General features: G+C 37.2%; 53 protein-coding genes and 1 tRNA gene. 27 read left to right on the forward strand and 27 right to left on the reverse strand.

What is annotated here, in order from left to right; all coding sequences use genetic code 11:
- From VLZ86_RS12720 to VLZ86_RS12740, 5 genes are all read left to right on the forward strand, one after another.
- Positions 1 to 1,308: hypothetical protein (locus VLZ86_RS12720; protein ID WP_325451913.1), on the forward strand; the 1,308-nt coding region annotated here is incomplete at its 5' end.
- Between the two features lie 294 nt (positions 1,309 to 1,602).
- Positions 1,603 to 2,382 (forward strand): lipopolysaccharide kinase InaA family protein, encoded by a 780-nt coding sequence (locus VLZ86_RS12725; protein ID WP_325451917.1) that lies wholly within the window; start codon positions 1,603 to 1,605, stop codon positions 2,380 to 2,382.
- Positions 2,383 to 2,391: 9 nt separating this feature from the next.
- Entirely contained in the window at positions 2,392 to 4,635 is a 2,244-nt protein-coding gene (locus VLZ86_RS12730; protein ID WP_325451919.1) for a patatin-like phospholipase family protein, read from the forward strand.
- A 356-nt stretch (positions 4,636 to 4,991) separates the two neighbouring features.
- Complete coding sequence (locus VLZ86_RS12735; protein WP_325451921.1) at positions 4,992 to 5,507, forward strand: hypothetical protein; 516 nt, start codon at positions 4,992 to 4,994, stop codon at positions 5,505 to 5,507.
- A gap of 18 nt (positions 5,508 to 5,525) precedes the next feature.
- Positions 5,526 to 5,759, forward strand: coding sequence for a siderophore-interacting protein (locus VLZ86_RS12740; protein ID WP_246925252.1), 234 nt, complete (start codon positions 5,526 to 5,528; stop codon positions 5,757 to 5,759).
- 38 nt (positions 5,760 to 5,797) lie between these two features.
- On the opposite strand, the gene VLZ86_RS12745 is transcribed toward VLZ86_RS12740, so the two are convergent.
- The 6 genes from VLZ86_RS12745 to dnaE all read right to left on the reverse strand — a co-directional run bounded on the left by VLZ86_RS12745 (position 5,798) and on the right by dnaE (position 14,252).
- Positions 5,798 to 7,018, reverse strand: a complete 1,221-nt coding sequence (locus VLZ86_RS12745) for a site-specific integrase (RefSeq protein ID WP_325451924.1) — start codon at positions 7,016 to 7,018, stop codon at positions 5,798 to 5,800.
- Between the two features lie 229 nt (positions 7,019 to 7,247).
- Positions 7,248 to 7,321 (reverse strand) — tRNA-Asp (locus VLZ86_RS12750).
- An 80-nt stretch (positions 7,322 to 7,401) separates the two neighbouring features.
- Positions 7,402 to 8,331, reverse strand: coding sequence for a DUF58 domain-containing protein (locus tag VLZ86_RS12755; RefSeq protein ID WP_325451926.1), 930 nt, complete (start codon positions 8,329 to 8,331; stop codon positions 7,402 to 7,404).
- A gap of 134 nt (positions 8,332 to 8,465) precedes the next feature.
- Positions 8,466 to 9,011, reverse strand: coding sequence for an ATP-dependent Clp protease proteolytic subunit (locus tag VLZ86_RS12760; RefSeq protein WP_325451928.1), 546 nt, complete (start codon positions 9,009 to 9,011; stop codon positions 8,466 to 8,468).
- 164 nt (positions 9,012 to 9,175) lie between these two features.
- Positions 9,176 to 9,493, reverse strand: coding sequence for a thioredoxin (trxA, locus tag VLZ86_RS12765; RefSeq protein ID WP_325451930.1), 318 nt, complete (start codon positions 9,491 to 9,493; stop codon positions 9,176 to 9,178).
- A 370-nt stretch (positions 9,494 to 9,863) separates the two neighbouring features.
- Positions 9,864 to 14,252 carry a DNA polymerase III subunit alpha gene (gene dnaE, locus VLZ86_RS12770; RefSeq protein WP_325451932.1) on the reverse strand — a complete coding sequence of 1,463 codons (4,389 nt, stop codon included), beginning with the start codon at positions 14,250 to 14,252 and terminating at the stop codon, positions 9,864 to 9,866.
- A gap of 484 nt (positions 14,253 to 14,736) precedes the next feature.
- Between dnaE and VLZ86_RS12775 the strand changes: the two genes are divergently transcribed.
- From VLZ86_RS12775 to VLZ86_RS12790, 4 genes are all read left to right on the forward strand, one after another.
- Positions 14,737 to 15,294: a 30S ribosomal protein S16 gene (locus VLZ86_RS12775; protein WP_325451934.1), complete on the forward strand. Its 558-nt coding sequence runs from the start codon at positions 14,737 to 14,739 to the stop codon at positions 15,292 to 15,294.
- A 270-nt stretch (positions 15,295 to 15,564) separates the two neighbouring features.
- Positions 15,565 to 16,092, forward strand: coding sequence for a ribosome maturation factor RimM (rimM, locus tag VLZ86_RS12780; protein WP_325451936.1), 528 nt, complete (start codon positions 15,565 to 15,567; stop codon positions 16,090 to 16,092).
- Between the two features lie 484 nt (positions 16,093 to 16,576).
- Positions 16,577 to 17,308: a tRNA1(Val) (adenine(37)-N6)-methyltransferase gene (locus VLZ86_RS12785; RefSeq protein ID WP_325451938.1), complete on the forward strand. Its 732-nt coding sequence runs from the start codon at positions 16,577 to 16,579 to the stop codon at positions 17,306 to 17,308.
- Positions 17,309 to 17,372: 64 nt separating this feature from the next.
- Positions 17,373 to 18,551, forward strand: a complete 1,179-nt coding sequence (locus VLZ86_RS12790; RefSeq protein WP_325451940.1) for an acyl-CoA dehydrogenase family protein — start codon at positions 17,373 to 17,375, stop codon at positions 18,549 to 18,551.
- Between the two features lie 201 nt (positions 18,552 to 18,752).
- Here VLZ86_RS12790 and VLZ86_RS12795 read toward each other — a convergent pair whose 3' ends face one another.
- From VLZ86_RS12795 to trmB, 7 genes are all read right to left on the reverse strand, one after another.
- Positions 18,753 to 19,085: a 2Fe-2S iron-sulfur cluster-binding protein gene (locus VLZ86_RS12795; RefSeq protein ID WP_325451942.1), complete on the reverse strand. Its 333-nt coding sequence runs from the start codon at positions 19,083 to 19,085 to the stop codon at positions 18,753 to 18,755.
- A 144-nt stretch (positions 19,086 to 19,229) separates the two neighbouring features.
- Positions 19,230 to 20,291 carry an NAD(P)/FAD-dependent oxidoreductase gene (locus VLZ86_RS12800; RefSeq protein ID WP_325451944.1) on the reverse strand — a complete coding sequence of 354 codons (1,062 nt, stop codon included), beginning with the start codon at positions 20,289 to 20,291 and terminating at the stop codon, positions 19,230 to 19,232.
- A 211-nt stretch (positions 20,292 to 20,502) separates the two neighbouring features.
- Positions 20,503 to 20,754: a NifU family protein gene (locus VLZ86_RS12805; protein WP_129015277.1), complete on the reverse strand. Its 252-nt coding sequence runs from the start codon at positions 20,752 to 20,754 to the stop codon at positions 20,503 to 20,505.
- A gap of 47 nt (positions 20,755 to 20,801) precedes the next feature.
- On the reverse strand, positions 20,802 to 21,938 hold the full coding sequence (locus tag VLZ86_RS12810) for an Mrp/NBP35 family ATP-binding protein (protein WP_325451947.1): 1,137 nt from the start codon (positions 21,936 to 21,938) through the stop codon (positions 20,802 to 20,804).
- 290 nt (positions 21,939 to 22,228) lie between these two features.
- Positions 22,229 to 22,558 (reverse strand): MGMT family protein, encoded by a 330-nt coding sequence (locus VLZ86_RS12815; protein ID WP_325451949.1) that lies wholly within the window; start codon positions 22,556 to 22,558, stop codon positions 22,229 to 22,231.
- Positions 22,555 to 23,184 (reverse strand): LysE family transporter, encoded by a 630-nt coding sequence (locus tag VLZ86_RS12820; RefSeq protein ID WP_325451951.1) that lies wholly within the window; start codon positions 23,182 to 23,184, stop codon positions 22,555 to 22,557. The genes VLZ86_RS12815 and VLZ86_RS12820 overlap by 4 nt, the downstream gene beginning before the upstream one ends.
- A 2-nt stretch (positions 23,185 to 23,186) precedes the next feature.
- Positions 23,187 to 23,861, reverse strand: a complete 675-nt coding sequence (trmB, locus tag VLZ86_RS12825; protein WP_325452012.1) for a tRNA (guanosine(46)-N7)-methyltransferase TrmB — start codon at positions 23,859 to 23,861, stop codon at positions 23,187 to 23,189.
- A gap of 352 nt (positions 23,862 to 24,213) precedes the next feature.
- Between trmB and VLZ86_RS12830 the strand changes: the two genes are divergently transcribed.
- Positions 24,214 to 25,269 carry a glycosyltransferase family protein gene (locus VLZ86_RS12830; protein WP_325451953.1) on the forward strand — a complete coding sequence of 352 codons (1,056 nt, stop codon included), beginning with the start codon at positions 24,214 to 24,216 and terminating at the stop codon, positions 25,267 to 25,269.
- On the opposite strand, the gene VLZ86_RS12835 is transcribed toward VLZ86_RS12830, so the two are convergent.
- Positions 25,243 to 26,289 carry a sensor histidine kinase gene (locus tag VLZ86_RS12835; RefSeq protein ID WP_325451955.1) on the reverse strand — a complete coding sequence of 349 codons (1,047 nt, stop codon included), beginning with the start codon at positions 26,287 to 26,289 and terminating at the stop codon, positions 25,243 to 25,245. The two genes, VLZ86_RS12830 and VLZ86_RS12835, sit on opposite strands and share 27 nt — an antisense overlap.
- Positions 26,289 to 26,972 (reverse strand): response regulator transcription factor, encoded by a 684-nt coding sequence (locus VLZ86_RS12840; RefSeq protein WP_325451957.1) that lies wholly within the window; start codon positions 26,970 to 26,972, stop codon positions 26,289 to 26,291. The genes VLZ86_RS12835 and VLZ86_RS12840 overlap by 1 nt, the downstream gene beginning before the upstream one ends.
- 212 nt (positions 26,973 to 27,184) lie before the next feature.
- Here VLZ86_RS12840 and VLZ86_RS12845 point away from each other — a divergent pair, with 212 nt between their 5' ends.
- Together VLZ86_RS12845 and VLZ86_RS12850 are read left to right on the forward strand one after the other, a co-directional pair.
- Positions 27,185 to 27,529: a T9SS type A sorting domain-containing protein gene (locus VLZ86_RS12845; RefSeq protein ID WP_325451959.1), complete on the forward strand. Its 345-nt coding sequence runs from the start codon at positions 27,185 to 27,187 to the stop codon at positions 27,527 to 27,529.
- Positions 27,530 to 27,779: 250 nt separating this feature from the next.
- The gene (locus VLZ86_RS12850; RefSeq protein WP_325451961.1) at positions 27,780 to 28,760 is read left to right on the forward strand and encodes an acyl transferase; all 981 of its coding nucleotides are present in this window, start codon (positions 27,780 to 27,782) and stop codon (positions 28,758 to 28,760) included.
- A gap of 249 nt (positions 28,761 to 29,009) precedes the next feature.
- On the opposite strand, the gene VLZ86_RS12855 is transcribed toward VLZ86_RS12850, so the two are convergent.
- Positions 29,010 to 29,831, reverse strand: coding sequence for a glycosyltransferase family 2 protein (locus VLZ86_RS12855; protein ID WP_325451963.1), 822 nt, complete (start codon positions 29,829 to 29,831; stop codon positions 29,010 to 29,012).
- Between the two features lie 147 nt (positions 29,832 to 29,978).
- On the opposite strand from VLZ86_RS12855, the gene VLZ86_RS12860 reads away from it, so the two are divergent.
- The 3 genes from VLZ86_RS12860 (at position 29,979) to VLZ86_RS12870 (ending at position 32,166) form a co-directional block, all read left to right on the forward strand.
- Positions 29,979 to 30,716, forward strand: a complete 738-nt coding sequence (locus VLZ86_RS12860; RefSeq protein ID WP_325451965.1) for a glycosyltransferase family 2 protein — start codon at positions 29,979 to 29,981, stop codon at positions 30,714 to 30,716.
- A 178-nt stretch (positions 30,717 to 30,894) separates the two neighbouring features.
- Positions 30,895 to 31,656: a glycosyltransferase family 2 protein gene (locus VLZ86_RS12865; RefSeq protein ID WP_325451967.1), complete on the forward strand. Its 762-nt coding sequence runs from the start codon at positions 30,895 to 30,897 to the stop codon at positions 31,654 to 31,656.
- A gap of 351 nt (positions 31,657 to 32,007) precedes the next feature.
- Positions 32,008 to 32,166: a hypothetical protein gene (locus tag VLZ86_RS12870; RefSeq protein ID WP_325451969.1), complete on the forward strand. Its 159-nt coding sequence runs from the start codon at positions 32,008 to 32,010 to the stop codon at positions 32,164 to 32,166.
- 105 nt (positions 32,167 to 32,271) lie between these two features.
- Here VLZ86_RS12870 and tyrS read toward each other — a convergent pair whose 3' ends face one another.
- A complete protein-coding gene (gene tyrS, locus VLZ86_RS12875; protein WP_325451971.1) occupies positions 32,272 to 33,582 on the reverse strand; it encodes a tyrosine--tRNA ligase in 1,311 nt (436 codons plus the stop codon).
- Positions 33,583 to 33,674: 92 nt separating this feature from the next.
- On the opposite strand from tyrS, the gene VLZ86_RS12880 reads away from it, so the two are divergent.
- Positions 33,675 to 34,700 carry an NAD-dependent epimerase/dehydratase family protein gene (locus tag VLZ86_RS12880; protein WP_325451973.1) on the forward strand — a complete coding sequence of 342 codons (1,026 nt, stop codon included), beginning with the start codon at positions 33,675 to 33,677 and terminating at the stop codon, positions 34,698 to 34,700.
- On the opposite strand, the gene VLZ86_RS12885 is transcribed toward VLZ86_RS12880, so the two are convergent.
- From VLZ86_RS12885 to VLZ86_RS12895, 3 genes are read right to left on the reverse strand one after another with little or no spacing between them, the layout of a single operon-like run.
- Positions 34,697 to 35,140, reverse strand: coding sequence for a DUF4296 domain-containing protein (locus VLZ86_RS12885; RefSeq protein ID WP_325451975.1), 444 nt, complete (start codon positions 35,138 to 35,140; stop codon positions 34,697 to 34,699). The two genes, VLZ86_RS12880 and VLZ86_RS12885, sit on opposite strands and share 4 nt — an antisense overlap.
- Positions 35,137 to 36,483: a dihydroorotase gene (locus VLZ86_RS12890; RefSeq protein ID WP_325451977.1), complete on the reverse strand. Its 1,347-nt coding sequence runs from the start codon at positions 36,481 to 36,483 to the stop codon at positions 35,137 to 35,139. The genes VLZ86_RS12885 and VLZ86_RS12890 overlap by 4 nt, the downstream gene beginning before the upstream one ends.
- Position 36,484: 1 nt before the next feature.
- Positions 36,485 to 37,207 (reverse strand): polyprenol monophosphomannose synthase, encoded by a 723-nt coding sequence (locus VLZ86_RS12895; RefSeq protein ID WP_325451979.1) that lies wholly within the window; start codon positions 37,205 to 37,207, stop codon positions 36,485 to 36,487.
- 87 nt (positions 37,208 to 37,294) lie between these two features.
- Here VLZ86_RS12895 and VLZ86_RS12900 point away from each other — a divergent pair, with 87 nt between their 5' ends.
- A complete protein-coding gene (locus VLZ86_RS12900; RefSeq protein WP_325451981.1) occupies positions 37,295 to 37,948 on the forward strand; it encodes a DUF4271 domain-containing protein in 654 nt (217 codons plus the stop codon).
- Positions 37,949 to 37,963: 15 nt separating this feature from the next.
- Positions 37,964 to 38,713, forward strand: coding sequence for a uroporphyrinogen-III synthase (locus VLZ86_RS12905; RefSeq protein WP_325451983.1), 750 nt, complete (start codon positions 37,964 to 37,966; stop codon positions 38,711 to 38,713).
- A gap of 76 nt (positions 38,714 to 38,789) precedes the next feature.
- Here VLZ86_RS12905 and pckA read toward each other — a convergent pair whose 3' ends face one another.
- Together pckA and VLZ86_RS12915 are read right to left on the reverse strand one after the other, a co-directional pair.
- Entirely contained in the window at positions 38,790 to 40,406 is a 1,617-nt protein-coding gene (pckA, locus tag VLZ86_RS12910; protein WP_325452013.1) for a phosphoenolpyruvate carboxykinase (ATP), read from the reverse strand.
- Between the two features lie 60 nt (positions 40,407 to 40,466).
- A complete protein-coding gene (locus tag VLZ86_RS12915) occupies positions 40,467 to 40,862 on the reverse strand; it encodes a DUF423 domain-containing protein (RefSeq protein ID WP_325451985.1) in 396 nt (131 codons plus the stop codon).
- An 86-nt stretch (positions 40,863 to 40,948) separates the two neighbouring features.
- On the opposite strand from VLZ86_RS12915, the gene VLZ86_RS12920 reads away from it, so the two are divergent.
- Entirely contained in the window at positions 40,949 to 42,313 is a 1,365-nt protein-coding gene (locus VLZ86_RS12920) for a saccharopine dehydrogenase family protein (protein WP_325451987.1), read from the forward strand.
- Positions 42,314 to 42,477: 164 nt separating this feature from the next.
- A complete protein-coding gene (locus VLZ86_RS12925; RefSeq protein WP_325452015.1) occupies positions 42,478 to 42,948 on the forward strand; it encodes an Lrp/AsnC ligand binding domain-containing protein in 471 nt (156 codons plus the stop codon).
- Between the two features lie 69 nt (positions 42,949 to 43,017).
- On the opposite strand, the gene VLZ86_RS12930 is transcribed toward VLZ86_RS12925, so the two are convergent.
- Positions 43,018 to 43,740 carry a Bax inhibitor-1 family protein gene (locus tag VLZ86_RS12930; protein ID WP_325451989.1) on the reverse strand — a complete coding sequence of 241 codons (723 nt, stop codon included), beginning with the start codon at positions 43,738 to 43,740 and terminating at the stop codon, positions 43,018 to 43,020.
- A gap of 326 nt (positions 43,741 to 44,066) precedes the next feature.
- Here VLZ86_RS12930 and VLZ86_RS12935 point away from each other — a divergent pair, with 326 nt between their 5' ends.
- Entirely contained in the window at positions 44,067 to 44,582 is a 516-nt protein-coding gene (locus VLZ86_RS12935) for a hypothetical protein (protein ID WP_325451990.1), read from the forward strand.
- 87 nt (positions 44,583 to 44,669) lie between these two features.
- Here VLZ86_RS12935 and VLZ86_RS12940 read toward each other — a convergent pair whose 3' ends face one another.
- Both VLZ86_RS12940 and VLZ86_RS12945 read right to left on the reverse strand, forming a co-directional pair.
- On the reverse strand, positions 44,670 to 45,377 hold the full coding sequence (locus tag VLZ86_RS12940; protein ID WP_325451992.1) for a zinc metallopeptidase: 708 nt from the start codon (positions 45,375 to 45,377) through the stop codon (positions 44,670 to 44,672).
- Positions 45,378 to 45,508: 131 nt separating this feature from the next.
- Positions 45,509 to 48,577 carry a leucine--tRNA ligase gene (locus VLZ86_RS12945; protein ID WP_325451994.1) on the reverse strand — a complete coding sequence of 1,023 codons (3,069 nt, stop codon included), beginning with the start codon at positions 48,575 to 48,577 and terminating at the stop codon, positions 45,509 to 45,511.
- 137 nt (positions 48,578 to 48,714) lie between these two features.
- On the opposite strand from VLZ86_RS12945, the gene VLZ86_RS12950 reads away from it, so the two are divergent.
- The 5 genes from VLZ86_RS12950 to VLZ86_RS12970 all read left to right on the forward strand — a co-directional run bounded on the left by VLZ86_RS12950 (position 48,715) and on the right by VLZ86_RS12970 (position 52,924).
- The gene (locus tag VLZ86_RS12950) at positions 48,715 to 49,593 is read left to right on the forward strand and encodes a cell division protein FtsX (RefSeq protein ID WP_325451996.1); all 879 of its coding nucleotides are present in this window, start codon (positions 48,715 to 48,717) and stop codon (positions 49,591 to 49,593) included.
- A gap of 224 nt (positions 49,594 to 49,817) precedes the next feature.
- On the forward strand, positions 49,818 to 50,087 hold the full coding sequence (locus VLZ86_RS12955) for a DUF3098 domain-containing protein (RefSeq protein WP_325451998.1): 270 nt from the start codon (positions 49,818 to 49,820) through the stop codon (positions 50,085 to 50,087).
- Positions 50,088 to 50,159: 72 nt separating this feature from the next.
- On the forward strand, positions 50,160 to 51,041 hold the full coding sequence (locus VLZ86_RS12960) for an undecaprenyl-diphosphate phosphatase (RefSeq protein WP_325452000.1): 882 nt from the start codon (positions 50,160 to 50,162) through the stop codon (positions 51,039 to 51,041).
- Complete coding sequence (truB, locus tag VLZ86_RS12965; RefSeq protein WP_325452002.1) at positions 51,034 to 51,729, forward strand: tRNA pseudouridine(55) synthase TruB; 696 nt, start codon at positions 51,034 to 51,036, stop codon at positions 51,727 to 51,729. The genes VLZ86_RS12960 and truB overlap by 8 nt, the downstream gene beginning before the upstream one ends.
- Positions 51,730 to 52,138: 409 nt before the next feature.
- Entirely contained in the window at positions 52,139 to 52,924 is a 786-nt protein-coding gene (locus VLZ86_RS12970) for an energy transducer TonB (RefSeq protein ID WP_325452004.1), read from the forward strand.
- Positions 52,925 to 53,026: 102 nt separating this feature from the next.
- Here VLZ86_RS12970 and VLZ86_RS12975 read toward each other — a convergent pair whose 3' ends face one another.
- On the reverse strand, positions 53,027 to 53,650 hold the full coding sequence (locus VLZ86_RS12975; RefSeq protein ID WP_325452006.1) for a thioredoxin family protein: 624 nt from the start codon (positions 53,648 to 53,650) through the stop codon (positions 53,027 to 53,029).
- An 89-nt stretch (positions 53,651 to 53,739) separates the two neighbouring features.
- On the opposite strand from VLZ86_RS12975, the gene VLZ86_RS12980 reads away from it, so the two are divergent.
- Positions 53,740 to 54,306: a DNA-3-methyladenine glycosylase I gene (locus VLZ86_RS12980; protein ID WP_325452008.1), complete on the forward strand. Its 567-nt coding sequence runs from the start codon at positions 53,740 to 53,742 to the stop codon at positions 54,304 to 54,306.
- A 366-nt stretch (positions 54,307 to 54,672) separates the two neighbouring features.
- Here VLZ86_RS12980 and aat read toward each other — a convergent pair.
- Positions 54,673 to 55,083: leucyl/phenylalanyl-tRNA--protein transferase (aat, locus tag VLZ86_RS12985; RefSeq protein ID WP_325452010.1), on the reverse strand; the 411-nt coding region annotated here is incomplete at its 5' end.

Raw genomic sequence — 55,083 nt, forward strand, 5'->3', positions numbered from 1 at the left:
GGCAGTGCTATTATACTAGCCATACTTTCTTTTGTGATCGGAACAACAGACAATCCGTTGGTGGTAGTTACAGGAAGCTTTTTTATTGGCTTCTTTAAAATGTTTCCAATGATTGAGATGATTTTGCCCGTTATGTTTATTATATCTCCTACGGGAGACAGAGGAAAATTCTACGCAATATTCTATCCTTTGACAATAGGCATCGGGCAATTATCATCTTATTTAATGGCCAATCTGGTGTTTACCAGCAGCTGGCAAGCTCCTTATTTCATTATGTCTGCATTGATGCTTGTTATTGCTGCTTTATCTTTAATATTTCAGCACAACCAGCGTTTCTGTTTCAAAATGCCCTTGTACCAGATTGACTGGTTATTCTTGGGATTGTTAGCCATTTCCGCCATGTGCTTTAACGTAGGTCTTACCTTTATGCGTCAGCAAGGTTGGTTCAGTTCACCTTTTATTATAGGTGCGCTGTTATTAGGTATAGTATTGTTATTGGCGACTATATTAATACAAAAAACACGCAAACGGAAACTGATAAAATTTGATTTAATCCTCAAAAAGGAAAACGTTTCGCATAGCCTTATTTTACTGATGTTTTTGGGTGTTTATCTTGCAAGTACAAGCATTTTTGTTCAATATACTGTAGGTGTTTTAGGTTACAATAACCTGATTAACGCAAAATTGAATTTATGGATGATCCCGGGTATTGTTATCGGAGGAGTTTTTGCTTTTTATAGCTTTAAAAACAAGTGGAACCTGAAATACTATATTGCTTCGGGCTTTATAGCATTCTTTCTGCATAGCCTGATGCTCTATCTGCTTATACAGCCACAGATGAACATCGAATACTTCTACATTCCCATGATCTTAAAAGGTGTGGGAATGGGGATTCTCTTCATAGGCATCTGGTTTTACGCTTCGCTGGATCTGGAAATGAACGATATGTTCGGTATTATCGGTATTCTGCTGATGGTACGGACTTTTTTTGCAACCGCTTTTGGCGGAGTTATCATCGGTTGGGCGACTTATCAGGGACAATGGCAGAGCCTGAACGATATTTCTATGCATCTGGATGCGGGATATTTTGCCAACGGTATGAGTATCTATGGAACAACCCAGATCAATGCGATGCTGGCTTCTTTAAAAATAGTCTTAGGCTCTTTGTGCTGGTTTATTATACCCATACTTGTTTTCGTACTAACCCACCATTACGGACAGTTCAATTACAGAAGACTGATTTTATTCAGAAAAGTAATCAGAGGCAATAGCATTAAGGGTTATAAATTCAGTAATCAATTAACATGAAATCTAAGACTATGGCTACCTTTTTTAAAATCACTAAAGAACTAAAGGAAAAAATCGAAGATCTACGTGAAGAATATTATGAGTTCTTGGAAAATAGAAAAATAGAGCAAGCTCTAATAACCCTGGAACTGACTAGCGAAACACGGTCAGATGTTAGCAGAAAAAAGAAATTTAATCAATCTATTTCGAAATGCACTTGTTTTAACCTTAACCCTAAAGGGATAGAATTTCTTGTTAGAACTGATTAGTTACGAAATTTAATAATGGAAAAATTGATGAGAAATGAAGAGAAAGATGAAAATCCATTTAGATTACTTACATCTAAATGGATTTATAGCAGACACTATTGACAATTTTGCTACACAGGGACATATTATTCAAAACCATAGAAATGAAATTAAGATTTTTGAATACCAAAAAAATAAGTTTGTTGTAAAATCTTTTAAAAAGATTACCATAGCCAATAGGATTATTTATAAATTTCTTAGAAAATCTAAAGCCAGACGCTCGTATGAAAATGCCCTTAGATTATTGGATCTCAAAATAGGTACACCTTTTCCCGCTGCTTATGTGGAAGAGAGCTCTGGATTATTCTTAAAGAACTCTTATTTTATAAGTTGTTTTGTGGAACATGAAACAGCCGATAGATATCTAACAGAGCGTCCTGATGCACCTTTTTTAGAAGCTATGGGAGCGTTTTTGTATAATCTTCATAAAAAAGAAGTATTTCATTTTGATTTACACACATCTAATATATTAACGACAAAGGATCATAAAGGGAACTTTGATTTCTCCTTGGTTGACATTAATCGATTAAAGTTCAAAAAGCCGACTCAACAGAGAAGGGTCAAGAATTTGAATCGACTCTTTCTGCCCTTTGAACAATATTCAATCCTTATCTCAAAATATGCAGAGATGGCTGAGTTTGATGTTTTCTCATTTGCTCACAAACAATTATATCAGAGAAAAAAATATCAGATTTTCAAACGTCTAAAAATCCTGTTTAAAGATTTATATAAAAAATATGTGGCACCTGTAATAAGGAGAAATACGCACAAAGAAGCGATTGACTAAACTTTTACTATGAAAAAATATTTCCTGATCCTTTTTTGTTTAATGTGTTCAATTGCTTTTTCCCAAGAAAGCGAACGTCCCAAAATTGGGCTTACCCTGAGTGGCGGTGGTGCTAAAGGGCTTGCTCACATAGGATTGTTACAGGCTATTGATTCGGCCGGAGTTAAAGTGGATTATGTCACAGGAACGAGTATGGGCGCTATTGTTGGCGGACTTTATGCTGTGGGTTACAGCGGCCAAGAAATAGTAGATATGGCGCGCAAAATAGATTGGGATAAGATACTCACAAATAGATCACCCTATGATTTACTGATACTCCCAAAGAAAAATAACATGGGAAAATATCTTGAAATCCCTTTGATAGATGGGAAATTATCTTTCCGAAAAGGAGCTTTGGAATCCAATGAACTTTGGTTGACGCTCAATGAATTGTTTTTTCCCTACCTGACAACCGCGGATTTTAGTAAATTCCAAAAAGGATTTCGCTGTGTTGCAGCAGACATTGAAAATGGAGATGCCGTAGTTCTTAAAAACGGTAATATCGTTAAAGCTATTCGTGCAAGTATGGCAATTCCAGTCGCCTTTACTCCCGTCGAAATTGATGAAAAAACCCTTATTGACGGCGGTATCGCCATGAATTTTCCAGTGTCAGAAGTCAAGGATATGGGCGCGGATTTTGTTATTGGAAGTTCCGTTTCGGGTATTTTATTGCAAAGAAAGGATATCGATAATCCATTTCAAATGATTTCTCAACTTGCATTCTATAAGGAGAATAAGGATTTTCAGCAACAAGTAAAATCTACAGATATCTTTGTTGATTATCCCATTGAAAAATTCAATGCATCAAGTTTTTCGTCCTCAAATGAAATCATTAGCCTAGGGATCAAGAGAGGAAAAGAAATATATCCTCAGTTGAAGCGGTTCAAGGATTCGCTTGATGCAATTTATGGCAAAGAACCCGTACACAATGAGAAGCGTAAAATGACAAATGAATTGTTTGTTTCAAAAGTTCATGCCAACGGACTCAGTAAAAGAGAAGCCGATTTTTTTATGAATATGATGGATTTTCAAGATAATAAAAGTTATTCTTCGGATGTATTCTCCGATAGGATCAGGGAAGTTTTTGGTTCGGGAAATTTCAGAAAAATAAATTATGAGGCTGTACCAAACAATGAAAGTGACAGTGTAACGGTAACTATTAATTTTGAAAAAGAACCGCAGCATCTTATTAAAACGGGGTTGAACTATAATTCAGAGCGGGGGATTGCCTTGATACTTGGTTATACGGTATTGGGGTATTCTAATCCATTTTCTGAAACCTCTGCCGAAATTGCGATCGGTGAGAATCCACAGTTTAATATACGGAATCTGTATTTCTTTAATAACAAAAGAAACTGGTATCTGGAATCTACTGTAAAAGCAGAATATACCGACATATCCGTATATAATGAGAACCTCAAAAAATCAGGTTTATATAATCATAAACATTTTGCATTTGAGGTAAACGCCAACAATCTTATTACGGGAAATTTTACTATAGGAATAGGTTCTCGCTATGAGTATCTAAAATATTCACCCGAGATTGAAACATTCCCAAGGGCTTATGGGAAAACCAATTTCCTTACCGGATTTGTTGATTTACATTTTAACAACTTAAACAGTCCTTCCTATCCAAACAGCGGTAATATTATTGATTTTGAAGCTGGCGTAAACTTCAATCAACATCCCGATTTTACTTATGATGATGGAAGTTCAGGATCGCCACAACCTTCTCCCTTATTCAGTAAAAAAGCATATTATTCGATACATTATTATTCAGCTCACTATTTGCCTATTCATAAACATTCCCTATTTTTTAAATTACATTCAGGCATGCATTTTGGAAATAAGCAACCTTTTCTCAACGATTTTATTGTTGGAGGCAACGCTTTGGTCATACGGAATCAGATTTTATTTCCGGGTTTTCGTGCCAATTCCATTTTCAGCTCCAGCGTGATTGCTCCACAGGTAGGATTTCATTATTCTGTGACCAAAAAACTTGTTCTAACCGGAGCGTCAAGCTTTTTGAAATACGATTTTATCACATCTAATTTTATCAATGACGAGAATCAGACGGACAGTACAGTTTGGGGTATTGCATTGGCTGCAGGTTATAGATCCTTTATCGGGCCACTAGAAGCTATTTTTATGTATAATGATATAAATAATAATATTTCAGCCAGTTTTAACATAGGTTATTCTTTAAATTTTTAAAAGATAAAGGATTTATTTACAGATTTATATACATGAAATTATTAGTGTATCCGTTTATAATACGAGTATAAAAATCAGCGGCAAACAAAAACATGAGAACGTGAAAGGTATTCGCGGACAAAACAGCAAGTAGCAACGTTGCGTTTCCAGCATAATAATATTTTGCATTTTTATTGGTCGACTACTTGATTTAATCACAAATCAATTTAAATAGTCCTCAAAGGCAAACGTCATTACTTTTAAGGACTTTGTTTTTATATTAGATCTAATAAACACTTCAAATTGACAATAAACTAACTGCCACAACAAGGAATAAAATATTAAAAAGCCGAACCGCCAATATCGTATTTACAATAGTGGGGCTGACGGAACCATATGATCTGATGGACAGCTTGTCTCAATTGGCAGACGTTTCATCGTATGACATTTCTCAAAAGGACGAGGCGCTGTACCGAAAACTGTCGCCCATTAATCTTACCGATAAAAGGTTGATGAATTTGGCAAAAGGACTTGCACCTGCTCATGTACGTGTAAGTGGCACTTGGGCGAATGCTACTTTTTTTCAGGAACCAAATGATACGTTTGAAAACTGCAGAATAAGCAAAATGAATGATGAAATAGATTGGTCTAAAGTTGTAGTCCTCGGTTCATTTTCAAATACTTCACGCATAAATATTATAGAAGAAAATATGAAAGACAGCACCATCCCTTCGGCAAATCCCTTTATTGCCGCTCCCTTTACTGTAGTGCGCAAAGAATATATTACACCGCACTACCTGAGAATTTTCTTAACAGGTGAAAGTGTGACTGAAATCGCGGCTACCACGGTAGGGATTAACAATAAAATAATCATTCCTCCGGCTGGGACATAAAATTTCACAATGCCAAAAATGAATTCTGAAACTCGATCTTGGGAATATCCCCGTACGTATTCAAAACCCATCATACGTACATATACCCACCGCGGAATTGACTTGGAAAAAAAGGAAATCTGGATTGATTTTGTGGTTCACGGCGATGAAGGACCAGCATCTGCTTGGGCCGCAAATTCAAAACCTGGAGATGCCTTAGGTGTGATGATGAAGCGAGGGAAAAAAGAACTTTATTCACCTGCCGAACATTAACACCCCATTCAGTTCATGAATCAATCCAATTTTAATTTTCACCCCAGTATCAATTTCAATTTTTCCATATCCTGGCTTACCTTTTTTTCCACTACTTGTGCATAAATTTGGGTTGTTGTCAATTTCGTATGTCCTAAAAGTTTTGAAACAGTTTCGATGGGCACACCATTACTTAAGGTAACAGTCGTTGCAAAGGTATGTCGTGCCATGTGAAAGGTAAGATTCTTTTTAATACCACAGAGATCTGCTATTTCCTTAAGATAGCTGTTCGATTTTTGATTGGACAGTTTGGGTAAAAGACGATCAGTTTCACTAGTCCTTACGTGCTCACTGTATTTCCCAATCAAATGTCCAGCCTTTGCCAGTAAGGGAATTTTAAACGGAGTGCCAGTTTTTGTTCTCGTTGCCATTATCCAGGGTTTGCCATCTATTCCAATTGCAATATTTTCGTTTGTCAATTCTATTATATCACTATAAGATATACCTGTGTAACAACTGAAAACGAATAAATCTCTTACAACAATCAAACGTTCAATTGAGGAAGTGAGATCTTCAACAGCCTGTAACTCCGTCTTTGTAAGGAAAACCCGTTCTTTCTTCTCAATCTTCATTTTAAAATTGACAAATGGATCCCTGCCGATCCATTCCATGCGGTAGGCAAGCGTGACCATCCTTCGCAAACGCTTAATATGCTTCATTGCTGTATTGTTTCCAATTTTGGTTTGCCCTACCTTTGGAATGTAGGAACGAAGGAAATTTTCAAAACCTATAATAAATCCATAATCCAAATCTGAAAGAGGCACGTCAGGTAGCTTATATTCATCAGAAATATACAATAACATATACTGCTGACTAGTCTTATATTGGCCTCTCGTACTCACTTGGAGTTTATGCTGCATCTTATTGTTATAATAATCAATAAGGTCTCGAAAGGTAAAGTGCTTCTTATCCTCTCCCAAAAATTTAGCCTTAATCATTTGAGAGGTAAACGGCTTATCTGCTGTTTTTAGTTCTTCATAAATCCGATAGATTTTTGATTGCACTTCATTCAAATATAAATTTAAAATACGCGAATCCTTATCTTTCCCTTTTGCTCTTTGAGATTTTTCATCCCATGTAGCAATATTGATTTTCCTTTTAAGACTAATGTTGACACGTTTGCCGTTTGAAGTAATACGCACGTAAATGTTTGCTCGGTCATTTACGGCGCGTTTACCGTATGCCCAGAACAGTACTGAAAATGTTGAAGAAGATCTCATAGTTGTCGTCTTTAATGGTTAAACATTGTATAGACGAAAGTCAAATCAACTATAATAATGGTAGTAAGATACATCATTCTGTCAACATAATTTAAGACAGCCAAAGATGTTGACGATTTGTGACCTTTCAGAATCAAATAGAACCAAATCTTATGATGGGCTTAAAAACATAAAACCCTGTAAATCATAAGATTTACAGGGTTTTGAAGCTTTTTGATTTCCTCTTCTGCGGTCTGGACGGGACTCGAACCCGCGACCTCCGCCGTGACAGGGCGGCATTCTAACCAACTGAACTACCAGACCGTTGCGTTAATGCGAGTGCAAATATACACTGCATTTTCAATATCGCAAACAATTTAGGTCATTTTTTACAAAATTAATGCTTACTTAAATTTTCCGCGCTCTACCATGTATGTTGTCAGGATTTTATCAAAATCTTTTGTAATGTCCGCCTCCACATATTTAATTTGATATTGGCCACACTTAAGACGTAATTCATCAAAATAGGAACCTACAGCTTCTTCATACGCCTCTTTAATTGTTTCCGGATACAAATTGATGTGCTCGCCTGTTTCAACATCTATAAAGCGTTTTGGCGTATTCTCAAAATCAAAAGTCAATTCCTTGTCTTTATCAAACACATGAAATAAGACCACTTCGTGTTTTTTATGTTTTAAGTGCCGTAAGGCTTCAAACAATTTCTCTTGATCTGTAGTGGTCTGGAACATATCCGTAAAAAAGAAAATCAAAGATCTCCGATGGATTTTTTCCGCAATTTGATGGAGATAGGTATAGGTTTCAGTCTGCTTGTTTACAGGTTTTGAAACCACCGTTTTGCTCAACTCACTCAATAACATTTGATGGTGCCGTTCACTGCCTTTTTCGGGTGCGTAATAATCGTAAGCATCGCTGTAAATACTCATGCCTACCGCATCCCGCTGTTTTTTAAGAATATGCATTAAACTGGCAGAAGCCAATGCTGAAAACGCGATTTTATTCAGATTGTTGATCGAGAACTCGGTCATTTCCGGATAATGCATGGAGCTACTGTTATCAATAATCAAATGGCAACGTAAATTGGTTTCCTCATCATAGCGCTTGGTAAACAGTTTATCTGTTTTGGCATATAATTTCCAATCGATATGTTTTGTGCTCTCGCCTTGATTATAAATCTTATGCTCGGCAAACTCTGCCGAAAACCCATGAAACGGACTCTTGTGCATCCCGGCAATAAAACCTTCAACCACCTGTTTGGCGAGAAGTTCAAGGTTTTTAAAACCTCCTGTTTTATTGAGTTCTGCTTGTAAATTCATCAATTTAGATATTAGACCGCTTCGCTTTTAGAATCAAGAATCAAGATTGGTCTTTTCTTTAATTAAATTCAATTAAAAAAGAGACATTAATCTTGATTCTTGATACCTAGTACTTAATACTTGCTACTAAATACTTATTTCATAATTTCATCCACAATCCCATAAGCCACAGATTCCTCTGCCCCCATCCAATGGTCGCGGTTAAAATCTTTCATCACCTTTTCAATAGTCTGACCACAATTTTCAGCCAGCAACCTAGCACTCAACTCCTTAGTTTTCAAAATTTCCATTGCGGTAATTTCAATATCACTTGCAGGTCCGCGCGCACCACCGCTTGGTTGGTGGATCATCACACGTGCGTGGGGCTGGATAAAACGTTTCCCTTTTTCTCCTGCCGATAATAGTATAGATCCCATAGAAGCGGCGAATCCTGTACAAATTGTAGACACCTCACTTTTCAAAGATTTCATGCAATCATAGATTGCAAATCCAGAAGTTACATAACCTCCAGGACTATTGATATATAACTGGATATCCTTGGTTTCCAAAGCGTCTAAATACATCAAGCGATCAATAACATGTTTTGCCGATTTATCGTCCACCTGTCCCCAAAGGAATATTTTACGCTCTTCGATGAATTTGCGATCAATCGCATCTTGAATTTTTATTTTATCACTCATTTCTTAAATTTTTATCTAAAATAAAAAAAGGTTCACCATTAAAGCAAACCTTTCATCAATTTAACTGATTATTGTGTTTTATTCATGTCAGATCGCAAATCCTACCATCACTTTTGAATTTTAAATTTCAGTTTAACAGCAGTTGCGAATCTTCTATGCATCGATTACAAAAGTGCGTCGATAGCGTCAGTGTACGCGTTTTTTGGAGCCACACCAACCTGTCTTCCAACAACTTCTCCGTTTTGGAACACTAATACCGTTGGAATGTTACGTACACCATATTTAGCAGCAAACTCCTGATTTGCATCAACGTCCACTTTACCAACTATAGCTTTACCTTCGTACTCTTCACTAATTTGATCAATGATTGGCCCAACCATTCTACATGGTCCACACCAAGCGGCCCAAAAATCTACTACTACCGGCTTATCACTTTTCAAAACCGTTTCTTCAAAGTTTGCATCTGTTATTTCTAATGCCATATTTTCTATGCTTTAATTGTTCTATTTAACTTAAAGAAACAAAATTAGTCAAAATTTTCGCCAATCCTTATACGCTTAACATTTGTTTTGCTTATAGCTGGATTTGCGATGGTTATGACGATTTCCGGGACGCATCCACTGCATTTTGCGTTGCAATCCGATGCCTGAATTTGGAAAATTATAACCAACTAATCCTAAGCATCCAATAATTTTTGACTTAACCATTATGCTGTTATCAATGCCGATTTTATATCAAGACGCATTTTAATATTAATAGGTTAACTTCATTGAAACTAAAGGTTTCCCTCCTGCGCAGGAATTAATACCACTCGACTTTTGGTCGTGAGATCGCGGCCTTCGCACGCATTGGTTAATTTAGTTTGTAAAACACATCCTGATTGTTCAGTTCATCAAGTAATTCTTGCGAAATTCTCACTTTTTGCTTTCTACTGGGCATGTGCAACTTCATTTTTTCTTCGGTATCATATACTAAGAAATTCAGCGCGTGATTACCTTCATGCATTCTTAAAATATCTTCTAGCGCCTTTATTTTGCTCTCTTTCAGATCATTTATCTCCAACTGAATGGATAATTTTTTGGCATAAGTATCCATCACATCATGCAACAATTGAAAGCTGGAAAATTGTAACCTTGGCTCACTTTTCTTACCCGTTTCTTTGTTGATCCAGCCTTCCTTGACATACACCCTGACGTAAACAAATGAACTTCTTACCAAAAAGTGCCTAAACCTTAGATATTCTTCTCCAAAAATCCGGAATTCAAAACTGTCGGTATAATCTTCAATGGTAAACATGGCCCAACCTTTACCTTGTTTGCTCACACGGTGCTCAACATCGGTTACGACCCCACCAAAAGTCATTTCACGGTTAACAAAAGGTTCAAGATTTGTAAAGTGTGCTAAAGTAGAATTGCAAAAGGTTTTCATTTCTACCTTAAAATCGTCAAGCGGATGTCCGGAAATATAAATCCCAACAACTTCTCGCTCTTGCGCCAATTTTTCCATAGTCCCCCATTCTTCACACGGCGGCACTAAAGGCTCTGCAATTTGGACATCACTGGCATCTCCAAACAAACTCACTTGGGCTGAGTTTTCATTCTCCTGATGCTTACTGCCATACTTTATAGCCTTTTCCAAGAAGGTGATCCCGTCACCATCATCCTGAAAATACTGCGCCCTATGGGTATTGGTAAAACAATCAAATCCGCCAGCCAATGCGAGATTTTCAAATGCTTTTTTGTTGGCGGCTCTTAGATCCACCCGTTTTGCAAAATCAAAAATAGATTTATATTGGCCATCTTTTCTTCGATTTTCTACAATGGTCATTACCGCACCCCGTCCAACGCCCTTAATGGCACCCATTCCAAAGCGAACCGCATAATCTTTATTTACAGAGAATTTATAAAAAGATTCATTGACATCTGGTCCAAGCACATTTAATTTCATGCGCTTGCATTCTTCCATAAAAAAGGTCACCTGTTTGATGTCATTCATATTATTACTCAATACCGCAGCCATATATTCTGCCGGGTAATGGGCTTTTAAATAGGCGGTTTGATAGGCAATCCATGCGTAACAGGTGGAATGCGATTTGTTAAACGCATAACTTGCAAACGCCTCCCAGTCCTTCCAAATTTTTTCCAGTTTTTTGGCGTCATGACCTTTTGCTTCTGCTTGGGCAATAAATTTTGGTTTCATTTTGTCCAAAACCGAAATCTGCTTTTTACCCATCGCCTTACGCAAAACGTCGGCTTCACCTTTTGTGAAATCGGCTAGTTTTTGGGACAGCAACATCACCTGCTCTTGATAAACGGTAATCCCGTAGGTTTCCTTTAAATATTCTTCCATCGCAGGAAGATCATAGTCTATCTCTTCTTCGCCGTGTTTTCGTCGCGTAAAACTTGGAATGTATTCCATTGGCCCTGGTCTGTACAAGGCATTCATAGCAATCAAATCCTCAAAAACGGTCGGTTTTAATTCCTTGAGATGTTTTTGCATCCCAGGCGATTCATACTGAAACACCCCGACGGTTTCACCCTTTTGGAACAGCTCGTAAGTCAATTCATCATCTAAAGGAAAACTATCAGGATCTAGCAGAATATCGTGTTTTGCTTTCACAATTTTCACCGTATCCTTAATTAAGGTCAAGGTTTTTAATCCCAAGAAATCCATTTTCAGCAATCCTGCATCCTCAACCACCGAGTTGTCAAACTGGGTCACATACAAATCAGAATCCTTAGCGGTGGCCACTGGGACAAATTTTGTAATATCATCAGGTGTAATGATCACTCCACATGCGTGGATTCCCGTATTCCTTACCGATCCTTCAAGAATTCGTGCCAAATTTAAAGTTTCAGCCTCCAAGCCTGAACCTTCGGCGATATTAAGCAGCTCATTGACCTTTTCTAAATCGTCAGATCGGAATGCTTTACTGAGTTGTTTCTCATCATATCCAAATATTTTACTCAATTTGGACATGGTAGGGATAAGTTTTGAAATCCTGTCCGCATCAAAAAGCGGCAGATCCAAAACCCTTGCAGTATCTCTAATGGAGGATTTTGCCGCCATCGTACCATATGTAATAATTTGCGCCACCTGATTGCTGCCATATTTTTCAATGACATAATCCATCACCTTGCTCCGGCCTTCATCATCAAAATCAATATCAATATCCGGCATACTTACACGATCCGGATTCAAGAAACGCTCAAAAAGCAAGTTGTATTTTAACGGATCGATATTGGTAATCTTTAAACAATATGCCACCACTGATCCGGCCGCAGATCCACGACCTGGACCGACGGAAACATCCATATTTCGGGCTTCTCGTATAAAGTCCTCAACAATCAAGAAATATCCAGGATATCCCGTATTTTCAATGACGCTCAACTCAAAATCAATGCGCTCTTTGATTTCATCTGTAAGTTCTGGATACCGTTTTTTGGCACCTTCATAAGTTATATAACGTAAATAAGCATTTTCACCTCGTTTGCCTTTGTCAATAAGATCCTGCTCATGTTTGAATTCTTCAGGAATATTAAATGCTGGCAAAAGCACATCTCTTGCCAATTCAAAAGCTTCCACTTTATCAACCACTTCCTGAATATTGGAAATGGCTTCCGGAATGTCCTTAAAGAGTTTTTTCATCTCCTCTGAAGACTTAAAATAATATTCTTGGTTAGGCATCCCAAATCGATAACCCCTGCCACGCCCAATTGGTGTTGACTGCTTTTCACCATCTTTTACGCACAGCAAAATATCGTGCGCGTTGGCATCTTCCTTTTTGCAATAATAGGTGTTATTAGTTGCGACCAACTTGATGTTATGCTTTCTGGCAAACTCTATCAAAACAGGATTTACTCGATTTTCATCTTCCTGATTGTGTCGCATCAGTTCAATATAAAGATCGTCGCCAAATTCCTCTTTCCACCATAGCAAGGCTTCCTCTGCTTGGTTTTCACCAATATTCAAGATCTTACTTGGAACTTCTCCATAGAGATTCCCCGTGAGCACAATTAAATCTTCCTTGTACTGTTGGATCAACTTCTTGTCAATCCGAGGGAGATAATAAAATCCATCCACAAAGGCGTGTGATGATAATTTGGACAGATTATGGTAGCCGTTCTTGTTTTTGGCCAAAATGACAATCTGATACCCATTATCTTTTCGCGACTTATCTTTATGGTCTTCACATACAAAAAACTCACACCCAAGAATAGGCTTTATTGTTTTTTCTTTAGGCGTTTCTCCACGCTCTTCTGCCGCTTTGTTTTTCGCTTCAACGTTTCGGTTATGATTACCAACGGCCCTTATAAAGTGAAAGGCACCCATCATATTGGCATGATCTGTAAGCGCCACCGCTGGCATGTTTTGGTCTGCTGCTGCTGCCACCAACTGAGGGATGCTGATAGTAGATTGTAATACTGAAAATTGGGAGTGGTTGTGTAAATGCACAAACTCAACCTCTTTAAGTTCTTCTATATTTTGGGCAATCTCCTTTTTTGTAGGCTCGTCAGATTCTTGGAGAGCTTCAATCTGCTTTTTAATTTTTGCACTTTCAGCCTTTAGGTTGATATGCTTTAAACCGATAAGCTGTATCGTAGCGGGATTTGCCTCCTTAAAGTTTTCGAAATAATCTGACGGCACATCCAACTGTTCTTGGGTGTATTCTTCACGTCTTATCAACTCCAAAAAACAACGTGTGGTTGCTTCAACGTCAGCGGTAGCATTATGCGCTTCCGCGAAAGGCGCATTAAAAAGAAACTCGTGCAACTCCGTTAAAGTCGGTAATTTGAATCTGCCATAGCGTCCTCCAGGAAGTTGACATAAAGTTGCGGTATGCTCGGTACAGGTATCCAAAACAGGAAGTTCCTGCAAGTTATTTACAACACATTCACGATGGAACTCAGCCCCCATAATATTTAAGTCGAAACCAACATTTTGACCCACCACAAACTTTGCTTTCCCCAAGGCTGCATTGAACTTTTCCAATACTTCAGCCAATGGAATCCCTTGTTGTTGGGCCAATTCTGTCGAAATACCATGGATTTTTTCAGCATCATACGGAATATTAAATCCGTCAGGTTGAACCAAATAATCCTCATGCTCAATACAGTTGCCCATGCCGTCATGCAATTGCCATGCAATTTGGATGCATCTCGGCCAGTTGTCAGTATCACTGATGGGTGCATCCCAGCGTTTTGGTAATCCTGTGGTTTCGGTATCGAATATTAAATACATGTATTGTAGAGTTGTTTGTCGTGACGTCGTTTTTAAATACGAATTCACGAATATTTGAGCTTAAAATGTTGAAATTGCTGGGTTTTTTCTTTGAAATATAAGTTTTTAAAATTACATATAAATAACGTTTTTTTAAAGGGAAAGTCATGAAAAATTACCAAAGAAAAAGCAAACCATAAGGAGTGCCGTTAAAAACTATAGATAAATTTCATTTGTCTCACGGCATTTTGGAAATTAAGTACGTTATGCACTAATATCCCTACCACAACGAATAGAGAACAAAACAATTATGGTCCGGTCAAATTTATAAGAATAGAAAAACAATGGCTTTTTGGACATATTTGTTACTGTTTGTAGCTTAAAACCGCATAAGCATTTGACTTCAATTTATTTAGTACAAATAATTTGACAATAAAAAAATATTTATGGTATCTTTGCAGCCTTATTAATAATAGAGGTCGCGAACCTCACTAATTAATTATTTATGTCAGTTAAAATCAGATTACAAAGACGTGGAAAAAAAGGGAAACCTTATTTCTGGATTGTTGCAGCTGATGCACGATCAAAAAGGGATGGTAAATACTTAGAGAAAATCGGTGCTTACAATCCAACAACCAATCCAGCAACTATTGAATTAGATGTTGACTTGGCTGTAAGTTGGCTTCAAAGTGGCGCACAACCTACTGATACGGCAAGAGGAATTTTGTCTTACAAAGGTGCCATGTTGAAAAATCATCTTGCAGGTGGTGTTAGAAAAGGTGCTTTAACCGAAGAGCAAGCAGAAGAGAAATTTGCTGCTTGGTTAGAAGAAAAAGCAAGTAAAGTTGACGCCAAGAAAGAAGGTTTAGCAAAAGCTGGTGCTGATGCTAAAGCAAAAGCTCTTGAAGCGGAAAAAGAAACAAATGCGAAGCGTGAAGCTGAAGCTGCACAGGCAATTGCCGATGCAGAGGCTGCTGAAGCTGCTGCAAATGCGCCTGCCGAAGTGGAAGCAACTACTGAAGATGCTCCTGCCGAAGATGCTGAAACAAAAACAGAAGAATAAAGAATTTATTTTTTATACTTTTAAACTCCGATATGACCTATCGGAGTTTTTTTGTGAAATAGGATTCTTTTAAAAAAAAGAATGCGTTATTGAACAAATCTAGCCTTTTGACTGGATCTCATAAATAATTTTACACATTCCCGTGCAAAAGGGAATCTTAGGTTAAATGTAAAACTTTACCTTTGGCGAGATCTTATATACACATATAATTCACTGCTCTGCAGGATCACATTATATTCATTAAATTGTAGATTAAATAAAAAAAGACCGATGTTAAAAAAAGACTGCTTCTTCGTTGGAAAAATTGTAAAGAAATACAGTTTTAAAGGTGAATTGTTGATAAAATTAGACACTGATGAACCTGAAATGTTTGAAGACATGGACTCTGTTTTCATAGATTTACGCAATAATTTAGTACCGTTTTTTATTGAATCGTCTCAATTACATAAGTCAGAATTGTTGCGCATAAAATTTGAAGATGTTGACACCGAGCAGGATGCGGACGCTTTACTGAAGTCTGATTTATACCTGCCTTTAGAATTTCTTCCCAAACTTGATGACGATAAATTCTATTTTCATGAGATCATCGGTTTTACGGTGGAAGATGTCAACTTTGGAATGGTTGGAATTGTAAAATCAATTAATGACTCTACAGCCCAAGCACTTTTTGAAATAGATCGTGATGGGATCGAAATCCTGATTCCGATGAATGATGCGTTTATCAAAAAAGTAGACAAAAAGAAGAAATTGATTATTGTTGACACTCCGGAAGGGCTGATTGAATTGTACCTACAATAAATCCCAAATACTAAAGCACCAAATTCCAACAGAATAAGCTCCAAATCCCAAAAGAATAAAATGTATTAAATTCCAAAATTTTGAAAGTTATGGAGAAGAATAAAATTTATGATTTGGAGGAAAGGACTTATTTATTTGCGAGAAACTGCAGACTAAGAATCTTTAAGTTACTCAAAACCCTTTCGACCATTGATAAAGGCAAAACATTTGTCCGTTCGTCAGGTTCAATAGCGGGAAACTATATTGGATGAGAAGCTTGGTGATAAAATTTTTAAACTCATACTTAAGATCGCAAGAAAAGGAGCCAAAGAATCAGTACTATGGCTAAAATTTTTAAGAGATTTAAATGAACGGTTTGAATTGGGGTTAACTCCTCTTATAAATGAGGCGGAAGAATAAGGAAAATTTCATCTGCAATCCTAATCAAAACCTAATGTATTGTTTTTACTTTAGAATTTGAACTTTAAAAAACCTGGCACTTTATATGAACCCTTTTGAATTTAAACAATTTACAATAAATCAAGACCGTTGCGCCATGAAAATTGGTACGGATTCGGTATTACTAGGTGCATGGACTTCGTTAGATTCAAATCCATATTCTATTTTAGATATTGGCGCGGGCACAGGTATCCTAGCCTTAATGATGGCACAACGTAGTAACGCCGAACTTATTGATGCCATTGAAATTGACGATGCAGCCTATGAACAATGTGTTGAGAATTTTGAAAGTTCACCTTGGGGAGATCGGCTTTTTTGCTACCATGCAGCTTTAGAGGAATTTGTTGAAGAGGTTTCTGATGATGAAGTAGAAACCGATGAGAAGTATGACCTGATTATTTCAAATCCGCCCTTCTATTTAAACACTTACAAAAGCGACAATGAACAACGTGATTTGGCCCGTTTTATGGATGCCATGCCATTTAGACAACTCATTGAAAGTGCATCAAAACTACTATCTCCACAAGGAACATTTGCTGTGGTCATTCCTTTTTCGGAAGAAAAAGAGTTTATCGTATTAGCTTCCAAAGAACATCTTTTTCCCAACCGAATTTTAAGAGTTAAAGGCTCACTGCAATCAGAAATCAAGCGAAGCCTACTTCAATTCTCTTTCCAGGAGACTAAAGTAAACCCAAAGGAACTGATCATCGAAACTTCACGCCATCAGTATACTGACGATTATATTTCGCTTACCAAAGATTTCTATCTCAAAATGTAGTTTAAAATTGTTCCCTGATAACGTTTTCGTTACTTTTGTATTTCAATAATTTAAATCCAAAAGAATGAAGCCAGATTTGTTTCAAGCCCCTGATTATTACAATATTGATGAGTTATTAAATGACGAACATCGTTTGGTACGTGATGCCGCAAGAGAATGGGTAAAACGTGAAGTTTCCCCTATTATTGAAGATTATGCCCAAAGAGCGGAATTTCCTAAACAAATCATCAACGGTCTTGCCGAAATTGGTGCTTTTGGACCTTATATTCCTGCGGAATATGGTGGTGCTGGCCTCGATCAGATTTCTTATGGCTTGATCATGCAAGAAATTGAGCGCGGCGATTCAGGCGTGAGAAGCACAGCTTCTGTACAATCTTCATTAGTGATGTATCCCATCTGGAAATACGGAAACGAAGAACAACGTAAAAAATATCTTCCAAAACTCGCCAGTGGCGAATGGATGGGAAGTTTCGGACTTACGGAACCTGATCATGGGAGCGATCCTGCGGCCATGACCACAAACTTCAAGGACAAGGGTGATCATTATCTATTAAATGGTGCCAAAATGTGGATTTCAAATGCACCTTTTTGTCAATTAGCCATTGTTTGGGCGAAAAATGAAGAAGGCCGCATCCATGGATTGATTGTAGAACGTGGAATGGAAGGATTCTCAACCCCTGAAACCCACAATAAATGGTCCTTGAGAGCTTCGGCTACCGGAGAACTGATATTTGATAACGTTAAAGTTCCCAAAGAAAACCTCTTACCTAATAAATCCGGGTTAGGTGCGCCACTAGGCTGCTTGGATTCTGCTCGTTACGGCATTGCTTGGGGCGCTATTGGTGCGGCCATGGATTGTTATGACACCGCCTTACGTTATAGTAAAGAGCGTATGCAGTTTGGAAAACCTATTGGACAGTTCCAATTGCAACAAAAGAAATTGGCCGAAATGATAACCGAAATCACCAAAGCGCAACTATTGGCCTGGAGACTTGGCGTCATGAGAGAAAATGGAACCGCAACTTCAGCACAAATATCCATGGCAAAACGCAATAATGTCCATATGGCTATTACAATTGCTCGTGAAGCACGTCAAATACTAGGAGGTATGGGAATTACTGGCGAATACAGCATCATGCGCCACTCTATGAATCTTGAAAGTGTCATTACTTACGAAGGCACACACGATATCCACTTGTTGATTACAGGATTGGACATTACAGGCTTGAACGCCTTTAAATAGAAGTTCCTGCGCAGGCGGGAAACTTCAGGTTCAACATAGTTAACCTTGAGATGGGTTGATCTTCTTATCCATCGATTTACAAAACAAAAAATGCTTCTTTTAACGGAAGCATTTTTTTTGTGTTTATAAGTAAAGAATAAAGACGGTTTTAATGATTGTGAGCACTAACAGATTTTAGAAACCTGTGAGGTCTCCCGGTAATTAAGACTCAGGAGCCAATTCCACTTCCAAGCCTTCTAATTCAACGGTAATAGGAATTTGGCAACTTAATCGAGAGTTATCTTTCACATAAAAAGCTTCTGATAGCATGGCCTCTTCCTCATCTTGCATTTCTGGAAGCTGAGTGCCATTTACCACATAACACTGACAAGATGCACACATGGCCATTCCTCCACAGGTCCCTATTGTTCCTTCTGGAGCAAGCTCATAGCTCCTAACCACTTCCATTAAATTCATGGCCATATCCGTAGGCGCCATGACCTCATGAGTAATACCTTCTCTGTCTGTTATTTTGATTTTTACGTCCTGTTCCATGAAATAATCTTTAATTCTAAGTTCTGTAATAAACCTACAAAGTTTTAGAATCCTTGTAGGATGTTTTGGAATTCTTGTAGAAATATTCTGTTCATTCAAAAGAAGCTACGGCCTACTATATTTCGTCATCTGCCCATCACCAATTTAGTCAATCGCTTTCACCACTTGTTTTGGTGCTTCCTTACGTGTGCCATCAAAACCATCCACACCACTCACCGTGGTATATTTTAAAACATAGCGTTTTCCAGGATTGATAATTTGATACGCAGCTTGGCACATTAAAGTTGCTTCGTGGAAGCCACACAGGATAAGTTTCAGTTTACCAGGATAGGTATTCACATCACCTATGGCAAAAATACCTGGGATGTTGGTTTGGTAGTCTAAGGCATTGTTGACCACTATCGCATTTTTCTCGATTTCCAGTCCCCATTTGGCAATTGGTCCTAGTTTAGGGGACAATCCAAACAATGGAATAAAATGATCACACTCAATCTCAAATTCTTTTTCGATATTTTGAGCCTGCGAAACCACGACGGCCTCCACTTTATGATCTCCAACAATATTGATAACCTCAGCTGGGGTCACCAAATTTATTTTTCCGGCATCCTTTAATTCTTGAACTTTGTCCACAGAATCCAAAGCACCCCTAAACTCATTTCGTCTATGGATCAAAGTAACTTCTGAAGCGATATCAGATAGATAAATACTCCAATCCAAAGCAGAGTCTCCTCCACCTGAAATGACCACACGTTTATTTCTATAAATTTCCGGATCTTTTATAAAGTATTCCACACCTTTATCTTCGAAATAGCCGATATTAGCAATCAAAGGTTTACGTGGTTCAAAACTACCTAAACCTCCAGCAATGGCAACCACTGGTGCCTGATGTTTCGTGCCTTTATTAGTGGTGACAATAAAACTACCGTCATCTTGTTTTTCAATGGTCTCTGCGCGTTCACCCAAAGTAAACCCAGGTTCAAACTGTTTACACTGCTCCAGAAGATTTTTGGTTAAATCACCCGCTAAAATCTCAGGAAAACCAGGAATATCATAGATAGGTTTTTTTGGATAAAGCTCTGTACATTGACCGCCAGGCTGTGGCAAGGCATCAATTAAGTGGCATTTCATTTTTAATAATCCGGCTTCGAACACAGCAAAAAGTCCTGTTGGTCCTGCGCCAATGATAAGTATATCTGTTTTAATCATATAATGGCCACGATCCTGTCTTACAACAGGCTGAAGTGGTATTTTCTTTAATTCAACTTTATTTTATGACGCAAAAATCCAAATAATAAAACTTAAATTTTATGATATTTGTCATTTGCGCTAAGAATGCGGCTCTGGGTATTGGGGGATTTCATCGCCAAGATTTCCATATAGCACCTTATTGACTGTTTTCCAATTCTTAACCGATTCTCTACTTTATTTCCCCCTCTACGTTGATGACATGTTCAATTTGCGGAGCATATTTTTTAATAGTCATTTCAACACCCGATTTTAAGGTCATTTGATTGACGGAACATCCTACACAAGCACCCTCCAATTGCACTCTTACCAAATTGTCATTTTCAATGGACAATAAAGCAATGTCACCACCATCACTTTGCAGAAATGGTCGAATTTCATCTAGTGCTTTCTCTACATTTAATCTAAGTTCTTCAGTTGTCATATTACGTATTTAAGGATGTTGACAATACCAAGAAATGGCATTGTTATTTATTTTTTAACTGCTGAACATCCAGCCATCGTTGTAATTTTGATAGCTTCTGTAGGCGGTAAATCGTCATTACGTCTCACTACTTCTTCCACAACGTTCTGGGTTAGTTTTTCAAAGGCTTTTTCCAAAGGCGTGGCCGTTTGCAAAGCTGCAGGACGCCCCACATCTCCGGCTTCACGGATGCTCTGTATCAACGGAATTTCGCCTAAAAATGGAACATCTAAATCTTGAGCCAAGTGTCTAGCCCCTTCTTTTCCGAAAATATAATATTTATTATCTGGCAATTCAGCAGGGGTAAAATAGGCCATATTTTCAATAATTCCTAACACCGGAACGTTAATGCTTTCTTGCTGAAACATGGCCACACCTTTCTTGGCATCAGCTAAAGCTACGTTTTGCGGCGTACTTACAATAACGGCACCTGTGATAGGTAAAGATTGCATGATACTTAAATGAATGTCTCCGGTTCCGGGAGGCAAATCAATGAGCATGAAGTCCAATTCACCCCAATGTGCATCAAAAATCATTTGGTTTAGTGCCTTTGCTGCCATTGGACCACGCCATACCACAGCTTGATTTGGCTGGGTGAAAAATCCGATGGACAATATCTTAACCCCATAGCTCTCTACAGGTTTCATTTTGGATTTACCATCGATGTTAACGGCTATTGGCTTTTCTAATTCCACATCAAACATGATCGGAATAGATGGCCCATAGATATCAGCATCTAGAATACCCACTTTAAAGCCCATTTTAGCTAAAGAAACCGCTAGGTTTGCCGTAACTGTAGATTTACCTACGCCTCCTTTACCGGAAGCAACTGCTATAATATTTTGAATCCCCGGAATGGCTTTCCCTTTGATGGTGTTCGCCGACGATTTTGGCGGGGCGTCCACTTTTATATTTACGGTGATTTTTGCCTTTTCGTAAACCTTATCATGAATGGCTTTCATGATTTCAACTTCAGTCTTCTTTTTCGCCTGAAGGGTTGGGTTGGATATAGTGATATCAACGATGACTTCGTCTGCAAAAGTAACGACGTTTTTCACTGCACCACTTTCCACCATGTTTTTACCTTCGCCAGGAACAGTAATACTTTCAAGCGCTTTAAGGATGTCTTGTTTATGTAATTTCATTGTTTTGAGATGCTAAAAAGAAAAAGAAAAAAGGCACTTAAACGCGTTCGTCTTTTATTCTCCTCTTATTTTATTAAGAATCATTCTAAAGTGCAAATATAATTAATAATGATGGAAGACGGAAGCTGGAAGCATGAAGATTTCAATGGCAGGATTGAAGTCGTCTATCACTAATTTTTATGTGATTATTTGTAAATTCCACAGAAATTTAAAAATAATAAGACAAAACCATATCGTATATTATTCGATTGAGAAGAATGCTATAATAATTTAATTTTGAGAAGTATGATCTAAAGCTCTTTACTTGGATCCCAAAAGATCTCATCTAAATTCTGGACTTGATTATCCCTTACAAGAACCCCCTCACTTTCCAAGAGTTGTTGCATTAAATTGGTGCCTTCAAAATGATGTTTGCCAGTAAGCAATCCCTTCCTATTGACCACGCGATGGGCCGGAACATCTTTACCAACCGAACCCTTTAATGCATAACCTACCATTCTTGCACTTTTTGCTGCGCCCAAAAAATTTGCAATAGCGCCAAAACTGGTTACACGACCATAGGGGATTTGCTTTGCGACCTCATAGACCTTTTCAAAAAAATTGAGGGTCTTTGTTTTCATAACGCCCTCAAAATATTAAATAGGGTGACTATGGCAATTATCCCTGTAATAGTCCCAATAATATAATTCATGTTTTTTTGGGAGGTGAGATTTTTGTTTTTTATTTTATCAAAAAAGAAAATATACATATACAACATAACAAAAGTCCCCATTACGGCACCGCCAACATAGGAAATAATCATCGGTCTATTAAACTCCAGCCATCCAAATGAGGCCAAGGTAACGGTCATATAGGCTTGATAAGGAATTGGAAATACATTAATGGCCGATAGGAACACGCCATGAAAAAAGCGACTGTGTTTGCTTCTCGATTGTGGTTCTACTTCAGTTTTTGAAGTCGCTTTTGCGATAAGGAGATAATAAACCGTAATCAGCACAAATATGACAAACGCCACACGCTGCAAGACTTTAACCACATCTAGATGATTAGATAAATATCGAGCGAACATGGCGGCAATATAGGTTTGTAAAAACACCACTACACAAACACCAACAGAAAACATTATGCCTCTTACATGCCCTTCTTTAAGACTTATTTTGGCAGCTGTCATATTCAATAATCCAGGAGGAATAACGCCGACAAGGGCGATGACCATTCCAAGTAAAAATATGACGGTAATGTTCAAGTTTATTTAATTTTAAATCTAATATAAGTAATTGCTTTGTTCTTTTCTAAATACTGACCTTCATAATAGGTCTGAATTTCTGTGACTTCTGCTGGACTGCCTTCTTGTTTATAAACATTATGGTTGGCATACAACACGTCATGACCGGCGCCATGAAGTAGACCTAAAGTATAGCCGTGCATAAATTCACTATCGGTTTTTAAGTGTACTACACCCTCGGGTTTGAGGATGGATTTATAGCGTTCTAAAAAAACAGCATTGGTCATTCGGTGCTTGGTACGCTTATATTTTATTTGAGGATCAGGAAAAGTAATCCATATTTCATCAACTTCATTTTTCCCAAAGGCATGGTCAATGAGCTCAATTTGGGTTCGCAAAAAAGCAACATTTGAAACCCCATCTTCTATAGCAGTTTTTGCACCTCTCCAAAATCGGGCACCTTTAATATCAATTCCAATGAAATTCTTATTTGGATATCTTGCTGCCAATCCAAGGGTATATTCTCCCTTTCCACAGCCCAATTCTAAAACCAAAGGTTGCTCGTTTTTAAAAACCTTAGCATTCCAAGAGCCTTTCAAATCAAAGTTATCATTGATCAATTCTTCTCGCGTTGGTTGATAAACGTTTGAAAAGGTTTCATTTTCCTTAAATCTTTTGAGTTTGTTTTTACTTCCCACTTTTCTTCTTTCTGGTTTCCTGCCTCCGCTATAACTACGAACAGGCAGACTTGTTTGTCGTTTCAGGTTGCGTGCTCTAAACACGCCAATCTTTTTAATAATTTGCAAAATTAATCAAATATATGAAAGCCATTAGTTCCTTATCTTTGAATGTTAAAAGATTCTTTTTGAATGGTTACTAAATTTGCACGGAGGCTGAAACGGCATTTTTATTTTATCTCTCCAAAAGTCTTTTAACCGTCTTATGTTTATTTGGCAAAGAAAGACCCGCCAGAACAAACTGACAGGTACAGTGCAAAACCCGACCGCCCAACTTGAGCTGGTCTAGAGAAGTGGTCGCAGCCTAATCAACATGAAAAAAAAGATATTAATTGCGCCTTTAAATTGGGGATTGGGTCATGCCACACGGTGCATCCCAATCATTGACGCTTTAGTACAGCACAATTTCATCCCAGTTCTTGCAAGTGATGGCGCAGCCCTATCCTTATTGACCAAAGAATTTCCTGATTTGGAAGCGTTGGAATTACCGTCCTATAATATTACCTATCCAAAAAAAGGCTATTTGTTAAAACTTAAGCTTTTTAGAGATTCACCTAAAATCATAAAGACGATACATGAAGAACAAAGGGCGATACAATCTATTGTAAAAAGACATACTATTGACGGCATTATTTCAGACAATAGATTTGGGGTTTATCATAACCAGTTACCATCAGTTTTTATAACGCATCAATTAAAGGTTTTAAGTGGAAATACCACTTGGCTCAGTACAAAGTTGCATCAAAAAACCATAAAACGATTTGATCAGTGCTGGATTCCTGATGTTTTGGGACCACCCAATCTAAGCGGAATGATGGGGCATATTGAAAACCCTGCGTTTAATATTGAATACATAGGCCCTTTAAGTCGATTTGAAAAAAAACCATGTGAGGCTGTCTACGATGTTATGGTATTATTGTCTGGTCCAGAGCCACAGCGGGAGATATTAGAGAAAAAGTTGTTAGAGGAGTTTAAAAATTACCGCGGAAAAATTCTCTTTGTAAGAGGTGTCTTAGAAGACAAACAATCAATTCAGGCAATTGGAAATCTCACTCTTTATAATTTTATGACCACTGAGCTGTTGGAAACGTCCCTAAATTCCAGTAGCTTAGTTATAGCCCGTTCTGGTTACACCACCATCATGGATTTGGCCAAATTGGGCAAACATGCCTTCTTTATTCCCACACCTGGACAATTTGAGCAAATATATTTGGCAAAAAGAATGCAGGAAAATAATATGGCGCCGTTTTGCAAACAGGACGATTTTAGTTTAGATAAACTTAAGGATACTTCTAAGTTCAAAGGCTTGAAAGCTTTTGAGGAGACCCCAAATTTTAAAGAATTATTTCATCTTTTCGAGGGTGAATGAAAATTCACTGCCAACGCTCAATTCACTTTCAACATATATTTTTTCATCATGCGCTTCAATGATATGTTTTACAATGGATAGCCCCAGTCCAGAACCACCTTCTTTACGCGAACCACTCTTGTCAATCCTATAAAAACGCTCAAAAAGCCGAGGAATATTAGCTTTTGCAATGCCTTCGCCATTGTCGGTCACTCTTACAATAACCTTGTTTTTAATCAAATTTTCAATGCTTATTTCGGTAGTTCCCTTGAATCTTCCATATTTGATGGAATTAACGACAAGATTGGTTAGCACTTGCCTGATCCGTTCCTTATCGGCTTTGACCATAATTGGATGGGGATACTGCATATCAAAAGTCAAGGTGATTTTTTTCTTTGCAGATTTCATTTCGAGCAAATCAAATACGCTTTCCACCAGTGCCACAATGTCAAAGGGTTCTATATTTAGACTTAAATCGCCTACCTCCAACTTGGTAATCATATCCAAATCCTGCACAATGTAGATCAAGCGCTCTACACCTTTATTGGCTCTTTCAAGATATTTTTCCCTAAGATTTTCATTATTCATGGCGCCGTCCAACAAGGTCAACACATAACCTTGAACGGTAAATAATGGTGTTTTCAATTCGTGAGAGATATTCCCCAAAAATTCCTTGCGGTACTCCTCCCTCACTTTGAGGGTTTCTATCTCTAGTTTTTTGTCCTGGGCAAATTTTTCGATCTCCTGAGTGAGGGTAGCCATATCGGTAGTTATGGGCTGTTTCCTTATCGAGGCCGATTCCAATAACGTTAAATCGTCATAGATTTTCTTGACTCTTCTATAAATAAATCGTTCCACACGATATTGGATGATGAAAAATGAAATAAAGTAAGTAATGACAGAGAAGCCTAAAATTGCCCAAACATTAAAAGATTGGGTAAGCAACGAAAATACTGTAATCAAAACCGTTAAAACCATAGTGATGTACAATGTGGTTTTAACAGCAAACTTATAGGACTTTCTGATCTCTTTTTTCTGCATTAGTCAACAAACTTATAGCCAACCCCTTTTACGGTCTTAAAGGAATCGTCACCAATCTTTTCGCGTAATTTTCTAATGTGCACGTCAATGGTTCGACCGCCTACAACAACGTCATTCCCCCATACTTTATTTAAAATCTCTTCGCGTTCAAATACTTTATTAGGCTTGGTTGCCAACAAAGACAATAATTCGAATTCCTTTCTTGGTAAGATGATTTCCTTGCCATGATGTGAAATTTTATACTCTTCTCTATTGATGATCAGGCCACCAATCTTAAGGACTTTTTGCGAAGGTCGCTCTTCGTTTAGTCGCCTGAGCAAGGCTTTGACTTTACTGGTCAGGACTTTGGGTTTTATCGGTTTGGTAATATAATCATCCGCCCCCGCATCAAATCCGGCCATTTGGGAATAATCCTCTCCACGCGCCGTCAAAAAAGTGATGATGGTATTGCCAAGCTCAGGAATTTTTCGAATTTGCTCACAGGCTTCAATTCCATCCATTTCTGGCATCATGACATCCATAATAATAAGATGTGGGCGTTCCTTCTTCGCTTTTTTTATAGCTTTGACACCATTATCCGCCGTGATGATTTGGTAGCCTTCCTCAGAAAGGTTGTATCCAATAATTTCCAATATGTCCGGTTCGTCATCAACTAATAGAATCTTTATATCCTTCTTTTTCATTAGGTGCTCATTCATAATTTATAGTGTAAAGATAAGGTTATAAGCAGAAACTTAAATAAAGCTGAGTATTGATAACACTAAAATAACCTTCAGAAAACAATCTTTTAACCTTTTGACGAAAACTTTAATTCTTTAACATACTTTTGGTATGGGATTTGCCATAGTTTTACTATCTTTAATACTGATTTCAGTTGATGAAAAACTACTTTTGCATGATGAAAAATTACTTTTACATTCTTTTCTTATTCTTCGGACTTGGCTTGGGCTTAACCACTGGTTATGCGCAAACGAATCCGCCTAGAACATTCATGTCTGCATCAGATGGCATCGTCGATTTGTCAATTTACCCAAATCCTGTCAGCAACGGTAAAATCTATATCACTACAAAAGAGAATTTGACCAAAAACGTTGAAATTTATGATGTATTGGGTAAAAAAATCATTTCTGAATCACTTTTCGGAAAAGAATTAAACATATCCAAATTGACTGCTGGCATCTATATTTTAAAGATTAAAGAAGGGAACAGTTCGGCCACCAGAAAACTAGTCGTAAGATAATACATACGCCCTATTTCAATAGTTTCCTCGATTCCTACAGATTCTTTTATCTATCCTCATGAATTTCCAATCTTATTTTGATCGAGGCACGGATTAATATTCCTCTATATTATGTAATGACTGCCTAGTTCTTCATGCGAAACGCACTATTTATTAGATAATTTAGAAATGACGGAACCAAACCCGTGAAAATATTGGAAAAGCCTTATTGTATTTGACTAAGGCTTTTTTATTTTCATATTTTTGTGACATGATAAGGATGAACACAATATTCAATATCCAAACCCAAGCCGAATTTGAATCTGCAAGTTTAGAAGTTTTTAAATTTCAGTTTGAGAACAATCGAGTGTATCGTTCTTTTTGCGATTTGCTATACATCCATTCAAGTGATGTTAAACGCATTGAGGACATACCGTTTTTTCCCATTCAATTCTTTAAATCACATGAGGTTTTGAGCAATACTCAGCCGGTTGAACACGTGTTTACAAGTTCAGGAACCACTGGCGCTTTAACCAGTAAACATCTCGTTACGGATATAAAAATTTATGAGGAAAGTTTCAGACGCGCCTTCGTCCATTTTTATGGTCCCATTGAAAATTATGTCATTTTGGCACTATTACCGTCCTATTTAGAACGTGAAGGTTCTTCATTAATATATATGGTGGAGGACATGATCAAACAATCTCAACATGCTGAAAGCGGATTTTACCTGCACAACCTTTCAGAATTAAAAAATATTTTAACAACCTTGGATAACCAAGGCAAAAAGGTGCTGCTTATTGGTGTTTCCTTTGCGTTATTGGATTTGGTGGAGGCTTATCAGTTCCAGCTAAAAAACACCATAATCATGGAAACTGGGGGCATGAAAGGAAGACGAAAAGAGTTGGTAAGAGAGGAACTGCATGACATTCTCAAAAAAGGTTTTGGAGTAAACAGTATCCATAGTGAATATGGAATGACCGAACTGTTGAGCCAAGCCTACTCAAAGGGCGATGGCATTTTTGAATGTCCTAAGTGGATGCAAATTCGAACCCGAGATCCTGAAGACGCTTTAACCATACTTCCCAAATACAGATCGGGAGGCATCAATGTTATTGATCTGGCCAACATCAATTCCTGTGCATTTATCGCGACTCAAGACCTAGGAAAGACCTTATCAGATAATCGTTTTGAAATTATTGGGCGCTTTGATAATTCCGACCTTAGAGGTTGTAACCTAATGGTTTTATAAAGTTTTGTTAAAGTAAATTTTCCATGTAATCAAACAGCATTTTATACGACCAAAGTCATACTCTAAAAAAACTGACTTTTGGGAAACCAAAAAAAGTGTTCTATAATTGAAAAAGAGAAGTTTTTAAGTTGATTGGTTGGTTTTTTAACGCCTGGGGAAGTTTACTTCAACAGGCGTTTTTTTTTTAGTGATGGCGACCTCCCCATTTTAAGTATTCAAATAGAAAAAAATAGAACTCTTTGGCAGCAGCTAGTCTTTTACAATCCCGAAGTCTGTCCACGTCTTCTTTTGGTCCTGGGTATGTTTCCGAATGGCTAAATTTTTCTCAAGAGCTTCTTGATTTACGTAACCACGGGAATGATCAAGATGTAAAACAACCGCACTATATCTGATTTGCTTACTTTTAATTCCGTTATTTACCAAGCGCTCTCCAAGTTCTCGATCTTCTCCACCGTATTGCATACGTTCGTCAAAACCATTGACATCTATAATGTCTTTCTTCCAACCTGATGAGTTATGGCCATTCCAACTCGCCTTGGTGGTCGTAAAAAAATTGAGAATTTTGGGATTTATAAATCCCGAATCGACTTTATTATTTTTAAAAGAAGGTTTCAAGCCCTTATTTTTTAACCAAGAAAGATTAAAACAATTTTCGGTATAGATATCGGTCTTTGTTATGGCCTTCGAAATAGCCATGGGCAACATAAAATAACCTCCAGACAGATAATAGCCCTCTTCTCTATATTTGACATGTTGTTCCACAAAATCTTTGCGTGGAATACAATCGCCATCGCTCATTATGATATATTCTGTGTTACATTTCAATATGGCTTTATTGAGGATCTTAGTTTTTTGAAACCCGTCGTCTTCATGCCAAACATGAATTATGGGATAAAAAACCTCTTCTTGAATATTTTTGAGCAATCGCCGCGTTTCATCGGTAGATCCATCATCAGCAATTATAACTTCAAAGTGTCTATAGGTTTGATTATTATAACCGTACAATACTTTTTCAAGCCAGTCTGGGGAATTATAAGTACTGATAATTATGGACGTATCGAGCTGTTTCATTGCTACAAATATAAAATTATTTTCGGAGTTGTCTCGGGTTTAAAAAAGTTGTAATTTCGAAATAAATAGTGTTGCCGCCATTAAATAAAAAATACGCATTCACAAAAATTCAATTTTAAAAGTCCCATACATCCATTGCCCATAATTATGCCAAAACTAACAGTAATCATTCCCACTTATAACGAAGAAGCCTATTTGGGAGATGCACTCTTCTCCGTTGCCTTTGCTGACGAAATCATTGTAGTTGATTCTTTTAGCACAGACAAAACACCGTTGATAGCCAAAGCCGGAGCCACAAAACTTCTAAATAGAAAATTTGATAATTTCTCCAATCAGAAGAATTATGCACTGCAATACGCTACTAATGACTGGGTTTTATTTCTTGATGCTGATGAACGTGTGACGCATTCATTAGAAGCTGAAATCCTGGCCACCATTAAAAATCCAAAGCACGCCGGATATAAAATAAATTTCCCGCATTTTTATATGAATCGTTTTCTATATCATCACAGTGATAATGTTTTGCGTCTTGTAAAACGAGAAGGCGCCCATTTTACGGGAACCGTACATGAAAAACTGCATTGTGTTGGAAGCGTTGGCAAGTTGAAAAATAAGATGTTGCATTTCACTTACAAAGGATTGGACAATTATCTCACTAAAAAAGAAAGCTATGCTTGGTTTCAGGCTGAAAATCTTTTTACGAAAAAGAAAAAAACAACGTGGTTCCATTTATTTTTCAAACCCTGGTATCGCTTTTTCAGTACCATCGTTTTGAAAGGTGGCTACCGAGATGGCATTCCAGGACTAGCGGTTGCGACAGTAGATGCTTACGGCGTGTTTCAACGCTACGCAAAACTAATGCTTTTACATAAAGGAATACGATAATATTCTTTTGAAAACAGCTATTATAATTACACAATTTTTTAAGCATACATGTTGAAATAGTCCGATTCATTCGACGTACTAGCCCAATCTCAATCTACTTAAAATTGAGCGTTTCACCATAAAAGTTCAATATTTATATTGATAAAATCACTATTTTCGTCCAAAATACTACCCGTTTTTGAAAACTCCTTATAAAATCTCCGCGCTTGTCATAACGAACAATAAAGGTCTAAACCTTGAGCCTTATTTAGAAAAGCTTTGGTTTGTGGATGAGATTATAATCGTGGATTCATTTAGTAGCGATCAAATAGCAGCATTAGCTTCCAAACACGAAAAAGTCACGGTGTATCAACGGGAATTCGATGATGTTTCTACTCAAAAAATCTATGCCCTCTCAAAAGCAAGAAATGATTGGGTAACCTTTTTTGATCTCGATGAGGAGGTCACAGAAGCTGTGGCGAAGGAGATTTTAAGCGTTTTTAACAAACCCGAAGCGATTGCCTTTTCTATAAAACGTAACCATCACTTCATGGGGAAAAGTATAAAATATAGCGGATTTCAAAACGATTATGTCATTCGTTTTTTTAATAAAAATAAGTGTCAAGTTGCTGCAGATGGCATCATTCAACTAATTGACGTTAAAGATAAAACCTCAAAATTAGCCCACAGCCTTCCGTACTTTCATTATAAAAGTTTAGATGAATATACCGGGGCGCTTCACCTGAAAAGTGAACTTGAAGCTAATGCACTTTACAAAAAAGGAAAGAAACCAAATCTATATGATTTTCTCTTCAAACCAAATTTTCGATTTTGGGATCAGTATCTATTCAAACTAGCAGTTCTGGATGGAAAAGAAGGGTTTATTCTGGCTTATATCAGTGCTTTTTCCGAATTTAAAAAATATTTGAACCTATGGCTTTTATACCGGAAAATTGAATAATTACTACTTTTAACCCATAGTTGTACACCATTATGAAAAACCTGCTTGCAAGCATTATTATTTTTGTGATTTTTAATACTTCTTTTGCTCAAAAAAGCGAAACTGATTTATTAAAAATCAAACTTAAGACGTATATAGCTCATAGCTGGGCAGTTGCTTAATTTAAAGTTAGTGCATATTTGCAAGTCCGCCAAATTTTTTAATTTGGCTTATTGAAAAGAAAAGGTAATAAGAAAATTAAAAAATTCGGCTCATGCTTAACCAAATAATTATCACTAATTTACACGCTACGAGCCATATACAAAACCGCTACCATTCATCGTGAAACACACTCAGATTAAAAAATAAAATATGAATAGCATAAGAATATTTGGTTTAATTATATTAATAATCGCAATCATTTTTCACTTTTCATTTGAAAATGACGGAATTGATTTTCTTACTGGACTTTTAATTGGTGGCGGAATTGCATTATTACTTATAGGAAAAGTAGGCAAACTAACAAAGTAATTGAATCAGAAATTTGATCACTGGAGATATTTGCTAATCGCTGCATAACAAAAATGCCATACACTTATGGTATGGCATTTTTCACATTAATAGGTTCAATCTTAATTAAGAATTTACTTTTAGGATATAAGTGTTTTTCTTACCTCTATTTAAAATGACGTATTTATCATTGATCAGATCCTCTGAAGTCAAGACATAATCTTCTGCTACTTTTTCCTTATTCACAGAAATTGAATTTTCTTTTAGCGCACGGCGAGCTTCTCCGTTAGAATTCAGGAAATTGGTTTTGGCCGAAAGTGCAGCAATCATATCCACACCTTCGTCAAACTCGGTTTTAGAGATTTCCGCTAGAGGCACACCTTCAAAAACTTCTAAAAACATTGCTTCATCTAGGGTTCTAATATCCTGTTTAAAACTATCACTAAACAATATATTTGAAGCTCTCTCAGCGTTTTCGAAATCTTCTTTAGAATGTACAAAAGTAGTGACTTCCTCTGCCAATCTCTTTTGTAAGATTCTTAAATGTGGTGCTTGTTTATGTTGTTCGATCAACTTTTCAATAGTTTCTCGATCTAAAAAAGTAAAAATTTTGATATATCTAACGGCATCTTCATCGCTTGTATTCAACCAATATTGGTAGAATTTATAGACCGAAGTTTTATCAGCATCCAACCAAATGTTTCCACCTTCACTCTTACCAAACTTAGTACCGTCTGCTTTGGTAATCAATGGACAGGTCATTGCGTAAGCTTTAGCATCTTGGCCAACATTCATACGTCTTACCAACTCCGTTCCTGTGGTAATATTTCCCCATTGGTCACTGCCTCCCATTTGTAACAGAATATTATGATGCTTGTGCAGATGATAAAAGTCGTAACCTTGAATCAATTGGTAGGTAAATTCAGTAAAGGACATCCCTACACTGCCCTCTTCGCCTGAAAATCGTTTCTTTACAGAGTCTTTAGACATCATATAGTTGACCGTAATACGCTTGCCCACATCCCTTGCAAAATCGATGAATGAAAAATCTTTCATCCAATCGTAGTTATTTACCAAAACAGGAGCATTCTTAGCGGTCGAATTGAAATCCAAAAACCGGGACAATACTGATTTTATACCCGCCACATTCTTCGCCAAAGCAGCTTCATCCAACAAATTTCGCTCATCACTTTTCCCTGAAGGATCACCAATCATTCCCGTAGCACCTCCTACCAACGCATAAGGTTTGTGTCCAGCTTTTTCCAAATGGACCAAAAGGATGATAGGCACCAAACTGCCTATATGTAACGAATCTGATGTAGGATCAAAGCCAATATAAGCACTGGTCATTTCTTTACTGAGCTGCTCTTCAGTGCCAGGCATGATATCGTGGACCATTCCTCTCCAACGTAAATCTTCTACAAAAGGGTTTGTCATGAGTTTTGAGATTAATTTTATAAATTTTCTGCAAAGATAAACATCAAAGGAGAATTAGGGATTAATATCTAATAATTCTTTATTTTAGTCGCATGATATTAGTCACAGGAGGTACAGGTTTGGTGGGCTCTCATTTGCTCTACAACCTACTAAAAAACAACGAAAAGGTTAAAGCAATTTACCGAAGAAAACATAAATTGGAATTGGTAAAAAAGGTCTTCGCCTATTATTCCGCCGATTTTGAATCGCTATACCAAAAAATTGAATGGATAAACGCCGATATTACGGATGTTCCTTCACTACAAATTGCCTTTGAAAATATAAATTATGTTTACCACTGTGCGGCGTTTGTAAGTTTTGAACCTGACAAATACCATCAATTGCGTAAAATCAATATTGAAGGCACTGCAAATGTGGTCAATTTATGCATCTCCCATCAGGTTGAAAAATTATGTTATGTAAGCTCTATTGCTACAATTGGCCATCACCAAGATCCGCAGCAATTAATTACAGAAGACACTAACTGGAACCAAGATGATGACAATAGTGTGTATGCCATTACTAAATATGGCGCTGAAATTGAAGTTTGGAGAGGCACTCAGGAAGGTCTTGATGCTGTTATTTTAAACCCTGGAATTATTATTGGTCCGGGATTATGGAACAGCGGTGGTAGCAGTAGTTTGATCAAGAAAATTTATAAAGGCATGCCTTATTATACCACGGGAGTTACGGCTTATGTAGATGTCGACGACGTGGTTAGAGCGATGGTATTATTGATGAAAAGCCCCATTAAAAATGAACGTTTTATTGTCATCTCAGAGAATTTAACATTTAAGGAATTTCAACATCAAACCGCTTTAGCACTAGGTGTAAAGCCAGCATCAAAAGAAGCCACACCTCTAATTCTTGGGATAGGATGGCGATTGGATTGGCTAAATCGGTTATTCACAGGAAAATGTAGAAGACTGTCCAGACAAATGACTAAGAGCGCCGCGAGCATTACAAAATATGACGCTTCAAAATTAAAAAATGCTTTAGGATTTGAATTTAAACCTATGCAGCTTTCTATTGAAGAAACCTGTAAATTGTTCTTGGAAGATTTGAAAAAGGAACCCTAATCTATGGAATCGATTTCTATGGTCCTGATGGTATCTTTTACTATTTTATTCACTTTTTTACTGACTTTTCTAATGGAGTCTTTAGCTTGCTGCTCTTCTTTAGTCAGTTTTTCGTAAAGGACTTTATCTTTTTCAAGAGCAGCTTTCACCTTTTCCACAAGCTCAGAATAAACCTTAGTATCGTAGGCATAGTAAGTATTGCTCTCCGCAAATTGCAAACTGTCAATACCATGTTTTTTATAGACATACTCCAAAGGCATAATCCCGTTCAGTTCCAACACTTTTTTGTTGACGCCTTTTGCTGCATTAAGAATATATAAGTCATACATGATGGCTGACATTTTATCCGTAGAAATCAAGTCTTTCGGCTTTTTAGGTCGATTAATGCTATTGCAACCAAAAAAAGAAATAAGGATTAAGATGTAAAAAAAGTGTTTCATCTGTCAAAAGTTAATCGTTTTCCTGCTTTAACATCCAAAACTTTGAAGTTCTTATACACTAAAGCGCCATTGACAAAAGTATGGGTTATTCTCGACTTGAACGACACATTTTCAAATGGAGACCATCCACATTTATATAGGATATTATCTTTATTTACTGTCCACGGACTATTGATGTCCACAATGGCCAAATCCGCATAATATCCAGGTTTGATATAACCTCGTTTCTCAATTTGAAATAGGATGGCAGGATTATGGCACATTTTTTCAGCAATTTTCTCTAAACTTATTTTATCCTTATGATAGGCTTCAATCATGGCAACCAAAGCATGTTGTACCAAAGGACCTCCAGAAGGCGCCTCGGTGTAAACATTTTGTTTTTCCTTTAAGGTATGCGGTGCATGGTCTGTAGCAATAACATCAATGCGGTCATCCAAAAGTGCTTTCCACAGTTCTTCACGATCATCTGCCGTCTTTACAGCGGGATTCCATTTGATAAGGGTTCCTTTTTTCTTATAATCCTCGTCACTGAACCACAAATGGTGAATGCACACTTCCGCAGTGATTTTCTTATCCTTTAGCGGAACTTTATTCGTAAGTAACTTGGTCTCTTTGGCAGTAGACACGTGAAATACGTGTAAACGTGCGCCTGTTTTTTTAGCTAATTGAATAGCTTTAGACGATGAGATATAACACGCCTCTTCACTTCTGATAATGGGATGGCATTCCATAGGAATATCATTTCCGTATTTTTGGATATGCTCTGCAAGATTATGTTTAATGGTGGCCTCATCCTCACAATGCACAGAAATCAACAAATCTGTACTTTTAAAGATTTTCTCCAAAACCTCCGTATTATCCACCAACATATCTCCAGTAGATGATCCTAAAAACAACTTCAAACCCGCCACATTTTTGGAATCTACCTTTAATATCTCATCCAAATTGGTATTGGTGCCACCAAACATAAATGAGTAATTGGCGTATGATGTATGTGCAGCAATTTCAAACTTTTCTTCCAGCTTTTCAATGGTTGTAGTTTGTGGAGAGGTATTCGGCATTTCAATAAACGAGGTAATTCCACCAGCAACCGCGGCTTTAGACTCTGATGCAATAGTTGCTTTATGCGTCAACCCAGGTTCTCTAAAATGGACCTGATCATCTATCACTCCCGGAAAGACGTAGCTACCTTCAACGTCAACTACCATGACATCCGAAGTTTTCGCGCTTATGGAGTCAGCAACCTCTTTTATAAATTCTCCTTCTATTAAGATATCACCTTCAAAAATGCGTCCTTCGTTAACAATCTTTGCATTTTTAATAAGTACGGTCTTTACTTTCATATCATTTACCAAATAGGCTTTTTAATTTCATATTTATAACTCCAAAAACAGCTTCAGAAATAATACCTCCGCTCATTTTCGATTTTCCTCTTGCTCGATCTGTAAATATCACCGGGACTTCCACTATATTAAAACCTTTTAAGTGGGCTTTAAATTTCATTTCTATCTGAAACGCATACCCCACAAATTTAATGGCATCTAAATTTATAGTTTCCAATACTATTCTTTTATAACACACAAACCCTGCGGTGGTATCCTGAATATCCATTCTCGTAATAAATCGCACATATTTTGATGCAAAATACGACAATAGTATTCTGTTCATAGGCCAATTGACCACGTTTACCCCTGTGATATATCGTGAACCAATGGCAACATCAGCCCCTCCCGTGGCGCAGGCCTGATACAGTTTTACCAAATCGTCAGGATTATGTGAAAAATCGGCATCCATTTCAAAAATATAGTCATATTTTCTTTCCAAACACCACTTAAACCCGTCAATATAGGCGGTTCCCAATCCAGTCTTATTCTTTCGTTGGAGCAAATACAAACGGTCTGGAAACTCAGTCTGCAAGGACTTTACTTTCTCTGCAGTCAAATCAGGTGAGTTGTCATCTACTACAAGAACATCAAAAGCTTTATCTTGGGCAAAAACCGCAATGATAATAGCTTCAATGTTTTCAATTTCATTGTAGGTTGGAATGATGACAATAGCGTCTTTCATTGGTGAAAATTTTAGCAAAAGTAAGTTTTTTTAAAAGATTAATTTTATTGAAATGAACAGATAAAATTTTCTTTATAATTTAGCGGCATGATAAGAGAGATAGTATCTTATGAATGGTTCACCATTTTTATGGTTTTGGGATTGGTTTTCATTACCCTTGCGAAGGTATTATTCACAAATCGATTTTTGGATTTTATCGGTGTTTTTGGCAACTCCAAATACCTAAAAATTTATACTAAAGATCAAAAATTTATAGATGTTTTTGATGGGCTCTTATTTTTCAACTTAGTTATCTCACTTTCCATTTTTGGATACCTCTCTTTTCTTACACTACAACCGGACCAAACTTTCGAGCTTAATGTGTTTTTGAAAATTATTTTCGGAATAGCGACATTAGGAGTGATAAAAATTTTTGTAGAACGACTTATAGGCAGCCTGTTTGAAATAGACAAAGTGATCGATTCTTACCTGTTTCAGAAAACAAGTTATAAAAACTATAGTGGTTTTGTCCTTTTACTCCTTAACGCCCTGTTATTATACACTATAAACCCATCCAAGAACACTATTCTTGCAGTACTTATAGTGTTGGCACTAATAAACCTGATCGGATTTGTAACTTCGTTTAAAATTCATCAAAAGACTGTGTTAGACAACATATTCTATTTTATTTTGTATCTTTGCGCACTTGAAATTGGGCCCTATCTGATTTTATATAAAATAATTGTAGAGTATAAAGCTTAAAACAACCGCAAGCCTATGAAAGTGAAAACAATTTTAGTGTCACAACCTGAACCTAAAATCGAAAATTCGCCTTACTTTGATCTCCAGGAAAAACAAAAAGTTAAAATTGACTTCCGGCCCTTCATACATGTTGAAGGTCTTGGAGCCAAAGATGTAAGACAGCAAAAAGTTGATCTCACACAATATTCTGCTATCATTTTGACCAGTAGAAACTCAGTAGATCATTTTTTTAGAGTAGCAGATGAAATGCGTTTCAAAGTGCCTGATACTTTAAAATATTTTTGTCAAAGTGAAGCCGTAGCTTTCTATCTGCAAAAATATGTCGTGTATAGAAAACGGAAGATTTATGTTGGAAAACGCAACTTTGAAGATCTTTCTCCTTTGATCAAGAAATACAAAGACGAAACGTTCTTGTTGCCAACTACCGATAAATTAAATGATGATGTTCCTGAACTCTTGAATAGTTTAAATATTCAGTGGAAAGAAGCCATCTTTTACAAAACGGTTATTAGTGACTTATCGGATCTTGCAGATGTTTTTTATGATATTTTAGTGTTTTTCAGTCCTTCAGGTATTGAATCACTATTCCATAATTTCCCTGACTTTAAGCAAAACTCCACGCGTATTGCTGTTTTTGGAAACACAACTGCAAAGGCTGTTGAAGATCACGGTTTAAGAGTCGACATTTTAGCCCCTACTCCAGAAACTCCATCTATGACAATGGCTTTAGAGAAATATATTGAAAAAGTAAATAGAGGAAAATAAACGCTCTACTTTAATAAACTAAAAAAGGCGATTCATTTATTTGAATCGCCTTTTTTGTTGTTATAACATCTCTAATTTAAAAGGTGTAGCGCTGCGGACCACCTCTTCTAATTTCTTCACTTGCGAAGCTCTCAAATTTCTTAAAATTCTCTCTAAAGGCATTTGTCAATTTAAAAGCCGCTGTATAATAGGCTTCATCATTGTTCCAGGTTGTTCTTGGGCTCAGCACTTCAGAAGGTACACCTGGACAAGATCTTGGTTGTGCCACTCCAAAAACGGAATGAATGTGGTAATGGTCATAATCATAAAGTCCTAAATCACCATTCAGTACTGCATTGATCATTGCTCTGGTATATTTCAATTTCATTCGGGTGCCAACGCCGTATGGACCGCCTGTCCAACCTGTATTAACCAACCACACATTGACCCCAGTTTCTTTCATTTTAGTACTTAACATTTCGGCATACTTGGCAGGATGCAAAGGCATAAAAGGCGCACCAAAACACGCTGAGAAATTTGGTGTAGGCTCAACAACACCAGCTTCAGTTCCGGCAACTTTTGCGGTATACCCTGAAATAAAATGATAGGCTGCTTGGCTAGGTGTCAGTTTTGAAATTGGAGGTAAAACTCCAAACGCATCTGCTGTTAAAAAGAAAATATTCTTAGGATTTTTACCAATCGAAGGCACCGCGATATTTTCAATATGCTCAATTGGGTAACTTACTCGGGTATTTTGTGTAATGGACACATCATCAAAATCGACATTTCCATTAGCATCCAAAATAACATTTTCTAAGATGGCACCTTTCTTAATGGCTTTAAATATATCAGGCTCATTTTCTTGACAAAGATTGATAACTTTCGCATAACAGCCGCCTTCAAAATTGAACACAGTGTTCTCTTTCGTCCAACCGTGTTCATCATCGCCTATCAATCGTCTTTCAGGATCGGCAGATAAAGTCGTTTTTCCTGTTCCCGATAATCCGAAGAAAATAGCAGTATCATCATCTTTTCCTATGTTTGCACTACAGTGCATTGGCAAAGTGTCCTTAAATACTGGTAGGATAAAGTTGAGGGCAGAAAAAATTCCTTTTTTAATTTCTCCTGTGTAACCCGTTCCACCAATAAGAGCAATTTTTCGGGTAAAGTCTAAAATAGCAAAGTTGTGTTGGCGTGTCCCATCAATTGCTGGATCTGCCATAAATCCAGGTGCGTTAACAATAGTCCATTCAGGAGAAAAGTTCTTTAATTCCTCCTCGGTTGGTCTCAAAAACATGTTGTTGGCAAATTGATTGCTCCAGGCATACTCCGTAATCGTTCTAATATTCAATTTGTAATTTGGATCAGCGCAAGCATAGCTGTCCCTTACAAATACTTCTTTTCCTGAAAGATAATCAGTTACTTTATCATATAATTTTTGAAAATCGTTGGAGTCAAAAGGAATGTTGACATTTCCCCACCATACGCGATCTTTAGTAACCTCATCTTTAACAATGAACCTGTCCAATGGAGAACGTCCTGTGAATTCTCCCGTGTTAACCGCCAAGGCGCCAGAGGATGCTTCTACGCCCTGCCCTTTGGCAATAGTAATTTCATGAAGTTTTTCTGAAGGAAGCTGGTAATGTACTTCGGCATTTTTAATACCGTACTCATCTAACGAAATCGATTTCGTTGTTTGGGTGTAATTGGCCATAATAATATTGTGTTGTTTGTACTGCAAAATTAAACATTATTTTAAAGTGGGCACCTATTTTCAGGAATTATCCCGCTTTAGTTTTAAAAAGTTTATCAACATTAAAACCCAAGCACTAATAAGCAGTAATCCGCCAATAGGCGTTATAAAACCGATAGTTTTAAAGTTAATTCCGGTGATGTCCATAGTGGATAGACCATAGATGGAACCTGAAAAAAATAGGAGACCTATCACTACTAGGTAATAAATAATTTTTTTTGATTTGTCCTTTAAAAATGTCGTTCCTCCAATAAATAATAACAGAATGGCATGATACATTTGATACCGCACCCCTGTTTCAAAGGTCTGTTGTGCTTCAATAGAGAGCATTTCCTTTAAACCATGCGCGGCAAAAGCACCTAGTGCAATGGCAATAATTCCCAAGATTGCTGCGGTAATAAAAATCGTTCTGTTCATTATATTTATATTTTTGGTTTCACTAACCGAGAGTTATTTAGTAAATTCGTCCTTACAAAAAACAAAATTACTCAACAATTACCATTATGCGAAAGATTCTAGTCATAGGTTCAGGAAAATCTTCATCCTATTTAATTAAATATTTATTGGACAAATCAGAGGAAGAGGATTTACACATTATTGTAGGGGATATAGACCTTCGCATTGCTCAAAAACTCATCAAGGACCACGAACACGGCCATGCGATTACCCTAGACGTTTTCAACCACCAATCTCGTAAACAGGCCATAGAAAATGCTGATATTGTTGTGTCAATGCTTCCGGCAAGATACCATATTGAAGTAGCCCGAGACTGTATTACGCTCGGCAAAAACTTGGTCACCGCTTCTTACGTGAGCAAGGAGATGGAAGATCTTGATACAGCAGCAAAAAATAAAGGCTTAGTCTTTATGAATGAAATTGGCGTAGACCCAGGTATCGACCATATGAGCGCTATGAAAGTTATAGACAAAATAAGGGCAAAAGGTGGTAAAATGGTCCTCTTTGAATCTTTTGCTGGCGGATTGGTTGCACCCGAAAGTGACAATAATTTGTGGAATTATAAATTCACTTGGAACCCAAGAAATGTGGTAGTGGCCGGACAAGGCAGTGCGGCAAAATTTATTCAGGAAGGCAACTATAAATACATCCCTTATCACCGTTTGTTCAGAAGAACTGAATTCTTGGATGTAGATGGCTATGGACGCTTTGAGGCGTATGCCAATAGAGATTCCCTAAAATACCAAAGCGCCTATGGCTTGGACCAAATTAAAACCCTATACCGAGGTACAATGCGTCGCGTTGGTTTTAGTCGTGCGTGGAATATCTTTGTTCAATTAGGGATGACAGATGACAGTTATACCATTGACGATAGTGAGAACATGAGCTATCGCGATTTTGTAAACGCCTTTTTACCTTATAGCCATACCGATTCAGTCGAGCTTAAATTCAGGTTGTCACTCAAAATTGATCAAGATGATATTGTCTGGGAAAAACTTGAAGAGCTTGATCTTTTCAACAGTACCAAGATGGTCGGGCTCAAAAAAGCCACACCTGCGGAGATACTTCAAAAGATTTTAATGGACAGTTGGATGCTAGAAGAACATGAGAAGGACATGATTGTTATGTACCATAAATTTGGTTATAAGCTAAATGACAAAATGTACCAAATTGATTCCACCATGGTTACTATGGGCGAGGATCAAACTTACACTGCAATGGCCAAAACGGTGGGACTTCCGGTAGCTATTGCAACTTTGGCTATTTTAAATGAAAAAATCACTACGCCTGGGGTTCAAATTCCAATAACAAAAGAGGTCTATGTTCCTATTTTAAAAGAACTGGAGGATTTTGATATCATATTCACTGAAAAGGAAGTGCCTTATTTAGGGTATAATCCTTTAAACGTCTAGTGGGAAATCTCATATTCAAAATTTAAAAAGAATAAAAACTTCTAAAGGATCAGAATAAAACAGTATGCCGTACAAAAATCGAGTTTAAAAGCTTGATGTCTAGAGTCGGATTTTACAAATCAATATATAAATTTATGAGATCTCCGCTCTCGCGAGGAATGAATATGAAAATAGTCAATCAAAATATTCAAATTGATGGAATCGATAAAAAGATTCTCCGTGCGTTGATGGCCGATGCAAGAACGCCTATCCTGGAAATCGCCAGAAATGTCGGCATTTCTGGTGCTGCCATACACCAACGTTTGCGGAAATTGGAAAAATCAGGATTGATTTCAGGGTCCAAATTTGTTATTAATCCGAAAATATTGGGCTACACCACTATGGCTTTTGTGGGCATTTATTTGGACAAAGCCATGAGCAACCCTGAAGCGGTTAAGCAGCTTCAAAAAATCCCTGAGGTATTGGAATGCCATTACACTACGGGAAACTGGAGTATTCTAATAAAAATCCTTTGCAAGGACAATGAACACTTGATGCATTTGCTCAATAAGGAAATACAATCTATAGCTGGCGTGTCGAGAACTGAAACTTTTATTTCCTTAAATCAGCAAATTGATCGACAGATTCAAATATAAATAGGCTGTGTTCCAAAACAAAAAACTCCTGAAATCATCAGGAGTTTTTTTTATAGGTCTTAGATTGAATCAATCGCGAGACATAAATATTTGAAGGACATACCAAAACAACAACATTAAAGATGCGAACAATCCCAATGCCGCAGGAATGTAATCATCAGTAGAATATTTGTTGACGAGATTTGAGGTTTGGTACAAAATAGAGCCACCCGCCAAAAGGCACATGCCTACTGAAAACCATAATCCTAAGTTAAATCCGAATAATATTCCGGCAACAATCAATCCGATAGCTATAAAAAAGCCGACGGTCAGACCCGTTCTAAGAAATGAAAAGTCCTTTTTGGTTAAAAATACCACCGCAGACAAACCCGTAAACAACGCCAAGGTTACAATAGCCGCCTGATTTAAAATCTCAGGACCGGAATCCATATAAAAGGCCGCAATATAAATTAAAGGCACAAAAATAAAAGCTTGTGCCAAAATATAAAGACCGAAAGCTAAATACTGCTTGTTCTTGTCTGGGGATTTCATGGCCATTCTTTCGGCATAACTTGTAATAAACATAAAGCCTCCCAACATGATCAACCATTTATACCCGTTAGTCATTGACAAGGCAAAATTGACCACGGTTTCGCTCTGCAATAGTAAATATTCAAAAATAATAAAGACCAAAACACCAGCAGCAACATGGCCATAGGTTTTCTTATAAAAATCTACACGCTCTGCATCAGAGGTATGTACCAATAATTTGGTGTCAAAACTATTAAAAGGGGTTTCAGTAGGTTGTTCCATAATTAGATGTGTTAAGTTAAAGGATAAAAATAGCGAAAATAATTTTGCAAACAACGGCATGGTACCTAAGCTTATCTTATAAAGATTCAAACATTCACCTCAGTTATATACTAAAACCCTTGACTATTTTTTTTTGCCCACAGTATCTAAAACATTTTAAGCAATAGAACACCAAAAAATAAACCAATCGTTAAAGCTTTAAAAAAATTCCCTACTTTAGTCTCGATTCTGAGACACCGAGATTTTAGAACACAAGCCCAAATCAACCTAAAAAAAGTGTTCTTTTTCCGGGAAACTATGTTTTTGTCTAATTTAAAACCTACATTATGAAAAGCCTACGCATTATTTACGTCCTGTTTTTTTCAATAATCATTATGTCCTGCAGTAGTGATGATGTTAAAAACGATCCTTCTGAAGGTCCCGAATTCCACGCTACCATTAATGGCGCTCCATTTTCCAATTACCATTTCCAACTTGGATTTTATGATGTGGTAAAGGGCACCAACGGCAATACTTTAAAATTTAGTATCGCCGACAAAAATGGCAAACAGATGACTTTATTTTTGAACAGTAGTGGCGGCTTTAAAACCGGCACCGTTAAACAGATGGGAGATGTGGATTCGGATAAGTTTAGAACTTATATTGAAATTAAAGACAACCAACCATCAGTGCAGTATTTTTCACAAAGCGGCACGTTAAAAATCACCAACAACCGAGAACACCCTTCAAATTCGCAAAAAAGTTTAATTTCTGGGGAGTTCAATGTTGTAGCCTCTACCATCGATGGCACCAATTCCATTACGATGAAGGGCTCTTTTAATGATCTTGAATTTCTGAAATAAGAATGATTAAATTATTAAAAATGAAAAACCGAATTTCACCTGATTAAGGCAAATTCGGTTTTTATATTTTTTGAATTGTATTAAACTTTAATCTCTTCCGCCAAAGACTTGCATTGCCCAGTATAACAACGAAGCCAAAGCCCCAATAGCAGCAACCAAATAGGTTCTTGCAGCCCATTTAAGCGCATCTTCAGATCCTTTGTATTCTTCTGGAGTCAGCATGTTTTTCCCTTTTAACCAAGCCAATGCTCTATTACTCGCATCATATTCTACAGGTAAGGTGATAAAACTGAATAAGGTTGCAAAACCCATGAATATTAATCCGGCAATTGCAATATAGTAACCAAAGCCACCACCAGCAGCCGCACCAAGAACCAAACCTCCAATGACTAACCACTGAGACATTCCTGAAGTTACACTTACCACCGGAACTAAAGCCGAGCGCATTTTTAAGGCACTATACGCTTGGGCATGTTGCACCGCATGACCACATTCGTGGGCAGCAACTGCAGCAGCAGCGGCGTTCCGTTGTGAATATACAGACTCACTTAAGTTAACGGTTTTATTTGCCGGGTTGTAATGATCGGTTAATTGTCCTTTTACAGAGATAACTTCCACATCGCTAATGCCATTATCCGCCAACATTTTTTCGGCAATTTCTTTCCCACTCATGCCATTTCTTAAATGTACTTGTGAGTATTTTTTAAATTTCTGTTTTAATTGATTGCTCACCAGCCAGCTTACCAGCGCGATGCCTCCAATTAAAATCCAATAGCCCATACCTATTCCTCCCATATTGATTTTTTTTTAAATTCTAAATAAAGATAACAAAAAGTAAGCCAATTTGACAATAGGTAAATTTGTCAGTTCTTGTAAAACTTTCATTTTTATCATTGACCCAGAGGTGATTTAAACTAAACACTTAGTTAACCAACAATATTTACAATCTTACCAGGAACCACAATCACTTTTTTAGGCGTGCGCCCCTCCAATTGTGCCATGGTTTTCTCATGTGCCATCACTGCTTTTTCGATATCTTCTTTAGTCATATCCATTGGCAATTCTAATGTAAATTTAACTTTACCGTTGAAGGAAATTGGATATTTCTTACTGCTTTCTACCAAATGCTTCGCATCAAATTCGGGAAATGCTGCATCAGAAATGGATTCCTTGTTCCCCAATTGGCTCCACAATTCTTCTGCGATATGTGGCGCATAAGGTGATAATAGAATCAACAAAGGCTCCAAAATTTCTTTACTGTTACATTTTTGAGTTGTCAATTCGTTTACGGCAATCATAAATGTGGAAACTGAAGTATTGAATGAAAAGCTTTCAATATCTTCTTCAACTTTTTTAATGGTTTTGTGGAGGGTTTTTAAGGCCTCTGCTGTAGGTTCAACATCCGTCACATTTAAACCGTTGTCGCCCATATACAATTTCCAAAGTTTTTTGAGGAAACCGTTAACCCCTGAAATCCCTGCGGTATTCCATGGTTTGGCTTGTTCCAACGGTCCAAGGAACATTTCGTACATGCGCAAACTGTCAGCGCCGTATTGTTCACAAATGGCATCTGGATTGACGACGTTGTATTTGGATTTGGACATTTTTTCGACTTCGCGAGTCACTTTAAAAGTTTCTCTTGTTTCTTCTCCAGATTGAATAATCTTTCCACTCTCACCTATGAAAATGGCATTTTTATAATCTTCGCCAAATTCTTTATCATTTTTCAATCCGTGAATATCTAATTCATCGGAAGCATTCACATATTCTACTTTAACTCTTATAGGGAGAATTGAGATTGTTACAAGATATTTATCCGGATTTAAGTATTCGGAATTAGGAACAAGTTCACTGATTTTTGAATAATACGCCTTATAAAGACTCCTATGTTCCGCACTATTAACATTCTTAATCCCTTTAGAATCTAAGTAAGGTCCAACTCCGCTTAATGTGTCAGTTATATATGTTTCAGATTTGGGCCTTATAATTTCAATTATACCTTCAGAAGTCACCTTAGGATTGTCCCAATTAGCTTTAGAAATCATGATGGATTCTACCCTTAAACTCAAGGCACTCGTCCCCAAAATCATTCCTTGGTTGATCAGCTTTTTAAAAGGTTCTTCGATATTGACAAAACCTCTGTCTTTCAAAAACTTCACCCAAAAACGAGAATAAAGTAGATGGCCTGTGGCGTGTTCGCTTCCGCCAATGTATAAATCGACGTCTTTCCAATATTCTAAAGCTTCCTCACTGGCAAATGCTTCATCATTCTGAGCGTCCATATATCTGAAGAAATACCAAGAACTTCCCGCCCAACCCGGCATGGTGTTCAACTCAAGAGGAAAAACCGTTTTATGATCAATCAACTCATTACTGACCACTGAAGACTGTTCAACGTCCCATGCCCAAACATCGGCGCGTCCTAAAGGTGGTTCTCCGGATTCAGTTGGCAAATATTTTTCTACTTCTGGCAATCGGATTGGTAAATGTTTTTTATCAATCATTTGTGGCATTCCGTTTACATAATACACTGGGAATGGCTCACCCCAATAACGCTGACGGGAGAAAACCGCATCACGCAATCGGTAATTGATTTTTCCTTCACCTTGACCTAATTTCTCAAGTTCTAAAATGACTTTTTTGGTAGCTTCTTTATACGATAAACCGTTTAAAAAATCAGAATTTGCAATGACCACATTGTCTTTGGATGCATAGGCTTCTTCAGAAATGTCAATGCCTTCAAAAATATTAGGAATTGGAATGTTGAAGTGTTTTGCAAAATCATAATCACGTTGGTCGCCACACGGCACAGACATCACTGCACCTGTACCGTAGCCCGCCAAAACATAATCACCAATCCAAATTGGGATAGGTTCTTTTGAGAAGGGATGTTCGGCATAGGCACCTGTAAATACACCAGTAATGGTTTTGACGTCGGACATACGGTCGCGTTCACTTCGTTTGGCAGTCGACTGTATATAAGCTTCAACTTCTGATTTGTGCAATGGAGTGGTAATCTGCGAAACTAAATCGTGTTCTGGTGCAAGTGTCATAAAAGAAACTCCGAAAATAGTGTCGGGACGCGTCGTAAAAACCGGAATCTTGAACTCGGAATCCTGAACTCGGAACTCAACTTGAGCTCCAATCGACTTTCCAATCCAGTTACGCTGGCTTTCTTTGAGAGATTCCGTCCAGTCAATATCATTCAAACCTTGAAGTAAGCGTTCGGCATAGGCAGAAATTCGCATACTCCATTGGGTCATTTTCTTCCTGATTACTGAATGGCCACCACGTTCTGAAACACCATTGACAATTTCGTCATTGGCTAAAACGGTTCCTAAAGCAGGGCACCAATTGACTTCAGTTTCTGCCAAATAGGTTAATCTATATTTTAAAAGAATTTCTTGTTGTTTTTCTGACGAGAAAGCAGTCCAATCTGATGCTGAAAATGTTTCGATATGGTCGTCACAAACTGCATCAACTTTGGCATTTCCTTCGGAAGCAAAAATTGCAGTCAACGTATCAATCGATTCAGCTTTATTAGATGTATTATTATACCAAGACTCGAACAATTGGATAAAAATCCATTGGGTCCATTTATAGTACGACGGATCTGACGTCCGTACTTCCCTGCTCCAATCGAATGAAAACCCGATTTGATCCAACTGTCGTCGATAGGTTTTGATGTTTTCTTCAGTAGTGACCGCTGGGTGTTGCCCTGTTTGAATGGCATACTGCTCTGCAGGCAAACCAAAACTGTCATAACCTTGAGGATGCAACACATTAAAACCTTTGTGACGTTTGTAACGGGAATAAATATCGCTGGCAATATAACCTAACGGATGTCCTACATGGAGTCCCGCCCCGCTGGGGTAAGGGAACATGTCCAAAACATAATATTTTGGTTTATCACTGTTATTTTCGGCTTTGAAGGTTTGGTTTTTCGCCCAAAAGTCTTGCCATTTTTTTTCTATCTCGTTAAAATTGTAGTACATATAACTTGGTATCGTTGATCTCTCGCATTATTCAGCCTGCAAATTTAAACTTATTATAACAATGTTGAAAGTTTAAACGTTGTAAACCTTAACAGATTAGATTTCTTTCATATTTTTACAACTTCAACTAAAATTCTATGAGTTCATCTTTTGACAGATATCAAAAACGGAAGCTAATTTCGTCTTACTTTTCTGTGGTTATCAGTATTGCCTTGGTCCTTTTCTTATTGGGCTGTTTAGGACTTTTGGTATTAAATGCCAAAAAAGTTGCCGACCATTTTAAAGAGCAAGTGGTCGTGACCATTTATCTAAACGATTCTGCAAAAGAAGTTGAAGTCAAGCAGCTTGAAAAAAGTCTGGCAATGGCAGAATACACCAAAAGCACGGAATATGTTTCTAAAGAAGCAGCGGCCGAATCTATGAAAGCAGAAACTGGCGAGGACTTTATGGATTTTGTGGGCTATAATCCACTTCAAAATTCTATTGACGTTCATTTGAAAGCCGATTATGTAACCACTGAAACTCTGGCATCCATCACCGAGGAATTGTCTACGAAGAAATTTATCGAAGAAATTAGGTATGATAATGATTTGGTGGAATTGATGAACGACAACGTCAAAAAAATCACCTTTTGGGTTTTGGTCATCAGTGCGATCTTTACACTGATTGCGGTTTTACTGATCAACAGCTCGATCCGTTTGGCAGTGTACTCCAAGCGATTTATCATTAAAACCATGCAGATGGTAGGTGCCACCAAAAGTTTTATCCGCAGGCCTTTTGTTTATAAAAGTGTACAATTGGGAGTTATTGGTGCCATTATCGCCTTAATTGGAATGGGCATCGTGCTCTATTATCTCAATGAAACGTTTGCGGAATTACAACTACTCTCCAACCCCATATTGATTGGCGGTTTGTTTTTGGCGATTTTCCTATTGGGAATTCTCATTACTTGGATCAGTACATTTATTGCCACACAACGTTTCTTGAACCTGAAAACGGATGCCTTATATTATTAATGGTTCATTTTGATTGCTTAAATCGCGACCGTTTTCGATATAAAAAACAAAGATAGTTTTGGTGTTAAGAGTGGACAAAACTTTAAGTGGAGCGAGTAGCCCCAAGCGGTCCAAAATTTTTAAAATCATTCCAAATCGTCAGCAAATCCCAAGTATTTAGATACTATTAACGAAAAGGTTTAAATAAAACCGTTAATTTGCAGCCTATTATTATTGCAATCGTCATGAAAGAAAAAAATCGAAAAGAAAGCGCTAATAACAATTTTATTTTTGGCAAGAAAAACTACAAATTTATGCTCATAGGTCTGGGTATTATCGCATTGGGATTTATATTGATGTCCGGTGGCGGTAGTGACGACCCAAATGTTTTCAATCCTGAAATTTTTAATTGGAGACGCATTCGTTTAGCACCAACTTTGGTGTTAATAGGTTTTGGCGTTCAGGTTTATGCCATTTTATTGGATCCAAACAAAAATCAAAACTCCAAATCTTAAATTCCAAATTCTAATGTCACGCCTATTGCCATTTTCGGTATTTAGGTTTGCATCTTGATAATTAATTATTCTATGAATTTAATTGACGCTATTATTATAGCCATTATTGAAGGCCTGACTGAGTATTTACCTATTTCTTCTACAGCACACATGGGCTTTACGGCAGCTTTAATGGGTTTACCTGAAGGGGAGTTTTTAAAAATGTTTCAGGTTTCCATTCAGTTTGGCGCCATTTTATCAGTGGTTGTCTTATACTGGAAAAAGTTTTTCGATTTTTCCAATCTCAACTTTTATCTCAAATTAGTCATTGCAGTACTTCCTGCATTGGTTTTAGGTTATTTGTTTGATGATGCAATCGAATCGGTATTAGGAAATCAAATTGCCATTTCGAGCGTATTGATTTTGGGTGGGTTTGTATTGATCTTTGCAGATAAATGGTTTCAAAATCCAAAAATTTTAGACGAAAAAGACATTCCTAGAAAAAAAGCACTGATCATTGGTTTTTGGCAGTGTTTAGCCATGATGCCTGGAACGAGCCGCTCTGCAGCATCAATTATTGGCGGAATGTCGCAAGGATTGAGCAGAAAAGCGTCGGCGGAATTTTCATTTTTCCTGGCTGTACCAACAATGGCAGCCGTGACCGTATATTCAATATTTGTAAAAACCTGGGGAAAAGGAACCACAAATGAAATGAAAGGCTACGAAATGATTTTGCAAGATCAATTTCACATCATGCTGTTTATAATTGGCAATGTGGTTGCATTTGTGGTGGCCATGATTGCTATTAAATTTTTCATTGCTTTCCTAACCAAATATGGTTTTAAAGCTTGGGGGTGGTACAGAATTGTGATTGGCATAATTTTATTAGTGTATTTCTGGAATGTTCCACAAAACGAAATTCAGGATCAAAATAGTTCTGAAATAACTTCGATACAACAGTCTACAAATGATTAAAGTAGAAAATTTTCAGGAAGGAAAAGTTCTTTTAATTGACAAACCATTGCATTGGACCTCCTTTCAAGTGGTGAACAAACTGCGTTGGGAAATACGTCGTGCCTTCAAGATTAAAAAAATCAAAGTTGGTCATGCCGGAACTTTAGATCCTTTGGCTACAGGCTTATTGGTGATCTGCACAGGAAAAATGACCAAAAATATTGATAGTTTTCAAGCACAAATCAAAGAATATACGGGCACTTTTGTTTTAGGAAGTTCAACACCATCTTACGATTTAGAAACTGAAATCGATCAAATCTATCCCACTGAACATTTGACTGAGGAATTAATCCGCAATGCTACCCAGCAATTTATTGGAGAAATCGCTCAATTTCCACCTGTATTTTCCGCACTAAAAAAGGATGGCAAACGCCTATATGAATTTGCTCGAGCTGGAGAAGCCGTGGATATTCCTTCTAGACAAGTGCACATTTCAGAATTTGAAATCACACGAATCAACAATCTAGAGGTCAACTTCAGGGTGATCTGTAGTAAAGGCACTTATATTCGGTCCTTAGCTAATGATTTTGGAAAAGCGCTTAATTCGGGTGCGCATTTATCGGCTTTGAGACGGACTAAAATTGGCGATTTTAATGTTGATAATGCCGTAGGCGTTGAAGAGTTTATTAAATCCCTTCCTTCGGAATAGTTTTTGATGAAGTAATACCAGTTGATGGAGACGCTCCCGTAGCTACATTAACATTAAGTAGTTGTGACAAGAATTATATTTTACAACCTGAAATTTGGTATATAATTATAAACTTATCGATTTCACGACGCTTTTTTTTACAAGGTGATAAAGAAAACTTTTACCACTGGAGAAAGTTCTGAAAAAAGATCCATTTACAATAAGGAATTGGTACAGAGCATTTAATGCGAATTTTAAAATTCATGGTTAAGAGGTCTGGATTTATAGAAAACGCTTCGGATACAAACAACAAGAGAAACTTTCAAGTGTATCAGTTTTTCTTGAATTCATGGTGTTTTAAAACTTTTTTACTTAATTTGACGTATATATTGGTGCACAACATCATTGTAAATCATTAAAAAACGAATTTTTGGAATTTATAGATAAACATAAAGCTTTAATACTTACCATTTTAATCAGTGGCACCTTAGTGCTTGCTATGTTTGCACTTGGCATCAAACAGCAAACTGAAGCCATGGCGGAAAGCTATTATGAACTGCCGCCACCTCTAACACCAGAGGAGCAGAAAATTCTAGAGGAGTTGGCATTAAGCGATCCTAATATTTCAGAAACCAATAAGGCCTATAATTCGGAGAACGAGTTTAAGGAGATTATGAAGAATTTCAAAACGGTCAATTCAGACGATTTTGATAAGAATGCAAAAAAAACAGAAACCGAGGATTCTGAAACCCCAGAGGAAGTTACGGATGTAGAAAATAACCCTGTAGCAGAAGATTACTCCCTCAATGAAAACGAACTGTCATCCTATAGTAAGATCAATAACGTCATTGCTATGCGGTCAGCTCAAAAGCGTCAATCGGCCAAATCAACGGGCAACAATAGTACTAATAACTTATCAAATAATTCTGCATTGAACACCAATAGCAGTGTTTCTTACAGTTTAGTCAACCGGAAAGACAAACATTTACCGCCTCCGGTATATCTCTGTGAAGAAAGCGGGACAATAGTCATTAATATTTCCGTAAATAATTTCGGCGAAGTCATTGATGCTTATGTCAACACCTCTTCCACCTCAAAAAACGCCTGCCTAATTGAAAGTGCCTTGCAGTATGCCAATGAGGCACGTTTTAGCCCTGATGCAGCCAAGGCCAAGCAGATTGGTTCTATTACCTATCATTTTAAAGGGAAGAACTAAAATTAGCCCCTCCCTTTAATATTTTATCATAATTCTGACCGTTTCAAAGTGAAGGTCAACTTCCTAAATTGTACGATTCCAGAATTTATCTTCGGCTTCTTTTTAGGAAATTTTCATAAGTTTCAACAAATCTGAAATCGTATTTTGACCTTTATCTTTATTGTACCACCCTTGTAAGATTTCCTTAAATTCCTCAGTAATCATACCGTGTTCAGCTAAGTAATCATTTACCAATTGAGTAGCTGCATCAGGTCGTGGACCAAAAGTTCCAAGAACCTCTCCTGATCCCTTATCTATCATGATCAACTTAGGAATTGATTTTCCTCCATTGGTCAAAAACTGTTGCATAAGTGCATCATTCTCATCGCGTAAAACTAATTTCAAATCGATATTGGAGTTCAGTTCTGCGATTTTATTGATAACAGGAATCACGTGTGCCGCATCGCCGCACCAACTTTCAGTAAGTACCAACCAGGTAACATCTCCTTTGTATGACTTTATTTTTTCTTGAGCTTCTACTGGAACCTTAATGGTTTTATCCCAACGTTTCATACGTTGTTCGTTCAAAACCGTATAAGCAACCAAATCAAGACTTTTATCCAATCCAGTGGTGGCTTGGTTTTTAATTAAATCTGCCATTAACAATCTGTATTCTTTATATGACATACTGTTGTTCAAGCTTTCTTTAATGATTTTTTTTAATTTGTTGTGTGTGATAGTATCCATAAATATATTTTTTGCAAATTTAACCCTATTTTATGTGTTATTGGGTAACCCTGGTTACATTAGTGATTCTAATCAAATTATCTTAGACAATGGAAAAACAAAGATGCGGTTGGTGCGAAGGCGATGCCCTTTATGAGTTATATCACGATAAAGAATGGGGAGTTCCGGTTAAAGACGATGCTACTCTTTTTGAGTTTTTGGTTTTGGAAACTTTTCAGGCAGGATTGAGTTGGATTACCATTTTACGCAAACGCGAAAATTTCAGGACTGCATTTGATGCGTTCGATTATGAGAAAATAGCAGGTTATAATCAAGATAAAATAGATAGTCTAATTCAAGATGCAGGCATAATCAGAAATAAATTAAAAGTCCACGCTACGGTTACCAATGCACAGCTCTTTATAAAAGTTCAGGAAGAATTTGGATCTTTCTCCAATTATATTTGGGGATTTGTAGGTGGTAAACCTATTAAAAACAGAGTTATAAACTACAAAGAAGCAGCTCCTACAACAGCCCAAAGTGATGCGTTGAGCAAAAATTTAAAAAAACGAGGTTTTAAATTTGTGGGCTCTACGGTGATGTATGCCTATATGCAGGCTGTTGGAATGGTCAATGATCATGAGGTGGATTGTTTTAGATACGGAGAAATTCCATAAGTTCAGGGTTCAGAGTTTAGAGTTTAGAGTTTAAAATTTCCACATTGGTTAAATCACGATTAACGATTAACGATTAACGATTAACGATTAACGATTAATAGGCATTCCACAAAGGTTTATCGAACTTCTTTGTGCTTTTTGTGACTTCTTTGTGTCTTTTGTGAAATAACCATTATTGTTTTACAAAAAGTTTGGCGATTGATGATTACAATTCGATTTATGAAAAACATGTATTCCACAAAGGTCCACGAAGGAGGCACAAAGTTTCACAAAAGACTAAAAAGATTTATGAATTAAAATTGACGCAAAATTGGAATTTGGAATTTGGAATTTTCCTGCCTGTCGGAAGATAGGGAATTTTAAAAATTAACGCTCCCTCAAATATTCCAAAAATATACTTCGTTCCATTTCTTCAGCACCCAAACTTGCCAAATGATTGGTATAAACCTGACAATCTATAAGCTTGTAGTTGGTGTTTTGAATAAAGGTAATAAAAGCGACTTTGCTCGCGTTACTTACTTTTGTGAACATACTCTCACCACAAAAAACACCATTGCCCAGATCAATTCCGTATAGGCCACCTACCAGAATATCATTTTGCCAGACCTCAACAGAGGTGGCATAACCCAAATGATGAAGTTGGATATACGCTTTAATCATTTCATCTGTAATCCAAGTTCCAGCCTGCCCTTCTCGTTTGGCCTTTGAGCATTCTGAAATTACTGCATTAAAATCTTTATTGACGGTGACGGTGAACTTTTTATTTCGTAGGATTTG

Origin of the sequence: Gelidibacter sp. (assembly GCF_035515035.1) — a bacterium.
GTDB lineage: Bacteria > Bacteroidota > Bacteroidia > Flavobacteriales > Flavobacteriaceae > Gelidibacter.

Excerpts from the sequence above, each read along its gene's own strand:
- pckA (WP_325452013.1), bottom strand. The coding sequence starts at position 40,406 with ATGGCCAATTACACCCAAACAACGAAATCGATTTCGTTAGATGAGTAC.
- VLZ86_RS12725 (WP_325451917.1), top strand. The coding sequence starts at position 1,603 with ATGAAAATCCATTTAGATTACTTACATCTAAATGGATTTATAGCAGAC.
- VLZ86_RS12730 (WP_325451919.1), top strand. The coding sequence starts at position 2,392 with ATGAAAAAATATTTCCTGATCCTTTTTTGTTTAATGTGTTCAATTGCT.
- VLZ86_RS12855 (WP_325451963.1), bottom strand. The coding sequence starts at position 29,831 with ATGAAACAGCTCGATACGTCCATAATTATCAGTACTTATAATTCCCCA.
- rimM (WP_325451936.1), top strand. The coding sequence starts at position 15,565 with ATGTTAAAAAAAGACTGCTTCTTCGTTGGAAAAATTGTAAAGAAATAC.
- VLZ86_RS12800 (WP_325451944.1), bottom strand. The coding sequence starts at position 20,291 with ATGATTAAAACAGATATACTTATCATTGGCGCAGGACCAACAGGACTT.
- VLZ86_RS12830 (WP_325451953.1), top strand. The coding sequence starts at position 24,214 with ATGAAAAAAAAGATATTAATTGCGCCTTTAAATTGGGGATTGGGTCAT.
- VLZ86_RS12890 (WP_325451977.1), bottom strand. The coding sequence starts at position 36,483 with ATGAAAGTAAAGACCGTACTTATTAAAAATGCAAAGATTGTTAACGAA.
- VLZ86_RS12805 (WP_129015277.1), bottom strand. The coding sequence starts at position 20,754 with ATGACAACTGAAGAACTTAGATTAAATGTAGAGAAAGCACTAGATGAA.
- VLZ86_RS12845 (WP_325451959.1), top strand. The coding sequence starts at position 27,185 with ATGATGAAAAATTACTTTTACATTCTTTTCTTATTCTTCGGACTTGGC.
- tyrS (WP_325451971.1), bottom strand. The coding sequence starts at position 33,582 with ATGACAAACCCTTTTGTAGAAGATTTACGTTGGAGAGGAATGGTCCAC.
- VLZ86_RS12795 (WP_325451942.1), bottom strand. The coding sequence starts at position 19,085 with ATGGAACAGGACGTAAAAATCAAAATAACAGACAGAGAAGGTATTACT.
- VLZ86_RS12850 (WP_325451961.1), top strand. The coding sequence starts at position 27,780 with ATGATAAGGATGAACACAATATTCAATATCCAAACCCAAGCCGAATTT.
- VLZ86_RS12885 (WP_325451975.1), bottom strand. The coding sequence starts at position 35,140 with ATGAAACACTTTTTTTACATCTTAATCCTTATTTCTTTTTTTGGTTGC.
- VLZ86_RS12785 (WP_325451938.1), top strand. The coding sequence starts at position 16,577 with ATGAACCCTTTTGAATTTAAACAATTTACAATAAATCAAGACCGTTGC.
- VLZ86_RS12905 (WP_325451983.1), top strand. The coding sequence starts at position 37,964 with ATGAAAGTGAAAACAATTTTAGTGTCACAACCTGAACCTAAAATCGAA.
- VLZ86_RS12745 (WP_325451924.1), bottom strand. The coding sequence starts at position 7,018 with ATGAGATCTTCTTCAACATTTTCAGTACTGTTCTGGGCATACGGTAAA.
- VLZ86_RS12935 (WP_325451990.1), top strand. The coding sequence starts at position 44,067 with ATGAAAAGCCTACGCATTATTTACGTCCTGTTTTTTTCAATAATCATT.
- VLZ86_RS12860 (WP_325451965.1), top strand. The coding sequence starts at position 29,979 with ATGCCAAAACTAACAGTAATCATTCCCACTTATAACGAAGAAGCCTAT.
- VLZ86_RS12755 (WP_325451926.1), bottom strand. The coding sequence starts at position 8,331 with ATGAATTTACAAGCAGAACTCAATAAAACAGGAGGTTTTAAAAACCTT.
- VLZ86_RS12840 (WP_325451957.1), bottom strand. The coding sequence starts at position 26,972 with ATGAAAAAGAAGGATATAAAGATTCTATTAGTTGATGACGAACCGGAC.
- VLZ86_RS12870 (WP_325451969.1), top strand. The coding sequence starts at position 32,008 with ATGAATAGCATAAGAATATTTGGTTTAATTATATTAATAATCGCAATC.
- VLZ86_RS12980 (WP_325452008.1), top strand. The coding sequence starts at position 53,740 with ATGGAAAAACAAAGATGCGGTTGGTGCGAAGGCGATGCCCTTTATGAG.
- VLZ86_RS12835 (WP_325451955.1), bottom strand. The coding sequence starts at position 26,289 with ATGCAGAAAAAAGAGATCAGAAAGTCCTATAAGTTTGCTGTTAAAACC.
- VLZ86_RS12930 (WP_325451989.1), bottom strand. The coding sequence starts at position 43,740 with ATGGAACAACCTACTGAAACCCCTTTTAATAGTTTTGACACCAAATTA.
- VLZ86_RS12895 (WP_325451979.1), bottom strand. The coding sequence starts at position 37,207 with ATGAAAGACGCTATTGTCATCATTCCAACCTACAATGAAATTGAAAAC.
- VLZ86_RS12900 (WP_325451981.1), top strand. The coding sequence starts at position 37,295 with ATGATAAGAGAGATAGTATCTTATGAATGGTTCACCATTTTTATGGTT.
- VLZ86_RS12960 (WP_325452000.1), top strand. The coding sequence starts at position 50,160 with ATGAATTTAATTGACGCTATTATTATAGCCATTATTGAAGGCCTGACT.
- VLZ86_RS12945 (WP_325451994.1), bottom strand. The coding sequence starts at position 48,577 with ATGTACTACAATTTTAACGAGATAGAAAAAAAATGGCAAGACTTTTGG.
- dnaE (WP_325451932.1), bottom strand. The coding sequence starts at position 14,252 with ATGTATTTAATATTCGATACCGAAACCACAGGATTACCAAAACGCTGG.
- VLZ86_RS12950 (WP_325451996.1), top strand. The coding sequence starts at position 48,715 with ATGAGTTCATCTTTTGACAGATATCAAAAACGGAAGCTAATTTCGTCT.
- VLZ86_RS12920 (WP_325451987.1), top strand. The coding sequence starts at position 40,949 with ATGCGAAAGATTCTAGTCATAGGTTCAGGAAAATCTTCATCCTATTTA.
- VLZ86_RS12940 (WP_325451992.1), bottom strand. The coding sequence starts at position 45,377 with ATGGGAGGAATAGGTATGGGCTATTGGATTTTAATTGGAGGCATCGCG.
- VLZ86_RS12790 (WP_325451940.1), top strand. The coding sequence starts at position 17,373 with ATGAAGCCAGATTTGTTTCAAGCCCCTGATTATTACAATATTGATGAG.
- VLZ86_RS12880 (WP_325451973.1), top strand. The coding sequence starts at position 33,675 with ATGATATTAGTCACAGGAGGTACAGGTTTGGTGGGCTCTCATTTGCTC.
- VLZ86_RS12760 (WP_325451928.1), bottom strand. The coding sequence starts at position 9,011 with ATGAGTGATAAAATAAAAATTCAAGATGCGATTGATCGCAAATTCATC.
- VLZ86_RS12740 (WP_246925252.1), top strand. The coding sequence starts at position 5,526 with ATGAATTCTGAAACTCGATCTTGGGAATATCCCCGTACGTATTCAAAA.
- truB (WP_325452002.1), top strand. The coding sequence starts at position 51,034 with ATGATTAAAGTAGAAAATTTTCAGGAAGGAAAAGTTCTTTTAATTGAC.
- trxA (WP_325451930.1), bottom strand. The coding sequence starts at position 9,493 with ATGGCATTAGAAATAACAGATGCAAACTTTGAAGAAACGGTTTTGAAA.
- VLZ86_RS12955 (WP_325451998.1), top strand. The coding sequence starts at position 49,818 with ATGAAAGAAAAAAATCGAAAAGAAAGCGCTAATAACAATTTTATTTTT.
- VLZ86_RS12815 (WP_325451949.1), bottom strand. The coding sequence starts at position 22,558 with ATGAAAACAAAGACCCTCAATTTTTTTGAAAAGGTCTATGAGGTCGCA.
- VLZ86_RS12775 (WP_325451934.1), top strand. The coding sequence starts at position 14,737 with ATGTCAGTTAAAATCAGATTACAAAGACGTGGAAAAAAAGGGAAACCT.
- VLZ86_RS12810 (WP_325451947.1), bottom strand. The coding sequence starts at position 21,938 with ATGAAATTACATAAACAAGACATCCTTAAAGCGCTTGAAAGTATTACT.
- VLZ86_RS12915 (WP_325451985.1), bottom strand. The coding sequence starts at position 40,862 with ATGAACAGAACGATTTTTATTACCGCAGCAATCTTGGGAATTATTGCC.
- VLZ86_RS12925 (WP_325452015.1), top strand. The coding sequence starts at position 42,478 with ATGAAAATAGTCAATCAAAATATTCAAATTGATGGAATCGATAAAAAG.
- VLZ86_RS12975 (WP_325452006.1), bottom strand. The coding sequence starts at position 53,650 with ATGGATACTATCACACACAACAAATTAAAAAAAATCATTAAAGAAAGC.